47 protein-coding genes and 1 tRNA gene (1 of these 48 running past the window's edge) are annotated in these 57,671 nt (G+C 64.6%); 27 read left to right on the forward strand and 21 right to left on the reverse strand.

The window, feature by feature from the left end; genetic code table 11:
- The 15 genes from OG394_RS29555 to OG394_RS29625 all read left to right on the forward strand — a co-directional run.
- Positions 1-198, forward strand: partial view of a hypothetical protein gene (locus OG394_RS29555; RefSeq protein ID WP_328990413.1) — the 3' end only. It extends 3,075 nt beyond the left edge of the window; 198 of the gene's 3,273 nt are visible here — the last part of the coding sequence; the start codon falls outside the window, past its left edge; the stop codon is at positions 196-198.
- Positions 199-412: 214 nt separating this feature from the next.
- Positions 413-1,165 (forward strand): hypothetical protein, encoded by a 753-nt coding sequence (locus tag OG394_RS29560; protein WP_328990414.1) that lies wholly within the window; start codon positions 413-415, stop codon positions 1,163-1,165.
- A gap of 54 nt (positions 1,166-1,219) precedes the next feature.
- Positions 1,220-1,372 (forward strand): hypothetical protein, encoded by a 153-nt coding sequence (locus OG394_RS29565; protein ID WP_328990415.1) that lies wholly within the window; start codon positions 1,220-1,222, stop codon positions 1,370-1,372.
- Positions 1,373-1,447: 75 nt separating this feature from the next.
- Entirely contained in the window at positions 1,448-3,445 is a 1,998-nt protein-coding gene (locus OG394_RS29570) for a DEAD/DEAH box helicase (protein ID WP_328990417.1), read from the forward strand.
- 94 nt (positions 3,446-3,539) lie between these two features.
- On the forward strand, positions 3,540-4,097 hold the full coding sequence (locus OG394_RS29575; protein ID WP_328990418.1) for a DUF7694 domain-containing protein: 558 nt from the start codon (positions 3,540-3,542) through the stop codon (positions 4,095-4,097).
- A gap of 48 nt (positions 4,098-4,145) precedes the next feature.
- On the forward strand, positions 4,146-4,505 hold the full coding sequence (locus tag OG394_RS29580; protein WP_328990419.1) for a hypothetical protein: 360 nt from the start codon (positions 4,146-4,148) through the stop codon (positions 4,503-4,505).
- A gap of 1,003 nt (positions 4,506-5,508) precedes the next feature.
- Positions 5,509-6,033, forward strand: coding sequence for a hypothetical protein (locus tag OG394_RS29585; protein WP_328990420.1), 525 nt, complete (start codon positions 5,509-5,511; stop codon positions 6,031-6,033).
- A 401-nt stretch (positions 6,034-6,434) separates the two neighbouring features.
- Entirely contained in the window at positions 6,435-6,629 is a 195-nt protein-coding gene (locus tag OG394_RS29590) for a hypothetical protein (RefSeq protein ID WP_328990421.1), read from the forward strand.
- Positions 6,630-7,063: 434 nt separating this feature from the next.
- Entirely contained in the window at positions 7,064-7,990 is a 927-nt protein-coding gene (locus OG394_RS29595) for a hypothetical protein (protein ID WP_328990423.1), read from the forward strand.
- Between the two features lie 103 nt (positions 7,991-8,093).
- Entirely contained in the window at positions 8,094-9,089 is a 996-nt protein-coding gene (locus OG394_RS29600; RefSeq protein WP_328990424.1) for a hypothetical protein, read from the forward strand.
- A gap of 36 nt (positions 9,090-9,125) precedes the next feature.
- The gene (locus tag OG394_RS29605) at positions 9,126-10,358 is read left to right on the forward strand and encodes an AAA family ATPase (RefSeq protein WP_328990425.1); all 1,233 of its coding nucleotides are present in this window, start codon (positions 9,126-9,128) and stop codon (positions 10,356-10,358) included.
- A gap of 45 nt (positions 10,359-10,403) precedes the next feature.
- On the forward strand, positions 10,404-12,098 hold the full coding sequence (locus tag OG394_RS29610; RefSeq protein ID WP_328990427.1) for a hypothetical protein: 1,695 nt from the start codon (positions 10,404-10,406) through the stop codon (positions 12,096-12,098).
- A gap of 87 nt (positions 12,099-12,185) precedes the next feature.
- The gene (locus OG394_RS29615; protein WP_328990428.1) at positions 12,186-14,117 is read left to right on the forward strand and encodes an AAA family ATPase; all 1,932 of its coding nucleotides are present in this window, start codon (positions 12,186-12,188) and stop codon (positions 14,115-14,117) included.
- A gap of 302 nt (positions 14,118-14,419) precedes the next feature.
- The gene (locus OG394_RS29620; protein WP_328990430.1) at positions 14,420-17,230 is read left to right on the forward strand and encodes an ATP-dependent helicase; all 2,811 of its coding nucleotides are present in this window, start codon (positions 14,420-14,422) and stop codon (positions 17,228-17,230) included.
- A gap of 107 nt (positions 17,231-17,337) precedes the next feature.
- Positions 17,338-18,006, forward strand: coding sequence for a hypothetical protein (locus OG394_RS29625; protein WP_328990431.1), 669 nt, complete (start codon positions 17,338-17,340; stop codon positions 18,004-18,006).
- Here OG394_RS29625 and OG394_RS29630 read toward each other — a convergent pair.
- Positions 17,974-19,446, reverse strand: a complete 1,473-nt coding sequence (locus OG394_RS29630; RefSeq protein WP_328990432.1) for a hypothetical protein — start codon at positions 19,444-19,446, stop codon at positions 17,974-17,976. The genes OG394_RS29625 and OG394_RS29630 overlap by 33 nt on opposite strands.
- 680 nt (positions 19,447-20,126) lie before the next feature.
- Between OG394_RS29630 and OG394_RS29635 the strand changes: the two genes are divergently transcribed.
- The 8 genes from OG394_RS29635 (at position 20,127) to OG394_RS29670 (ending at position 24,384) form a co-directional block, all read left to right on the forward strand.
- Positions 20,127-20,996 carry a hypothetical protein gene (locus OG394_RS29635; protein ID WP_328990434.1) on the forward strand — a complete coding sequence of 290 codons (870 nt, stop codon included), beginning with the start codon at positions 20,127-20,129 and terminating at the stop codon, positions 20,994-20,996.
- A gap of 94 nt (positions 20,997-21,090) precedes the next feature.
- Positions 21,091-21,579, forward strand: coding sequence for a hypothetical protein (locus OG394_RS29640; protein WP_328990435.1), 489 nt, complete (start codon positions 21,091-21,093; stop codon positions 21,577-21,579).
- Between the two features lie 5 nt (positions 21,580-21,584).
- Positions 21,585-21,941, forward strand: coding sequence for an HNH endonuclease (locus tag OG394_RS29645; protein ID WP_328990437.1), 357 nt, complete (start codon positions 21,585-21,587; stop codon positions 21,939-21,941).
- Between the two features lie 186 nt (positions 21,942-22,127).
- Positions 22,128-22,397: a hypothetical protein gene (locus tag OG394_RS29650; protein ID WP_328990438.1), complete on the forward strand. Its 270-nt coding sequence runs from the start codon at positions 22,128-22,130 to the stop codon at positions 22,395-22,397.
- Positions 22,394-22,666, forward strand: coding sequence for a hypothetical protein (locus tag OG394_RS29655; protein ID WP_328990439.1), 273 nt, complete (start codon positions 22,394-22,396; stop codon positions 22,664-22,666). The genes OG394_RS29650 and OG394_RS29655 overlap by 4 nt, the downstream gene beginning before the upstream one ends.
- 109 nt (positions 22,667-22,775) lie before the next feature.
- A complete protein-coding gene (locus OG394_RS29660) occupies positions 22,776-23,006 on the forward strand; it encodes a hypothetical protein (protein ID WP_020385299.1) in 231 nt (76 codons plus the stop codon).
- A 374-nt stretch (positions 23,007-23,380) separates the two neighbouring features.
- Positions 23,381-24,139, forward strand: coding sequence for a hypothetical protein (locus tag OG394_RS29665; RefSeq protein WP_328990440.1), 759 nt, complete (start codon positions 23,381-23,383; stop codon positions 24,137-24,139).
- Positions 24,139-24,384, forward strand: coding sequence for a hypothetical protein (locus OG394_RS29670; RefSeq protein ID WP_328990441.1), 246 nt, complete (start codon positions 24,139-24,141; stop codon positions 24,382-24,384). Before OG394_RS29665 ends, OG394_RS29670 begins: the two co-directional genes overlap by 1 nt.
- A 327-nt stretch (positions 24,385-24,711) precedes the next feature.
- On the opposite strand, the gene OG394_RS29675 is transcribed toward OG394_RS29670, so the two are convergent.
- Positions 24,712-25,002 carry a hypothetical protein gene (locus OG394_RS29675; protein ID WP_328990442.1) on the reverse strand — a complete coding sequence of 97 codons (291 nt, stop codon included), beginning with the start codon at positions 25,000-25,002 and terminating at the stop codon, positions 24,712-24,714.
- A gap of 216 nt (positions 25,003-25,218) precedes the next feature.
- Here OG394_RS29675 and OG394_RS29680 point away from each other — a divergent pair, with 216 nt between their 5' ends.
- The gene (locus tag OG394_RS29680; RefSeq protein ID WP_328990444.1) at positions 25,219-26,925 is read left to right on the forward strand and encodes a restriction endonuclease; all 1,707 of its coding nucleotides are present in this window, start codon (positions 25,219-25,221) and stop codon (positions 26,923-26,925) included.
- A gap of 206 nt (positions 26,926-27,131) precedes the next feature.
- Here the strand turns inward: OG394_RS29680 and OG394_RS29685 are convergent, their stop codons facing one another.
- From OG394_RS29685 to OG394_RS29760, 16 genes are all read right to left on the reverse strand, one after another.
- Entirely contained in the window at positions 27,132-27,473 is a 342-nt protein-coding gene (locus OG394_RS29685) for an HU family DNA-binding protein (RefSeq protein WP_328990445.1), read from the reverse strand.
- Between the two features lie 121 nt (positions 27,474-27,594).
- A complete protein-coding gene (locus OG394_RS29690) occupies positions 27,595-27,942 on the reverse strand; it encodes a hypothetical protein (RefSeq protein WP_328990446.1) in 348 nt (115 codons plus the stop codon).
- Positions 27,943-28,017: 75 nt separating this feature from the next.
- The gene (locus tag OG394_RS29695) at positions 28,018-29,730 is read right to left on the reverse strand and encodes a hypothetical protein (RefSeq protein ID WP_328990447.1); all 1,713 of its coding nucleotides are present in this window, start codon (positions 29,728-29,730) and stop codon (positions 28,018-28,020) included.
- Between the two features lie 5 nt (positions 29,731-29,735).
- The gene (locus OG394_RS29700) at positions 29,736-35,294 is read right to left on the reverse strand and encodes a hypothetical protein (RefSeq protein WP_328990448.1); all 5,559 of its coding nucleotides are present in this window, start codon (positions 35,292-35,294) and stop codon (positions 29,736-29,738) included.
- A gap of 161 nt (positions 35,295-35,455) precedes the next feature.
- A complete protein-coding gene (locus OG394_RS29705) occupies positions 35,456-39,469 on the reverse strand; it encodes a type IV secretory system conjugative DNA transfer family protein (RefSeq protein ID WP_328990449.1) in 4,014 nt (1,337 codons plus the stop codon).
- Positions 39,470-39,587: 118 nt separating this feature from the next.
- Positions 39,588-41,645, reverse strand: coding sequence for a hypothetical protein (locus OG394_RS29710; protein ID WP_328990450.1), 2,058 nt, complete (start codon positions 41,643-41,645; stop codon positions 39,588-39,590).
- 130 nt (positions 41,646-41,775) lie between these two features.
- Entirely contained in the window at positions 41,776-43,542 is a 1,767-nt protein-coding gene (locus OG394_RS29715) for an AAA family ATPase (RefSeq protein ID WP_328990451.1), read from the reverse strand.
- A 117-nt stretch (positions 43,543-43,659) separates the two neighbouring features.
- Complete coding sequence (locus OG394_RS29720; RefSeq protein ID WP_328990452.1) at positions 43,660-44,241, reverse strand: hypothetical protein; 582 nt, start codon at positions 44,239-44,241, stop codon at positions 43,660-43,662.
- Positions 44,242-44,422: 181 nt separating this feature from the next.
- Complete coding sequence (gene mobL / locus OG394_RS29725; protein WP_328990453.1) at positions 44,423-46,657, reverse strand: relaxase MobL; 2,235 nt, start codon at positions 46,655-46,657, stop codon at positions 44,423-44,425.
- Positions 46,658-46,740: 83 nt separating this feature from the next.
- Positions 46,741-47,799, reverse strand: coding sequence for a hypothetical protein (locus OG394_RS29730; RefSeq protein ID WP_328990454.1), 1,059 nt, complete (start codon positions 47,797-47,799; stop codon positions 46,741-46,743).
- A gap of 19 nt (positions 47,800-47,818) precedes the next feature.
- A complete protein-coding gene (locus tag OG394_RS29735; protein WP_328990455.1) occupies positions 47,819-48,319 on the reverse strand; it encodes a hypothetical protein in 501 nt (166 codons plus the stop codon).
- Between the two features lie 100 nt (positions 48,320-48,419).
- Positions 48,420-49,115 carry a hypothetical protein gene (locus OG394_RS29740; RefSeq protein ID WP_328990456.1) on the reverse strand — a complete coding sequence of 232 codons (696 nt, stop codon included), beginning with the start codon at positions 49,113-49,115 and terminating at the stop codon, positions 48,420-48,422.
- On the reverse strand, positions 49,112-50,065 hold the full coding sequence (locus tag OG394_RS29745; RefSeq protein ID WP_328990457.1) for a hypothetical protein: 954 nt from the start codon (positions 50,063-50,065) through the stop codon (positions 49,112-49,114). The genes OG394_RS29740 and OG394_RS29745 overlap by 4 nt, the downstream gene beginning before the upstream one ends.
- 74 nt (positions 50,066-50,139) lie before the next feature.
- A complete protein-coding gene (locus tag OG394_RS29750; protein WP_328990458.1) occupies positions 50,140-52,194 on the reverse strand; it encodes a phage tail tip lysozyme in 2,055 nt (684 codons plus the stop codon).
- Positions 52,195-52,269: 75 nt separating this feature from the next.
- Positions 52,270-53,583 (reverse strand): hypothetical protein, encoded by a 1,314-nt coding sequence (locus tag OG394_RS29755; RefSeq protein ID WP_328990459.1) that lies wholly within the window; start codon positions 53,581-53,583, stop codon positions 52,270-52,272.
- A gap of 60 nt (positions 53,584-53,643) precedes the next feature.
- Positions 53,644-54,024: a hypothetical protein gene (locus OG394_RS29760; protein WP_020385318.1), complete on the reverse strand. Its 381-nt coding sequence runs from the start codon at positions 54,022-54,024 to the stop codon at positions 53,644-53,646.
- 463 nt (positions 54,025-54,487) lie between these two features.
- Here OG394_RS29760 and OG394_RS29765 point away from each other — a divergent pair, with 463 nt between their 5' ends.
- Positions 54,488-54,880, forward strand: a complete 393-nt coding sequence (locus OG394_RS29765; protein ID WP_281067205.1) for a helix-turn-helix domain-containing protein — start codon at positions 54,488-54,490, stop codon at positions 54,878-54,880.
- A gap of 131 nt (positions 54,881-55,011) precedes the next feature.
- On the opposite strand, the gene OG394_RS29770 is transcribed toward OG394_RS29765, so the two are convergent.
- Positions 55,012-55,203 carry a helix-turn-helix domain-containing protein gene (locus tag OG394_RS29770; RefSeq protein ID WP_209692378.1) on the reverse strand — a complete coding sequence of 64 codons (192 nt, stop codon included), beginning with the start codon at positions 55,201-55,203 and terminating at the stop codon, positions 55,012-55,014.
- Positions 55,204-55,303: 100 nt separating this feature from the next.
- On the opposite strand from OG394_RS29770, the gene OG394_RS29775 reads away from it, so the two are divergent.
- Both OG394_RS29775 and OG394_RS29780 read left to right on the forward strand, forming a co-directional pair.
- The gene (locus OG394_RS29775) at positions 55,304-56,635 is read left to right on the forward strand and encodes a site-specific integrase (protein WP_328990460.1); all 1,332 of its coding nucleotides are present in this window, start codon (positions 55,304-55,306) and stop codon (positions 56,633-56,635) included.
- A gap of 53 nt (positions 56,636-56,688) precedes the next feature.
- Positions 56,689-56,765: transfer RNA gene (locus OG394_RS29780), tRNA-Ser, on the forward strand.
- Positions 56,766-56,780: 15 nt separating this feature from the next.
- Here OG394_RS29780 and OG394_RS29785 read toward each other — a convergent pair.
- A complete protein-coding gene (locus OG394_RS29785; RefSeq protein ID WP_328990461.1) occupies positions 56,781-57,101 on the reverse strand; it encodes a tyrosine-type recombinase/integrase in 321 nt (106 codons plus the stop codon).
- Between the two features lie 157 nt (positions 57,102-57,258).
- Positions 57,259-57,516, reverse strand: a complete 258-nt coding sequence (locus OG394_RS29790; RefSeq protein WP_328990462.1) for a hypothetical protein — start codon at positions 57,514-57,516, stop codon at positions 57,259-57,261.
- Between the last annotated feature and the right edge of the window lie 155 nt (positions 57,517-57,671).

Genomic DNA, 57,671 nt, shown 5'->3' on the forward strand with positions numbered 1-57,671 from the left:
ACCCTCGTCCCCGAAGACCGAGACGTCTCCACCCGCAAGATCAACGGCATCGACCCCACCTGGTCCATGGTCATCTGCAACGACGACCTAACTGCCCTGGGACCACCCGCCCTCATGGCAATCATCGAGGCACTCGACCTCGACGTGTACACCCAGATGCTCGCCGAGACGTTCACCAAAAACTGGATGAACACCTAGATGGGCGCCGTCAAGCGTGACGTCGAGCGGTACCTGCCGAAGGAACGTCTCCCACGAGGCTCCCTCTACCTGAAGCTCCTGCCAGCCCTACGCAGCGGCCTTCACGCCCCGTTCGTCGCCGACCTGTGCGGCGATCAGTCGGGTCCCGAACCCGAGGGGCGGACAACTGAATGAAGACCGCGACCGCCCGAAGACACCAACACAAGGCAGATCGATGAGCCGCGGCCTCACACGATCGAACCGCCAAAACACGACCGCCTTCGGCCGCATCACGAACCACGACCTCCTGGGCTTCGACCAAGCCGCCAGGGATCTGATACTCAACGCGATCGCGCAGGGCTGCACCGGCAGGGTCTCAGCCAAAGGCCACTGCATCCTGCGCAACAACACCGCGGAGACCGCCTCGGTACCGCGCAACATGACCGCTCCGAACAGGGCGTCCCGCAACGCCAAGGCTCAGATACGCCGGCTGCTGGCTACGCACCGCCTGGACGAGGACCCCGAACAAGACACCCTCGCCGAACCATCGGAAATACCGAGACCGATATCGATTGCCCAGGCATTCAACGACTACGCGGGCGCGTTCTCTTCGTGGCTCGACGAGCAGGCCGACGGCCTGCCGGGGGACGCCGCGATAGAAGTCCGGTTCGACCAGAGCGGCGCACCCACGTTCCGGCTGAGACCGCACCCGGCATCGGTCGTATCCGACGAGCGCCTTGCGTGTGAAGAGAAACCGAAAATTCCTATGACGACCAGCTCTAAGACATCACGCCGCCCGCACGAGAAAGAAGACGATCACCCGAGCCTCGTTCCGCAACGCGTCCGCGAGGCACGCAGCACGACGACCACCATCGCTGAGCTGCAAGCCGAGAACCAGAGCCTGCGTGCCGAACTCGAGTGCCAGCGGAACAGAGCCGACGAAGCCGAGGCACGGATCGCACTGGTCAAGGATGCCCTCGGCGTCTGAACCAGGAAGCAAATCCAGCACATCAGGTCGTCACGCTGAACAGGAGTACCAGGTATGCGCCGGATCCCAATGAAACGACAGCACAACGCTGGGCCTGAGGCCGGCGCGAAGGAGGACAGGCAGAAGCAACTCGCGATTCCGGCAATCGTCGGCATCTGGCTCCTGTCCCTGGCCTGCCTCGCCGGCGCCTGGGCACTCCTGCGCTGACCAGCACCAAGGCCGGCCCTCCATAGACCAACGACGAAAGGAGGCAGCCGGCCAGTCCAAGGCGGCTCGCCCACGATGACCACTCTCGCCACAACCCCGCCCTCGGCCCCGCGCCTCATGCCGCATCAGCAACACACCGTCGACTTCATCGTCGACCACCCGTTCGCCGGTATCTGGGTAGACGTCGGCGGCGGTAAGACGCTCTCCGTCCTCAGTGCCCTGCAACGCATTCGGCCCATCGGCCACATCCTCGTGATCGCCCCCATCGCGGTTGCCCGCTCCACCTGGATCGACGAGATCGAAGACCGAGGCTTCAACATCCGCACCAGGTCACTGATCGTCGACGAACGCGACCGGAAACTCTCGCGCGAGCGCCGGGTCCAACGGTTCCGGCAGGTGCTGTCCGACCCGCCGACCATGTACTTCATCAATGCGGATCTGCTCACCCAGCCGTCCCAGCAAACCAAGGTGATCACACCAGTAGTGAGCAAGAAGGCAGACCCGGTCATGTCTGCGGAGGCGGCCCAGATCCTGCAGCTGGTGCGAACCCGAAGGATGCTCAACTACGACGAACTCGTTACCGAATACCGCGACCTGGCGGCCACAGATCCCGGCCGCCCGACCTCGGCCAAGTCCAAGATTCACACCTGGGTGCAGGAGCTACGCAACGCCTCGCTGATCACATCGGTGTCGTGCGCCTGCCGCACCTGCTCCGGAGCCGGCTGCCCCGAATGCAGGTTCGGCCTGGTCGACCAGATGCCGATCCAAGACCTCAACGGTCAAAAGACCCTCATCTGGCCGTTCCAGACCATCATCATCGACGAGAGCCACGCATTCAGATCCCACTCCTCAAACCGATTCAACGCACTCAAGGCCGTGCGCCCCGCAGTCACCCGGCTGATCGAGCTCACCGCCACGCCAGCGCCGAACGGCCTCGAGGGCCTGTGGAGCCAGGCCTACCTCCTCGACCAAGGCAGGGCTCTGGGAACCGACATCGATGCGTACCGCGAACGCTGGTTCACCCCGACGGTCATCCCGGACTCCAAAGCGCCCCCGAAGTGGAAGCCCAAGCGGGGCGCCGAGCAGGAAATCCAGCAGGCCATCGCACACCTGGTGATGAGCGCCCAGAACACGTCAATCAAGCTGCCGCCACTCACCGTGGAGGACGTCCACGTCCGCCTAGCTCCCGACCTGATGACTGCCTACCGGGAGTTCAAGCGCGACCTCATCGTCCAGATCGTCAGCCAAGCCGCGCTGCAGAAAGCCGAGCTCGCCTACGCCGACTGGCTGCGAAACTCCGCCGAGCCCGAAGCCCAGACGATCCGCACACACCTGGCGACACTGACCGGCGACGACCTACGCGATGCCCACGCGACGTTCCGCCAAGCAACGATCGGCAAGTTCCTCCACCAACCCGACGAGCACCTCGTCCGCACAGTTGTCGCCGACAACCGGGGCGTGCTGATCAGCAAGCTCATGCAGTTCGCCTCAGGCACCCTCTACACCTCCGACCCTGACGACCCGAGCACCAAAGGCCAGTACGAGATCATCCACGACGAGAAGATCCAGAAGACCTCGCACCTGATCCGCCAGAACGCCGGAGAACCCGCGCTGGTCGCTTATCACTTCAAGTCGGACAAGGAACAGCTGCACACCCGTCTGAACAAGACAGGCATCCCTACCGAGGTATTCGACGGCTCGCGCACGATGATCCGCCGCTGGAACGCCAAGGACATCCCGGCGATGCTGATCCACCCGGCTTCGGCCGGCGCCGGCCTGAACCTCCAGCGCGGCGGCTCCACGCTGATCTGGTACACGCTGCCGTTCCTGCTCGACTATTACCAGCAGACCATCGGCAGGCTGTACCGCCCCGGGCAGACCAAGCCGGTGAAGGTCTACCGGATCATCACCGCCGGCACGCAAGACGAGCGCATGCCTGGGGTCTTGTCCACCAAGCGGCAGATCCAGGACCGGCTCCTCCGGTACGTCGACGTCGACAAGGCTCTACTCGCCGCGCTCGACGACGAGATCCGAAGCGACCTCAACGACCTCTGCTCCACCCTGCGGCTCTGAGGCTCAGCCCGTGCGCCGCAACCGCCAGGGTCGGCTCTGCCCAGCCGGCGGAGCCGACCCGGGCGAACAGCGCAACCGACAGGAGAACACGACGATGCCCAAGACCAGAAAATCAGGCAACCCGGCTAAAGCAGCCGGAGGCCGGCAGCGATGGACCCGATTCGTCCAGCACGAGAACACCACCACCGGCGAGCAGGTCTGGCAGAACAGCCGCTACATGGTGCTGGTCGCCACTCGCAACGACCGAACCGTTCGATGGGGCGGACTCGAAGGTACCCATGATGCCCACCTGTCGTTTCGCCGCCGCGACAGACAGCCCGAACCGATCACCTGGCGAGACCTGCAACGGATCAAGTCCGAGTTGTGTGGGTCAGATGCCGAAGCCATCGAGTGTTTCCCTGCCGAGTCACGATTGATCGACGGCAGCAATCAACGCCACCTATGGGTCTGGCGGGCAGGCAACCTGAACAGTCCACAGTTGGGTTGGTACAGCGGCCGCGCAGTGCTGGACGAAGTGCTGTCCGAGGCCGACGCTGCCCCGGTCGCGCCGCTCGTCACCGTGCACGGAGGCAAGCTGTCCAACGCTCGGCAGAACCCGTTCGAAGACGGCGCCGATGCCAACCTGAACCACCAAGGCGTGATCTGGTCATGACTCACCAGCTGGCCCTGCTTCACCACCTGCAACAGCGGAGGTGCGACCATGCGTGACTTCACGTCCAGAAGCAACAATGACGACGCGGCCTCAGATCAATTGCCGCTGTCCAAGCCCGCGGATACAGGCATCGTTTTCGATGATGCGGCTTCAGCTGATGACCTATCGGCCAGCGGAATTCTCAAGAAATCAATTTCTGACATGGCCGGCCCGCACGGGATTCGCAGCATTACGTTCGTCGAGCCCCAGGAAATCGTCGATGCGCGTGCTCACATCCGGCACCGTGAAAACAATTTCCTGCACGTCACCGATGGCACGCCAGACGGCTGCCTGTGTGGTTACCGCGCTCAGCATGCCCCTCCGAAAAGGGCGCCTGACTGTCCTGTCTGTCAGCTCCTGGACTGCTAACACGCGCGCCTTCATGAATGCGATATTTCGTCGTGGGCATCGCCCGTGACGAGCGTGCCGGCGACATAGCCTGAGTGCCGAAACTGGGTGCATCAGATGCGCTCCGTGAACGGCTGCCCGGGCCGGAACTCACGGTTGGCGATCGGTCCGGCGGTCAGGAGGTCGCCCAGTCAGGTGCGGATGCCGGTGCGCATGAGCGGCGCCATCTGTCGAGACGGTTTCACAATTCTCCACAAACCGTCACAGTCCGTATTTGCGCCAAAACTCACTGCGCATTTGATCAAATGTGGCCGAATCTGCCTGGATCGGCAGATGCGATTGTGTATCCCGCATACCTGGCAATGGCCGTGCGGATGCACGTGCATGTGCGGGTGCTGACGCCTGTGCGCGTGCATTCAAGGCAGTTGACAACCGGGTGTATGGGCGTTGCAGGTTCGTGCAATCGAGACCGATTGGTCTTGATTTGGTCTATTGCCGGAGGCAATGATGGTCGGCCTATTCATGGATTCGGAGGTTAGTTGCTGAGGACATCCAGGGTTCCGGAGTTGGTTTTCCACATGTCCTCTCTGCCTCGGGGCGGCTGCTGCTTGCAGCAGCTGGGGATCTTGTGGATGGCAGTGCCGCGGTCTGTATACAACACGCCCATGTGTGTACCGGCCCGGAGACACTCAGGCGATCGAACAGCTCGACGGGGGTCGGGAAGCGATGCTCAAGCAGTGCCGACGTAGTTATCCACAGATCCACGATTTTCCTCCGCGATGGGCCGGAGGAGTGGATAGTCTTCTGTTGCTGGTTCACCGGCCAGTGGGGGGAGCAGGGAGGGGGGCCGAGACGGTTACTAGACGGGAGGTGGTTGCCGTGCGAAACGGCAGTTGTCAGCGGGTGGTCCGGACCAGACAGGCTGATGACGGGTTCAACGAACGGATCCACGAAACCGGTCATCGACGAGTTTGCATCGGGTTTCACCGCACTCCGCGACCGTGCGCGTGAAGGGGGAACGCCGATGAGCAATCTGCAGCCCGAGGCACCCAGCCCGGGCGAATTCCAGGGTTACAACAGGGCCCGCTGCCTTATGTGGTGCCATGAGGCCCGGGCCCGCGTGTTCGAGCGTCTCAACAAGGAGACGGCTTTCATCAGAGACACCTCGGTCGAGGCCGTCCACGTCGACAACACCAAGCTGGCCGATCGGGTCTTCCTGACGGCATTCGACGATGAAGGCCGCGTTGTCAGCGGCGACACCCTTTACAACGACGAGCCCGATCAGCGCCTGGAGGTCGCGTCGGAGTTCGACCACGACTTCACTCACATGGAAGTCCCACCCGGGTCGGACCTTGAGAAGGTTGTTGCCCGCGAGGACGGCTGGGTCGTCAACATGGAAGTGGTGCGGGAATACGACGTCGTCGACGATCGCCGGAAGACGCAGCGTGCCGTGGTACTCGCGCATCTGCCTGACCTGATGAAACGCGGCGAGGCTCGCGGCTTCCTGCTCGGCCAGGACGAGCCCGACGAGGAGGCTGATGCCGAGTGAGAGAGCCATTGCTGCCGTTCACCTGCCGACCCAGAAGACCCGCCCGGATGCACTGAGCCCGGCGGGTCTCCTACATTTGGGCGGCTCGGGCTCCGTGCGGCCGTCTACTGCGACGATCAGCGCAGCTGATCCGGCAGGGGCAGAGCAAAGGGTGACCGCAGCAGCACGAGGATGCTGTCGACAACGTCCGGATGAATGTGGACGGTTGCAGCGGACCGACTGACGTCGGTCTCGGGTGCGATGTGGTGCGGCATCAGAGCCGGCCGAGTGGTCCACGCCCGCAAGCTTGCGGCGGCATACCGGATTGCTCCTCCATCACCCGCTGCCATCACGCCGGACAGTCGTCCGATGCGCGGGTGTCGATGCCCCTCACCCCGTGAATGCCGGACGAAGGAACAGCCATGGACGAGCGGTGTATCGGGCCTGGCTTCTGGGAGATCGACGGGTTCCGTGTCGAGCGCCGAGCCAGGCTCTGGGGCGTGTACCTATCACCCAACACTGAGCCGGTGTTCGAGCATCGCACGCTCAAGTGGTGCCGGCAGTTCGTCACGGACGGTATGGCGCATGACGCGCTGACCGACAGGCGCCGGCGATAGCCCTCCCCGGAACCCGCGTAGCGACGCCTTGTTGACATGACTCTTGCCATGGGCACCGAGCTCGTCGGCCGCAGCGGGAAGCCAGCAGTGAAGACCGCCGCCTAGATCAAGCCCAGGCTCCGAGTGCTACCAGCCGCGGCCGGCGCACTGACTGCGGCTCCTGATCGCCGAGCTGCATGTACCTGCCCGAGACCTGAAGGACGTCGACCATCGGCGTCGGACCTGCCTCTCCCAGGTCCCCACTTGCCGTTGGCTTTCTCCAACGCTGCTGGACGCCAAGCCGGCTGAGGTTCGCCTGAGCCGGGAGGCGGTCCAGTTCCCCGATAGCGCCAGGTCACCCGATCTGAGCCGAGATCGACGCGGCAGTAGCTGAGCTCCGACGGGCTCCCTGCTCGAAGACCCAGACCAGCGAAACACCTAGAAGGAGCGCCATCATGGCCAACTATTCAATCTCTGCCACCCAGCTCAGCGAGGGGGAAATCGTCCTCATCCGCGGCAAGCTCGGCTTCTCCCGACTGACCCGCCTCATCGACGGTGCCCAGCTCGAGGCATCCGACGCGCGTAAGGTCCAGAGCGGGGGGATTGCCGTTGGGAAGCCTCACACTACGGCGCTCATCACCCAGGCCGAGCTGATCTGCAAGGACCCGGCCAATCCCACGGTGGAGGAGCGTTACGTCGCCGAGCGACGCTTCGCCTCTGCCAAGCACCCGGATACCGGTGCGAACTACTCAATCGACAGCAAGGGCAGCCTGCCGGGCATCGCAATCCCCGGCGATGACGGCAAGGTGGTCCAGGACGACTCCGGCCGGGAACTGGCCCAGGGCCTCGACGTGACTCTGGTGCTGCGCGTCTACAAGCCGAAGGGCTACTCCAACCGCGGGCTGTCGCTCGATCAGGTGATCGTCAACGAGCCTGTTCGCTACTACGTGGGCAACACCAACGCTGCCGAGCTCGCCGCTCGTGGCATCGTCTTCGCCGCGCCGCCGCAGAGTGTGCAGGCGGCCGCGGCTCCCGGCGCCGAGCAGCACGGGGCTGTGGCCACGGCCGTCGACGACGGAACCGGCACCGTGATCGACGAGAACGGCTTCGCGCTACCTGGCCCATCGGCCCATCAGCCGCAGCAGGCCGCACCGGCCACCGCGGCGGCGCCCAACTCGGCGCCCGCTTCGCAGGCAACCGCGCCGGCGGCGCAGCAGGAAGAGACTCTCGAGGCCAAGCTCGCGCGGCTGGAGGCGGAGAACTCGGCGCTCAAGGACGCCGGCTCCGCCATCGGCACTCCGTTCGCACTGACCGCTCCGGCAAGCCCGTGGAGTGACGACTCCCCGGCCGGCGAGACCGCGGGGATCACCTATCAGGGCTGAAACCCGACGCCCGACGTGGCCCCTGCACCGAACATTCCTGCAGGGGCCACGTCATGCCTGCTCGCTCCGTCGACACCACCGCCGTCCTTCAGGAAAGATCGCGATGACGCTTGACGATCCCCGCATCAGGTTCGCCGACTTCTATGCCAACCCGGCGGTTCGCGCGCTTGCGGGCGCTGCCCGGTGGACGATCTCCGGCAGCCTCGGCGATGACCCCGACGACCCGACGACCACACGTAAAGCACCCATCGACCTGCGCGCCTTGCTCGACCGCAACTGGCTGCGAGGTGCCTGGACGCTCGACGAGCAGTGTCTCGTGGTGCTCGACGAGCTCACCGACAAGCTCCCGGCGGCTACCAACACCGCCTTCTACCTGCGTGCGCTCACCGACGGCCTCATGGTGATCGACATCGAGCCAGATTGCCCGCCGGAGGTCGCCGCCCAGCTGCTGGCACTGCCTGCCGTCCTGTACTGCGAACAGTCGATGTCTGGGCTGGGTTTCCACCTCGTGACTGCGCTGCCGGACAACTTCCATGCGTTTCCTGTCGCCGCCGGCAAACGGGTGCTCCGTGAGGAGCACGGCTGGTACGAGATCTTGCTCGATCATTGGGTGACGTTCACCCGTCGCCCGCCTGCACCCGACGTCCTGGCCCGTGCCACGGCGGGGCCGGCGGGGCAGTTCGCCACGGTCGAAGACCTGTACGCCTTCCTGGCCCAGAATGCGCGAATCCCCTCAGCGTCCGCCGCTGACGTCAACACCGGCGTCGAGGCCCCGGACATTCCGGGTGGAGCACAGATCGTCAGACAGACGGTTGCCGGCGCACGCCGCAGGTTCAAGACTCTCGACGACTTCGACGGCGACCACTCGCGACACGAATTTTCAGTTCTGGGCACGCTCCACCATCAGCTGCTCAATCACCTGGTCGAGCACATGTCCGTCGGCCGCAGCTTCTCCAGCAGCGATCAGGCCTGGTTGCTGTTCCAGGCGGCCCAGCAAGTCATTCCACCGCGCGCGAAGCACAACGAGCGCCGCAATGGGCGCCCGTTCCTGCTCGACCGCGCCGCGGCGATGGTCGCCCAGCCGACGTCCGGCTCCTGACCTCCCTGTCAGCCCACCACAGAAAGCATCCTCACTATGCGCTTCAACGACACGCTGTCCGAGATCATCCGCCAGGACCTCGAGATGAACATCGTTCCCGCCCTGATGGGCGAGCCCGGCATCGGCAAGTCCTCCTGGGTCGAGGCGCTGGCCTACTCGATGAACACAAGGGCCTTCGTGCTGCCGTGCAACCAGCTCGCCGACAAGGCAGATCTCACGGGTGCGCGCCTCGTGCCGACCAATGGGGGGTCCTACAAGCAGGTCTTCTACCCCCACCACGTCATCCAGGACTGCATCGACTATGCCGAGGCGAACCCGCGCGAGTGGCCGATTCTGTTCCTCGACGAGATCAATCGAACAACCGCCGACGTTACGTCGGGCGCGCTGACCTTGGTCACGCTGCGCTGCATGGGGCACGTCGAACTGCCGAAGAACGTCCGCATCATCGTGGCCGGCAACGACAAGGGCAACGTCACCACGCTCGACGAGGCGAGCCTGTCCCGCTTCTCGATCTACCGGGTCGAACCCGAGGCCGCGACGCTCATGAACATCCTCGGTGACGACCTCAACCCGTGGGTGAGGAAGGTCCTGACGCAGTATCCGGCACTCGTCTTCCAGAAGGCTATGTCGGGCATCGCCGCAACTGACGGGCCCGACGATGACGACGATGCCACCACGTCGTCATTCGCCGAGCTGTTCGACTCCGGCGAGGAGATGAACCAGCTGACGACGCCGCGAACGATCGACAACCTGTCGCGCTGGCTGAACAAGGCCACCCGTGACCAGCTGTCGCGCTACCTGGCCACGCCGACGACGATTGGAGACCGTGAGACCTACGTCCTGAACGAGGTGATCGAATCGCACGTGGGTAACACGGCGTTCGCTGTGCAGGTTGTCGCGGTCATCGCCGAAGACCTTGCCAGCGGTAGCGGCCAGGCGGTGTCCAACCAGGTTGTTGTCCCGAAGCCGAACTGCTACGCAGAGCTCAAAGCCGCACAGTCCGTGACGGACCTGTCGGCGCTGATTGCGGACCTGACCGACTCTGACAAGTCCGGTTCGCTGCTCTACGCGCTCAGGGATCACGAGGACAACACCCGGCTGATCGAACAGCTCGCCCAGGCGACGAACCAGATCGAGACGGCTCATCTGCGGACCCTGTTCGAGATGCTCTCTGCTGCCCAGGCAGATAGCCAGAACGTCGAGGCCTTCCTCAACAGTGGGACACCGGTGGCCGAAAAGGTCAAGCCGATGATCTCGGCGTTCCTGTGATCGAGGCCTGCTCACCGGACACCCCGAAAGGAGGGGCCAGCCATCATGACAATCACCGTCACCAACCAGAAGCCGGCCGTGCTCGACCCAGTCCACACGATCTCGTGCAAGGGTGACTACGATCCACTGCCCATCCTCGGATCTGTCGTCGTGGACCCGCTACGAACGCCACTCAACCCCGGCGCCACGGCGAGCATCACCGATGCGCACGGCAACGACATCGGGCCGGATATCGAGCAACTGCTCATGTCCTGCCTTGCCGAGACCGTGCAGCCGTCGGCTGAGCAGACCATGAAGGAGATCCTCGGTCAGACCCTGGTCAGCTACGACCAGGGGACGACCCTGCCGGTGGGCGAACTGTTCGCTGCCCAGGCAGGGCGGGCACACAAGCTACCTGCGCCCAGCCGGACGGTCATCTACACGGCGCACCAAGACGTGATCCCCGCTGCCAAGGCGCTCTTGTCGGGATCCGGCGACAGCAACGAGTTCTTTGCGGCCCTGGCCTACGCCTACCACCCGGACACGCTCGGGTTCTGGTTCCAGTCCGCAGCCGCATTCGACGACTTCAAGGCCTGGCTCACTGTTCAGACTCAGGCCATGAGCGCCGCGCTGCCAGTTCAGACGGTCCGGCTGCTCGGCGACTTTGCCGCGCTGCCGCTCAAAGGCCTGACCGAGTCGCTTCAGCTGCGCGTCGACGATGCCGACGGCAACGACGAATTCTCGTTCGCGCGGGTGATCGTGCACATGCTGATGCTCTACGTCGAACAGCAGCGTGCGGGTGCGCACCTCCAGCAGGGAGTGGCAACAGGCTGCACGTCCGGGGTTTTGGCCTTCACCATCGGAGAGCTGTTTTGCCCGCGGTCGCTCGTGCTGGTGAACGTTGAAGCGCATGCCCGGGCGCGTGCAAACAAGATCACCGCCGAGTGGATGATCATCAACCAGGCACTAGCTGCGCCGGTGAAGGTCGTCTCAAATCAAGCGTTGTCGAAGCTCACGACCCTGCAGCGCGCGACAGCCCGGGCCAAGGTTCTGGCCGGCGCACAGCAGACCGGCTGGCCGACAGGCCGGGCCGCCCGGGTGATGTTCCGCAAACAGCCGCCCTCGAAGGTCGACCTGTTCGCAGCGCTCACCCGGGTGCTGAAACGGATGGGCAAGGTCAATCGGTCACAGAACATCTTCCGCAGGTCGAAGACGACATTTCTGAAGGCGAACCGCCGTGATCCCGACGACTTCAACAAGGCCGGTCGGATCACCAGCGTGAGCTACCTGCCCGATCTCCACCTCTACGTCGACACCTCCGGGTCGATCAGTGAGGCGAACTATCAGGAGGCGGTGCTGATGCTCATCCGGATCGCGAAGAAGCTCAACGTCAATCTGTACTTCAACTCGTTCAGCAGCGTGCTCTCGCAGGAGACGCTGCTGAAGGTGGAGAACAAATCCGTCACCCACATCTGGCGGGAGTTCCGCAGGGTCCCGAAAGTCAACGGCGGAACCGACTACCTCCAGATCTGGCGCTACATCAACGCCAGCGCGGTCCGCAAACGCCGGCTGAGTCTGGTCATCACCGACTTCGAGTGGACTCCACCCTCGACCCGTGAGGACCACCCAGCCAACCTCTACTACGCGCCCTGCGGAGCCATGGACTGGGACTCCATGGTCAGCAACGCGAAACAGTTCACGAGGGCCATGCAGCACATCGACGCGGCCACCGCGCAACGACTGCTGGGAATGATCGCCTGAGCCTTCGCTCCCCAACGACGGTGCTGCCCACTCGGGCGGCACCGTCGTCCCGTCTCGCCACATTTCACCCGCGAAGGAGCACGATCAATGGGCCTCCAGAACTTCACAGGCCGTCCCGACGATGACACGGGTTCGCCGAGTGGACCCGGTGGCCCGTCCGGCTTCGCTGTCGGTCTGCCCATCGGAGACGACGAGGACACCAACGGCAATGTCGTTGAAGAGATGCTCATCGACTACAACGAGAAGTACCGAAACGCCGAGCCCACGCTGTTCCGCGACCGGCTGATCGAGCAGATGCTCTCGATACTCATCGGAAGGACCAAGCCCAACGCGCTGCTGGTCGGTCCCGCCGGTGTCGGCAAGACCAAAATCGTCGAAGACATTGCCCGGCGCATTGCCCTCGGCGACACCCTCATCCCGGATCGGCTCAGGAACCACACGGTCTACGAGCTACCGCTCTCGAATCTCGTCGCCGGATCCTCGCTGGTGGGTGCGCTCGAGGAGAAGGTGAAGGCGGTCGTCACCTATGCCTCGGATCCCGCGAACAAGGTCATCTTGTTCATGGACGAGATCCATCAGCTCACCACCAGATCCGACGGTGGCACCTACGGGAAAGTCGCGCAGATCCTCAAGCCCGCCCTGGCACGCGGCGACATGATCGTCATCGGTGCCACGACCATGCAGGAGGCACGCTCTCTCGACGACGACCCCGCGTTCAAACGCCGCTTCTCCCGGCTCATCGTCGACGAAATCACGCCCGAGCAGACAGGCACCGTGCTGGAGAAGATCCGGCCCGGCCTGCTGGCTCACTACGGGTACCAGATCAGCGTCACCGACGACGTTCTGGCCACCGTGGTCCGGATAGCCGACGCGAACTCGCACCTGGGATCCCACCGACCCGACAACGCGATCACGCTGCTGGACCGGGCGATGGCCAACCGAGTCCTCGAGCAGAAACGGCTCATTGCTGTGGCGAGTGCGGCCGGTGATGCCGCAGCCGTGCAGGCACTCCAAGCGATCCCGTGCGTGCCGCTCACCGAGACCCGGGTTGTCGACGTTGCTCGTCAGCTTGTCACCGGCAACGCGATGAAGAACGTCTTCGACGTCGCGTTGCTGAGCGCCGCTCTGACCGAGCGGCTGCAAGGCCAGGACTCCGTGCTCACCACCCTGGTCGACCAGATCGCGCGTGAGCAGCTGGAGGTGTTCCCGCGCACAGCACCAGTGGCCTGGCTGTTCGCCGGCGCTTCCGGGGTCGGCAAGACCGAGACCGCCAAGGTGATCTCCGAGCACCTGGCCGGCCAGGAGCCGATCGTGCTGAACATGACCGAGTATCACCACGACTCGTCCATCTCCCGGATCATCGGCGCGCCTCCCGGCTACATCGGGTCGGACTCGAACGCCGAACTGCCGTTCGATTCACTCGAATCCAATCCGCACAGGGTCATCCTGCTCGACGAGTTCGAGAAGGCCGACCGAGCAGTGCAACGCCTGTTCCTTCAGGCCCTCGACGAGGGCTTCATCACCACGGCACGAGGCAAGCGGATCGACTTCTCCAAGGCGTTCGTCATCGCGACAACCAACGCCGCCCGCGACGTCCTTGACGGCCAGCAGGTCGGCTTCGGCGGTAGCCCGAAGGCCGTTTCGAACCGCAGTCTCAAGGCAGCACTCGCGCAGTTCTTCGACACCGAGCTGCTCGGCCGCTTCTCGACGATCGTCGGCTTCAACCCCATCGACGAGCAGACCTACCGCGACGTCCTGACCGCGCACTACGCGCATCAGCGGGGACAAGCCGTCGACGCTAAGCCTCGGCTCAACCACGTCCTCCCCGCAGCGCTCCCGGACGCTGAGCTGTCTGCCATGTCCGAGCGAACCTTCGTACCCAGCCATGGGGCTCGTCCCGCCGCGCGTGCAATCAGGGTCTGGATCGAAGACGCCCTGATTGCCGCACAGACGACACCTCCGATCACCGCGGCACAGCAAGTTGCTCCCGCCCCGGACGACCCCGAGCTCAGCGACTGAACATCAGCTGAAAGCAACAGTCCGGACTCTCGGGTACGTGCGCGGTCCTGGCGCAATCCACCGCGCGCTGCCTTCGGCGCGCGGTGCCCGGGGCCTCACGGCCCCGACGGGTGGGAACACGAGGCATCTGCCCACCTCTTCGCGAACCCTTCGCGGCTCGGCTCGCCGAGTCGCACCCAGTGGTCACCGCCTGCGCCTTCACAAGCAGGAAGGAACATCACCGGCCCCTCTTCGCGCAGCACGCCGATGCCATGCGGCATGCCTTCCAGCCCCTTCTCGCCGGATCACAGAAAGCGCGCACAATGCCTCTCCTACTTGACGACATCGATCTCACGATGCCGACCACCGTCAAGGTGGTCGACCCGAAGTTCTTCTCCTCGAAGCTCACCGGCAACGGCAAACACAAGACAGGCCTGCTCCGCGGCGACCTGCGCCCGGCCAGCACCTCCCGCAACAGTGCCCATGCCGCGGGCACCATCGACCACATCGAGGTCAAGTCGAGTTCCACCCAGCACGGCATCACGACCGCCAGCATTCCGTTCGCGCCGGTGCTGCGCCGCGCACTCACCGAGGCCGGCGGCTCCTTCACTCTCGCCACTCCGCAGGACCAGGACCGGTGTGCTGTCGAGACCGGTTCGACAGACTGGGACGTCGCCTTCGACATGACGCCGCAGGGGGCCAAGCTCGTCGAAGACGCGAACGGCGGCGGCGCGAACGGCGCTCCGAAGATGAGCCGCGACTTCGTCGTCCAGTACCGGATGGAGCTGTACTTCTTCAGGAAGGGCCACGCCGAGCCCGAGCGTACGCCGATCGTCTCGACGACGTCCGGTCCCGGACATCACACCGCCGCTGCTTTCGTGAGCTGGGACAACAGCCCGATGGACAACGCGGGTGCCTTCGTGACCGAGGTCCTGCGAGCGATCGGCCTGACCCACCGAAACCCTGACCTACTGGTCGATTGGCTGACGAACGAGTTCAACATCCACGACCGCATCACCCGTCAGGCCGAAATCTGGGACTCCGAAGTGATCGCCGAAGAGATCCTCGCCTACATCGACGGTCTTCCGGCCTCGCCCACGAAGCAGCACCTCAACGCCCTCGCCGTGCAGCTGCGCTACCTGGAAAACTACAACGTCCCCCTCGAGGCCTACCGCTCGATCCATCAGAAGATCGAGACCACCTTCGACAACGAGACCGCGGCGGCATTATCCAAGCAGAACCTCAACCTGCTGATGAGTCACACGCTGTTCCACCTCGAAGGAATGAAGTCGCAGCTGACCACCGTCGCCGCGCCGGGCCTGGCCCCGGTCATGCCGGCACACCTGTCGGTCCAGCAGCGCGCTGCCCTCACGACCCACGAACCGCTCGTGATGGTCCAGGCCGGCGCAGGAACCGGCAAGAGCACCGTGATCCTCGAACGCATCAAGTACCTCGGGAGCTGCGGTGTTGCCGCCTCCGACGTCACGGTGCTGAGCTTCACCAACGCTGCAGCCGACAACATCACCGCGAAGAACCCCGACGTCGGATCGATGACCATCGCCCGGATGATCAACGACATCTACCAGCTCAATCACCCGATGCACGAGCTGTCCAGTATCGACACGATCATCAACTCGATCGACATCTTCTACCCGACCAGCGACTTCGCTGCCGGATTCCGGCTACGACTGCTCGAGGTCGACCAGAACAAGACAGGCGCGTTCACGGCCCTGAACACCTACATCGAGAACCACTTCGATGAGGTCATCGCCCTGCTCGACATGATCAAGCAAACCTCGCTCGAGCTGGAAATCATCATCTGCTACCAGCGGATCGACACCATGCTCGAGCCGACCAACGTGCAGTGCAAGTACCTGATCATCGACGAGGTGCAGGACAACTCGATCTTCGAGTTCATCTACCTGCTGAAGTACATCACCAAACACGCCCAGTCCCTGTTCATCGTCGGCGACGCCAGCCAGACCCTGTACGAGTTCCGGTCGGCGAACCCGCGCGCACTCAACACCCTGGAAGGCTCGGGAGTGTTCACGACCTTCAAGTTGACGACCAACTACCGGTCCAACCAGGAGATCCTGGACTTCGCCAACGTCGTACTCGGCGATCTGGAAACCAACCAGTTCGCCGGCATCCAGCTGCAGGCCAACTCCCTGGCAGTCCCGACGGCGAAATCCTTCCAGGAAAAGGTCACGCTCGACTACCGCGCCGTGCCGAAGCTGACATCATTCGTCGCCCAGGATCTGGCCGGCATCGTAGGCCGCACCATTTCGCGCTACGTCGATGCTTGCCTGGCCCGCGGCGAACAGGTGTGCTTCCTGGCCTACTCGCGTCGCGAGGTGACCGTGATCCAGACTGCGCTCGAACAGGTCTACCCCCAACGGCATGTCGCGTCGCTCGTCAGCGACAGAGTCTTTGCGACCGATGTCTTCTCCAAATACATCAAGCTGTACTGGAACGACGTCCTCCAGGTCCAGCCTCCCGACGCCTCGTTCGTGGTGACCCAAGGCATCAAGGACAACCTGGACAAGCTGACCAAGAACGCCGGCAACCAGAAAGTCTCCTTCGCGGTCATCGGCATGGTGCAGAAGTGGTGGCTCGAGAACGCTGTCATCATCCGCGGGTGGGAACAGCTTCACCAGCAAGGAGCACTCACGCGCGGCGACTTCTTCGAGCGACTGCGAGACAGCCTGCTGTCGTTCGAGATCCGTCACAACGCAGTGCGCCAGTCGCTGGTGAACCAGAAGAACCGCGACCGCAAAGCAAAGAACGCCGAGTCCGACGCCGACCTGGTGGTCTCGACGATCCACGGTGCCAAGGGCATGGAGTTCGACAACGTCGTGGTCCTGCACAAGGAAGGCGCCGCGACGACCCAGGCGAGCCGTCGCGAGTTCTACGTCGCGTTCACCCGCGCCAAGAAGACTGAATACATCCTGTCCTACGGCACGGTGAAGAACCCGCCGATCGAGAGCAGCTACGCGCAGATCGTCAGCCTGCTCACCAAGCGCGACGCCCAGACCGCTGCACGTGCAGCCGGCGTCGATCCGGATCTTCTGGACGACGACGGCACCGATCCCGGTGCGTTCGGCGACTTTTCCACGGTCGCCCAAGCCGTCTGACGACACGCGTCCTTCACACACCGCAGAGGTGGGTACCTCGTTCAGCGATCACGCCTACCTCCGCGGTGTTCCCCATCCAACCAACGAAGCAGCCAAGGGAGTTCGCTGTGACAGCCATCGGCGCCCATGTTGAGTCCGGCGAATTCATCGAGAGCCCCCACGCCACCTACGACCTGATCATCTGCCACGACAATCGGATCATCTTTCGCGGTCACTACGAGACGCGTGAGAAACGACTGGACCAATGCATCGGTGTCCTGACCAGCTCTGATCTCCTGGCCGGCGCGATCACTCCAGAGCGTGCCTCCATGATCCACGAACTGCATCACGCTCATGCAAGCACCAACCCCGACACGATCATCAACAAAATCGCGGAACTGTGCCGCCGATGGGACATCCAAGTCTACGAATGCACCACCTCCAGGCGGAGCTACCAGCATGTGACCTCGAGGCGGGCAGAAACGCCTCAGGTGCTCTACTCAGTCATCACTGTCTACGGTCCTGGCCAGATGATTGCCGAACACTTCCCCAACCGGGACTCCCGTACGGCCAGCCTCGTCGACCGCGCCGAGCACTTCTTCGCCTCCCCGGGGCAGATCCCTGACCTCGTACTCTGCGACGAGCAGCGCTTGGCCGCCCTTGTGGCGACGTTCCTCATGCCGGCCACGATTGCGCTGACCGAGTCCGTACTCGACGAAGCACACGGCGTCTACCGCCCGACGGGCATCGCCTCACCCCTAGGGTTAGTCCCCAGCCTGAACAACAGAGCCGGTTGATGGCGATCCGACGCATCCAGGGCGGCACCCGCTTTGCTCAGCCTGCGGGGCTCGGCGTGACGTAATGCGCGACAGATGAAGTATCACCGGCTCTTTTTCGCCGTACCAGATCATCTCAGCCTGATACTCACCACAGCTCTCGATGCGCAGCCCTGGGACGCCCCCGAATTCGCCGTCGCTGTAGTCTTTGGCGGCTAGTCGCGTGACGACATCGGGTATCTCCGGACCGTTGATCCACTCAAATCGTGCGATGTCTGTGGTCGTTTGCCACATGTCCATCCACTGTCTTCTCGTACGATCGCTGAACAGCGAGGTCCGGAGCACCGTGCCCACCTGTCCGAGCAGCAGCGCCGCCGGCGTTGCCATGAAGGTCTTGTTGTACAGCTCGTTCGGCGACAGCTCGGTTCCAGTAACGATGTCGGGGTTGCTCTCGTGGATGTGGGTTGCCAGGTCCATTTTGCTGTTCCGCTCTTGATCTGGGTGATGGGTTGAATTGAGGGTCGTGCCCGCTGGCGGTAGCCAGTGGCGGTCTTTGTCTGACGGGCGAAACTTCCGGATATGCAAGGTTGCGGATCCAAGGGTCACGGCAGTGGGCCCCGATGGATCGCCGATGTAGGCGCCGGGGATTCCAATATCTGGATCGGTGAGCGCTGACGCGATGTCCTCGACAGGGATCGGGCCGTTGAACGCGAGGTTCCACTGGCCCTTCGTCATCCACAAGGTGCGCCGTAGCCGGGGGAATGAGCCCGAGCGGTCACGCTGCAGTGGATCCCACAGCAGGGAGCCAAGGGCCCAGGCAGAGTCGGGATGCTGGCTGGTCAGCCGCACCACGATGCCCGCGACGAGCGTCTGCAGGTCTGGGTCCGCCGCAGGGATAGCTGCCGCGATCTTCGCCTCGCCGGGTGTCAACGGCTCACTCGCGTCGGTTGTATTCCACCGTCGCGGCCAGTCGTAGCCGTTACCGGCCGCGGTTGGCATTGTGTAGACGTCTTTTGCTTTCTGCGTGCCTTGCAGGCGGAGGAATCCGCCAGTGGGCAGATGCAGGAACCGGTACCACCGGCCGTACTCGTCTGCGTCGTAGCAGCGCAGGCCAGGGATTCCTGACACTGAGCCGGCGCCGCCTCTGGGCAGGATCTTCTGGATGAGGTGCTGGTGGATGTCACTCAGCAGCACCAGCTCGTTATGCCACGGGGAGATGACGATGTTCTCGCGGAGGATCTCGCAGCTGGCACAGACCGCCAGATCACCCTGCCTCGCAGCGATCTTCTCGTTCTGGTTCAAGAAGAGCATGCCGAGGAAGAACCTGAGCTCGCGCTGCTGAGGGGTGCAGACATCGAGACCATGTGAATCGTCCCGGGCGAGGTTTCGCGCGGCCAGCCACTTGGGCTCCTGCGTGTACGAGACGCGAAGACGAGCAGTGCGACCGATGTAGCGAGACATGGTTATCCCATCTAGCCCGCCCGGACAGGCAATGGGGTGTCGTAGCCGTGTGCAGCAAGGTCGCCTTCACAACGAGATGGGCATGGTCCCTGCCCTCAACTCCAGCTACGGGCCGTCCGGGGGCGTCGCAGCCAGATCTCAGCTCTCGGTCCGAGTCTTAGCGGTAGGACCGTAACACCAGCGGTGCCGCTATCGAAGCATCTGGACTGTCGTCTTGATACAGCGTGTCGCCGGAAGCGGAACTGAGCTCGGACCGCCCTGAGCTGCTGGATTCCACAGAGGATCGGCCGCCGGCGCGACCAGTCGATACAGGTTGGGCCGGTCGCCCCAGTCAGAGGAGCACCCATGGACACCAGCAATGCCGAGGTCACGGCCGAACTCCTGCCGGACTACACGTGGAAGAAGTGCCCCTGCGGACGGGAGCACGGCACCGCAAGCCGCAGCGGAACTCGCAACACCAAGCGCAACTGTTCTTGTGGACGGGTGCACGGAGCTGACGAGACGGTCGCTGTCGGTCGATTCCGTCCTGCCGGCCCGGCCGGTTACAAAGCGAGCGCGGCGATTCGGGTGGATGCCCCTCTCCGGCGTACGCGCCAAGCAGCGGAACTGGACGTCTGCGATGAGTTGTCGTTGGCCCGGAGCCGGTCGGTCCTTCGACCATGAACAATGAAAGGTCAGCCATGGTTGATGAAAAGCCCGAGAACCCGTATGCCCAGACGTACCTGAACTTCCTCAATTACACTGCCGGGCACGAGCTCACCGTCGTCCATGACGACGGTCTCTACCGGCATCTGCGGATGCGTGACCCGCAGATGGGCGGTATCTGGAGCTGGGATGTCGTCACGTGGCCTGGGCACCTGGCCACATCCGGCGACCTCGCTTCCGGGTTCGTCTTCGCGCGCATCGAGGACATGCTCGACTTCTTCAACCGCGCCGGCCACCGCAGCCACTATTCCGACGGTGCACCATCGATCGATTTCGCCTATTGGGCGGAGAAGATCGTCGGACGGGACTGCTATCACGGCGTTCGAAAGTACTCCCACAACATCTTCCTCAGGTACGTCACGCACACTCTTCAGGAGGACTCAGTCCTTGGGCTCGATGCCCAGATCGAGTACGAGAAGACCGTGGAAGTCGCCCGCCGAGTCACCGCGCGCAACGGCGTCCACTACGAGGACTACCTCGAGCACCAGCGCCAGAAATCGGCTCTCGCGCACCTGGACATCGACGGCGACTCGGCCGACGAAGAGCAGTACTTCGGGCTGCCGATCCCCGAGACCTCGCCGGCCGAACGCCGGCAGGAACTGATCGACGATGCCCGCCAGGTCGAGAGTTGCCGCGAGGACGCGCACCAGTGGCTCAACGACCACGACGACTACCTCGGCCAGGACACCTGGGAATGGGACCTGTCCGACTACGACAGCAGCTTCATCACCGCCTGCTACGCCCTCGACAAGACCGTCCAGGCCTGGGCGGAACACCGCGCCGCGAACGCCGAAGCTGCTTCCTCGTCCGCCGCTCACACCACACCCATCAGGATTCAGGTCTGACATGCCCCAATACCGTGTCATCTCCGAACTGGACCCCGGCGACCAGCACCGCGACCCCCGTGGTGCGCGACTTCGCCTGGATGAGGCCCGCACCGTGACCGTCGTCCAGGCGGTGAGCCTTGCTGACGCCGCCGCTGACGCCGGCGATGTCGAACCGCATAGTGAACGCCGCATCATCTCCGTTGAGGAACTCGGTCCCGTGCTTGCCTTCTCCGATGAGGTACTCAGCCGTGCTCTGGGAGACGCCGCAGGTTCACCGACCGGCGAGCCACTCGTAGACCCTGAGACCTTCGACGACGACCACCTGCCGCTCCTTCGGCGCCCGGAGTTCGTTACTACCGTCCAGCAGGTTGTCTACGGTCTACGCGAATCCGGGCTCGTGCCGGGCTTGGAGATCTCGGTGCTCGCGAACGAGCCCGATGAGCCTTACGCAATGATCGAGGTTCACGACGACGCCCGCGGCTTCTTCCTCTCCCGAGGCACCGAGGTCCGCAAGCTGACCGACGACCATTCAGCCACCGGCTGGAACGGAGTCCTTGCGGTCGCGCGCGCCGTCATAGCCCTCAGCAACGACCTGCAGTGACCGCCGTGCACGCAGACCCTCAGATCATCTGGTCCGCGATCGCACTGCTCGGAGTCCTGATCCTAGCGGGGCACGCCGGCAGGGGCCGCCGGCGTCGGGACCCGAATCGGTTCTACACCTGGCCCGAGAAGCAAGTACTGATCCACCAGGCCGCCGGCCGCTGCGAACACAAGCCGCCGCTGTGGAGACGTTGCCCAGCGCAAGGAACACAGGCTGACCACATTGTCCCCTGGAGCCGCGGGGGACGGACCGAGTTGTGGAACGCGCAGTTGCTCTGCGAGCGGCACAACCAGCGGAAGTCGAACCGCGTCCCGAGCGCGCTCTATCGATGGCGGCTGCAACGACGCCGTACGAAGTACTGACGACCCGCCCTGGCGCTCAAAGCCTCGCCGTTGAAAGCTGCGTCCCGGCGAACGACCTGGGACACCGCGCCAGACGACGAAACCGGTTGTGTACTTCGACGCCCCTACCCATGCTTTTGCAGCCTCCGTCTGCAAGAGCCCGCCCGCCCGTCTGCAACTGACGGCTGTCTTGAGGAGACAACCACCATGCCCCTTGACTACATGGTCGGTTCGGCCAGAGACCCGAACGGCGCCAATCGCCAGACCCGCAAGAGAATCGAAGCCGCTGTCAGGCGGACCCTGCGCACCGGCGGCGTGCAGGCACTGACGGCCGTGGACGCAGCCTCGGACCTGGTCATCAGCTACTTGACGACAGCCAACAGCGCGAGCCTGAAGCTCGTGCACGATGTCGCAGGAAACGAGATCGCGCGCCTGCTTGAGGAGTTGCTGCAAGGCGGCGTCCAGGACCGCCCATGAAGACCTTTGAGGAACTGATCAGCCGGTTCGATCAATGGTCGGCCGAACGCGACCTCATCGAATCCGACGTACTGCACTCCCGCAAGGCATGGGAAGACTCCGACGATGCCGGCATCGCGCTCCTGCGAGAGATGGTCGCGGCCGTGCGCTGCTGCACCGCTGAGGGCCCCGCCTGCGGTGGGGTCCGGACGCTTGGCGATCTCGCCGCTGGCCGGCCACTGCGCGTCGACCCGCGGCTGGCGCCGTCAGCTGGCACGAGCCGTGAGTAGCAAACCGGGGCCCTGCCCGGATTGCAGCGCGGGAGCCCGACAACCGCACGCCAACGACTGCGACGTTGCGCGATGCCTGACCACGGGAGGCCAGCGCCTGTCCTGCCTCATGCTCGGTGCGTCACAGAGTCATGACTGCGGACACGACACCTGGTCCGGCGAGTGGCCGGGCAACGCTGAATGCCGCGAGTTCGGCTGGTACGTCTACGGCGATCCGAGCGTGGACGGTTTCTGGGTGCGCTGCGGCGCCGACCACCCTCAGGCGACCGAAGACCTCAACCGTCTGGTTACCGAGGCCGACTGGAACCCGGCCCTGCAGCGCTGGCAGCAGCGGCCGTGATCAGCAGCAAACCGACCTCACGGCTGGCTCGGCGTGGTCCAGCGCCGCCACTGGACGAACTCCACCAGCCCATCATGCTTGCCCTGCGTTGCGCAGCAGGCTCATGGACCGCCTACCGCGACCACCACAGATTGCGACGACGATGGCCTGGATCAGATGCCCCCATTGTGACGAGAAGCGGGACACCTCCGGGCGCTACACCTCGCCGACCAACGCGAAGCGCGATCACGACTGGTGGCTTGAGGAGCACGTCTCCGGCAGGTGCGTCCTGAACGATCTGTCCACGGAAGACGCAGCCCGGAGCGCGGCCACCAGGCGACAACCTGAGGGCACAACTGACCTCTGATCGAAGCGCCATCCCCGGCGCTGGCCTCTTGTACTTCCTCTACCTGACTCAATCGACAAAGGAGCCCGCCATGGGCGCAAGTATGAGCACGGCGTACGTCGCCGCGCTTCCCGACGCCATGCTCGACTGGGAGGCCGGTTCGGAGGCTCTGGACGAGATCACTGATCCGAGTGCCTTCGGGTGGGATTCGTTCGAGCTTGAGACTCAGGCCGAGTTCCTCGACGACGATGGCGGCATCCCCGAAGAGCCGACCTTCGAGATGGCCGATCTCGCGACACTAAAGAAGTACGGACGTCGCGTGCTCACCGAGCTCAAGGATGCGCTGGACACACCCGACGTCACCTTGTTGACGATTGGTGGCTACTGGATCTATCTCACCGGAGGACTCGACGTCGACGCTGGAGTCGACGACGAGTACGGAGCGATCTACGCCTCTCTGGGACTGCCCGACCTTGTGATGAAGGCCGTGGGCTTCGTCCCGAAGCCCGAGTATCCTCCGTCGCGCCGATCCGGTGCGCAGGGAGACGCGACCGACACCGACATCGTTGATGCGATCGCGCTCGGCCTTGGAACGAAACCGAAGTGGCAGGGGCGTGCCGAGCTCACATGGATCGCCGACGCGATCGGAGAGGTGCGCCCCCACCCGTACGACGCGGATCCCGTCGACTACTACGAGGACTTCACGGGCCGAACGGGCTTCGACCCGCTGAACGACGCCTTCCTCAGGCGATACGTCGGCGAGCGGGCGACGGCCGACGATCACGCAGACAAGAAGGAGGCCGGCTGATGTTCAGCACGACGCGCCGTATCGTCGCGATCAGCGTCCTCGCGGGCGGCAGCACGGCTGTCCTGGCAGGCTGGCTCACCGGGTTCTTTACCTGGGTGATGGTCGGCGTCACCAGAACCTGGGATCGTTTGCTTGCCTGGCTGCAAGCACCTCTGGACACGGGGCATCTCGTTGCTGCGTCGACGGCTGTCCTTGTCCCGCTGATCTTCGTCCTCGTCATCATCATGGTCCTGTCCGACGATTGACTACCACCACACCTGTGCTCTGCACACGACGAACCCGAGTACGCATTGAACCCCGGGCGCAATTGCGCCCGGGGTTCTCTTTTTTGCCGAGGCTCGACTGGCCGAGGCCAAGCCTCATGCCTGTCTCGGTGAGGTCGCCACGCCGGAGTACTCGCTCACGCAACTGCGTCAGCGCCGAGCTGAGGCCGAGCAGCAGCTGGAGATAGCTACGGCAACTGACCGTTCTGCCATCTCCGTGACTCAGCTGCGAGGCAGGGTATCGACGCCGGCCCGTGCGAGGTCTGCGCGGTGTCGGACTAGGCGTAACGGATGTCGGCAAGGATCGCCTTACATCGCGGCGTCAGCGGCAACCTCGACGACGGGCAGCCGAACCTTGAGTATCGGGGTCTTACTGCCTCGGCCCCAGTGCGAGCTGATCTGGTCAGGCCACGGATGCCGGGTGATGGCCTTCGTCCGCAGCGGGCCGACCACGGCAGCCTGGGCAGGCTTCAGCGGCACGGTCCGGCCGACCACCTCGAGCTCCTTGCCTCGGCATCGCCCGACGATCAGGTTCTCCGGACGGTCCGGCGACCCGGTGACGGCCCCGACGATGGCCTCGACGGTGTCGCGGTTCTTCACCTTTCGTCGGGGTCTCTAGGGGCGTCGCGCACTGTCGTGTTGAGGCTGTTGATCAGCACGTGTACGACACCCCCGTCGGGAAGTAGAGCTACCGGGAAGCTGGCTCCTGAATGGGACCTCGGCGCTTGCCGGATTGCGGCATGAGCGGGCGCTTCTCACCTGCCGCCGGCAGGCTTTGGCTGCTGCGATGATGGCGACCTACGACATAATCGTCGCATGACGCTCGTAGAGTGGACCCGCCTCGAACCTGGCCAGGTAGAAGCCGTGGTCGCGATGTTGGTCAACCGGGAACACCCCACGTCTGTGCGCATCACACCCTCGCGCGGGGACGGTGGCGTCGACATCCTGGACCGTAGGCAGGGTTCAACCGGCGGTGACCTCGTCTACCAGGTCAAGAGCTACACCGAGGGTCTGATCCAGCGGCAGAAGGACAGCATCGAGGACTCGCTTACGACGCTCGGAACCGACGAGCGGTGGGCCGGCCTCAAGGTCGAGGAGTGGCGACTGGTCACACCGTGGAACCCTTCGCCTGAGGCCGAGAACTGGCTGCACGACCTCGGCAATGCCGCCGGTGTACCGACGGTGTGGCACGGCCTCGACCATCTTGAGCAGCTCGCCTGCAAGTACCCCGACGCCATCGACTACTACCTGCACGGCGGCAAAGCGCGCATCGCGGCCGCGCAGGCCGAGGTTCTCTCGCTTGTGAGCCTCGAACGTGTAGACGACGGGCTCACAGTCGACGAGGTGACAGAGCGCATCCAGCAGGCCCTCCGTGTCCTCGACCACGATCCGCACTACTGGTTCGAATTCCGGTTCGGTCAAGGTCTGCCTCCGGTGCCTAGCGACAGGCCGGGGCTGGTCATGCACAGCCTTCGGGGGGACCGGGCCGCTGACCGATGGGTCGCGGTCGACATCATCACGCGCTGCGCAGCCTCAGCCGAGGTTCAGCCCGTAACCATCAACGGCACCGTCAACATCGAACCCGGCACCGCGCTGGCCGATCAGTGGCGGGACTTCGTGACCTATGGAGCCCTGGTCACCCTTCCCGCTGGCTCATTCACCGGTGAAGTGAACGCGCCGGCGGGGCTGGGCGGGTCGCTCGACGGCGCCGTCCTCAAAACCGGTCCCGCCGCGCATGCCGAACTCGGCGACAACCCCGACATGTACCTCGAGGTACTCGACCCCGAAGGGCACGTGCTCGCCTCCGCCGACATCGAACGGGTCGAGCGAAGCCAGGGCATCGGCGGCGGCATCCGCGCTGTGCTCCGCGAGACCCACGGCATTTTCACGATTGAGGACCGCTACAACCTCGCGGAGACACGCGCCTCTCGCAACCTCAGCGTCAGCGACATCACCGGCCTTCCCGTCAGGATCGCCCGCGCTGGCGTCGAAGTCGTTTCCCACCTCCACACGCCCAACCAGCTCCGCATCAGCACCCGGCACACTCCGCCGGAGCACGGAGTCATCGACACCAACGTCGGGTTCGAGTGGGGAGCGGAACGATCTGCCAACCTGGGAGCGATGCTCCGTATCCTGGAACCACTCTGCGAGATCCAGGCTGGCACCAGCACGCTCCTGCGGACACCAGACTTCACCCGCGTCCCTCGCGAACAGTTCAAGAACTGGCGGGTCGCTGCCGCCCTGCTGCGCGGCGAAGAGATCAGAGGCACCTACCCGGAGGGGCACAGCCTGACCGTCGATCTTGCGACCGAGGTCACCCCCGGCGAAGAGGGCCTCGGCATCTCGCTCCCGCACACGGTCCAGATCGACGACCAGGTCATCGACCTCGGCCGCTACGAACTCTGGCTCGAGAAGCCGACACTGGTGGATCGCCGAGAGAGCCCGGAAGGCGGCATGGCTCACACCTTCACTACTACCGATCGGTCCTTCGTCTGGCGCCGCCACGACCCGACAGGCGACTAACCCTGGCGATGCCGTTGCACGCGCAGTCCACGAGCGAGCCAGAGGACCGTGGTAATCCGCCCATCGGCAGATGGAGCGGCGTGCGTCACGAACCCGCGACGCAGTCTGTCGCCGTGGGACACGCTCCGCCATCACGCCGCTGTCCCTCCACGACATCTCGGAAGCAACTGCTGACTTGCCGAGTTCACTGAAGACGCCGGGCTCTGTTAGGCTCGCTCGTCTTCGACGACCTCCTCGCCGTTGAGACCGGATTCTCTCTCGAGATGCCGGTTCACGATGGGCGAGGCAGAGAACTTCAGAACTGAGTAGTCGTCGACCGCGGACTGGCCGAAGTGGACCTTGTGGCCCTTGTGCGCCTGGTGGTAGAAGCGGCCGAAGCCAGTCAGTACGACGGTCTCACCTTGGGAGACCGCGTCCATGAGCTCGCAGAAGATCTCTTCGTAGACGGAGGCGACCGTCTTGATCGGCCACCCGCCGCGCGCTGCGACGCGCGAGATGAACTCGCGCTTCGCGACGCGCCGGTGTGGGTCGGTCATCACCTGGGTCATGTTCAGGCCCTGCTCTCTGCTTCTGCGTAACGCTGGTTTGTTGGGTTCGGTTGACCGGAAGAGATCTCTTGAATGGCCAGCATCGGCTGGGGCATTCGGCTCCAGATCGGCCGATCGGCCGTCAGAACTCGAAGCCTTCGTCCAGCGGGTGACGGAGGTCGCGGTCCTGGATGTCCACGGTCTCGATCTGAGTGATGGTTCGCCGGGTCTCCTTGGACTGGTCGCGTTCCTCCTGGGCGGCGACCTGATGTGCTGCGCGCAGTCTGGCCTGGTTCTGCTCGCGGCCGACCTCGAACGCCGCCGCTATCGCGGACTTGATGAACTGTGCGGCGGCGGTGGGCGTCTTGTCCTGTTGCTGGTAGTGCCGGGCCTGGTCCCACTTCGCCCGGTCGTCCGGCTTGACGAAGCCGAATCCGAGGGCGGTCTCGCTGGGGCGGGGGAGCCCGTTGCCCTTGTGCTGGTTGCTCATAGCTTCAGTTCTCCATCTCAAAGCCGGTAGTCACTGACTGCGGCAGTACGGGATCGGTGTGACCGGTCCAGGCCGTCAGGCCTGGTATTCGTGCTCGGTCCCCGCCGGTTGTGAGGTGCCGTTGGTGCGGGGCTCGCTGGTGCTCGATGCGGTAGAGGAGGTGCTCTGCTGCTGCGACTGCCATCTGTCATAGGCCTCGGCTGGATCGTTGCCGACGTGAGCGATGAACTGTTGCCAGTTCTGCCCGTACCGCTGCGCCCACCGTTGAGCGAACTCCGGAAAGGCAGCGTCGACGGCCTCCAGCGCGTCGGCGTAGGCGTTGGAGTAGAGCAGCCGTTGGTCCTTCTCGCTCACGCTGTCAGCGGCCATGGCCGCCTGCATGGTGCGTGATTGGAAGAGCCGGTCCGGCAGCGCGCCGGGCATCCCCTCCCCGTCGACCTTTTGCGCGCGGGCGACGCAGCCGAGCATGTAGCCGGCGAGGTCCTGGTTGAACGCTTCCATGTCGCCGTGCGCGGCCGCGTGCGACATGGTCATCGCCATGGTCTCGGACATCCGGTCGCGATGTTCGGCGTGCCCCATCTGGGGGCGAAGGGTGAACGCGCCGAGCACGCCCTGGCGGCTGCCGGCGTCCTCGTACCGGGTTGGATCGACGGGCCATCCGGTGCAGTCCACGAAGTCACCGCGCCAGACCGTCTGCATCTTGTCTGTCCCGGCGATCCGCTCCTCGTGCGGCGGTGACATGTGCCATTGGCCGTGGGCGAACCCGTTGACCATCACCTGCACGCGCGGGTCCTCCCGGATGCGCTGCCCGAGGACGACACGCGAGGCCTCAGTGACTTCTTCGCGGCTGATGCCGTCCTCTTCGGCCTGCCGGTACAGCCTGCCGATCATCGTGGTGTAGCTCGCCATGATCGTCTCGGTGTCCGCACCGGGCTGACGCAGCGCCGCGAACGCGTTCTCGGTCAATGCCATCTCGGTCATTCCCGCCGAGCGTGGCGTGAACATCTCGCGGTGGCCGCGCTCACGAAACTTGAGGTCGGCGTAGCGTTTCTGCCACTTCTTGGACAGATAGCCGCTGGGATCAACGGTGTCAGTATCGGGTCGCGACCCTCTGCGTTCGCCCTCGTGGCCTGATGCCATTTGCTGTGCCCAGTTCATTTTCGACTCGGCCTTGGCGTCGATGCGCTGCTGGATCGCCGTCGAGACTGGTTCGAGGCGCTCTTTGACGATGTGGCGGAACGTCGGCGACATCAGGTACATCGCCGCCATCGTGGACATCACGCGCACGACCGACGCCGCGCTGACGCCCTCGTTCAATGGCCGCATGGCGGCCATCACCATCGTCTCGGCATGCACGCGGTGCATTGCGCTGAGCTTCTCGACGCGCTCGTCGTCGTTGAACCCTCGCACGAGAATCTTGGACGCACGCAGCGATTCCATGTACTTGTTCCCGGCGTCGAGGACGTTCTCGCGCAGCAGCTTGAGCTGCTCGCGGTCCGTGAGATCTTCGGCCGCGTTGGTCTGCTCGCGGTCGGCTTCGCGCCGGCGGGCCTGTTCCTCCTCGCTGCGGCGCTCCTGGGTACTGAAGAAGTCGCGGGTGCGGTCCCACCGGTCCTGCCAGCCGGAGCCACCGGTTCCGTTCTGCCCGGAGGGCTCGTCTTCCCACCACTCGGCGTCGATCGGCTCCTCCTGGGCACCGGTTCGACGGTGCTGACTTTGCGCCGGGTTGAAGACCAGTTCGCCGGTGATCGGGAGCGCCTTGCGGCCCCGGCTGTTTCGTTGCGCCATGGTGCTCAGCTCTCCATTTCGTAGCCGGCGCCGTCGGCGGGCGCGGCTGGTTCAGGGTCGATCAGCGGCATGTAGGCCGGGGGCTGCCCATGGCCAGGCCGCGCAGCGGCGGCCACTGCGACGGCATGTGTCGAGCGGCGGCGGTCGCCTCGTGCCTGTGCGGCGCCGTGCTCGTCGGTGACGACGTCGCGTTTGACGAGGGCGTCCGCGATGGTTTGCACGGTGGGTTCACTGTGCGACCCCGGGTCCGGCAGCAGGCCGTTGGCGAGTCGGCGGGCTCGTCGGGTGGCCGCTGAGCAGAACTGTTCGTTCATCTCTCCGTCGAAAAGGTTCTCGTGCTTGCCGGCGGCGACGATCAGGTCCTCGAGGGTGCCGCCGTACGCCATCCGATCCATCAACGAGCCTTGCAGCGACGGATCGTCTTCCAGGTTGCGTACGAGCCCGGTCTTCGGGTCGGTGAGCGCCTGGGCCACCCGGTCCACGTAGGCAGGGTTGACGGTGACGGCGAACCCGTCCTTGGCCCGGTAGAAGTCAACGAACTGCTCCACCCACTGCTCAGGTGTCGCCTGGAGCGGGACACCGTCCTCGAATTGCGCCCGCCACTTGCCTGGCCCGAGGTGTTCCAGAACGCGCCCGCGCCACAGATCGCGCCCCGGGCCCTGCAGCATTTCGTACTTGTGCCGAGCCTCGGCGGCGTCATGCTTGGCCTGCAGGACGGACTGCGTCACCGGGTAGGTGACCTCGAGGACGGCTTTCATGTCCTCATTGCGCAGCGCGCGGACGGCGCGCTGGCTGTACGAGCCACCGAGACCGGTGCCGTGGGCCTTGATCGCGGTGGCGAACATCGAGGCCTCCTGGTCGGTCCGGTTGATGCCCGAGCGGCCGCTGTGGCCTCCGAGGTATCGGGCGTAGTCGGTCAGCTTCTGGAGGTTGCCTTTGGCGCCGGTGGTGACGCAGACGTCGCGCACGCTGTTCAGGTGTGACTGCAGGTCGGCGAACGACAGCGCCGTGCCGAACTCGCCCCGCTGGGCGCTGCGGTAGAAGCCGCTCAGCCGGACGGTCACGTCGTCCTGACGCGCACGGGTCGTCTCCGGAGCTTCATCGGCTGCGCCCCAGCGAATGAGGTTCGCCGCGCCACTCAGGCTGTCCAGCTGTTGGCGCAGCTCGGGGTCCTTCGAGAGCGCCACCTGGGTGTCGAGGGAGACCTGCATGGCGAACGGGTGCGTGCCCTGCTCGCTCACGACACCGGTGTCCAGGAGGTTCGCCGGCACCGACAGCTTCGCCATGGCCTCGGCCTTCGCCGCCCGGCTGTGCAGTTTCACCACGGCGACGGCGTCGCCGTCGAAATCGCCGTCGAAGCACTGGTCCATCACCGGGTTGATGGCCACGCCGGTGAGTCGCTGGTCGACCGCGACGCGCAGATAGCGCACGCCCGCGTCGCGCAGCACCGGGTCACGCCAGACGAGCGCGTGGTCACCCTCAATCAGGCCGAGCTGATCGGCCATGACCGGGCTGACAGCGATTTGGTCGACGTCGAGGCGGGGATCTGCGGTCCATACGGCGGTCGCGGAGTCGGCGAGCCGGCTCGACATGAGGCCGGTCTTGAAGATGTTGTGTTTCCCGCTGAAGACTCGCTGCTCGAGGTCGGTGGTGATGGCCTCGAAGTTGCGCTGGGCACGGGCTGCGGCCTGGCTCATGGCGTCGACGAGTTCTTCGCGCTCGCCCTGGCCGAGCGACCCGGCGCTGAGTTTTTCTTGCAGCGCCCGGTAGCGGCAGGCCTGCTCGTGGATGTCGAGGTAGCGGTTGGTGTAGTCGTGGGTGACCACGCTGCCGTCGTCGAACTCCTGGCCCGAGCGCAGGTGCGAGGACAGCACCGGTACTTTCCAGGAGGTCCCGGAGGCCGCCTCGGTCTGTTCGCCGGTCAGGTAGCGCAGCGGGAACGGGATCTCAAGGTCGCCGCCCTTGTCGCCGATGAGCGCACCGAAAGATCGGCGCATCGCCACGACATGCAGCCCGCCGTTCGAGGTTCGCACCAGCTCAGGCAACGCGAACAGGCGACGCTCGGGCTGCTCATCGACCAGGTCGTGGCCCGTCCCGCGGTCATTGTTGTCGCGACCGATCACGTGCAGCGTCCCGTCTGCTGCCATGGCGAGCCCCACGCTGAGCATGTACTCGCGCAGGTTCGCCTCTGCACCGGCGTTGTGGCCGTAGAACTCCTGCATGATCGCCGGGCAGTCCTGCGCACCGAGCGCCCAGGCCAGCTGAGAAGAGGCCTTGCGGCCCTTGCCTGCCAGCACCGATTCGTCGTCGTAGATCTTCGTCTTCTCGTCGACGGCCATGTGGGTGACGATGAACCGCATGCTGCCCAGGCTCCCTGCCCGCACACCACCGCCTGGCACCGTCAAATCCTTGGTCCCGGCGGCCATGAGCTCGCGCGCCGAGCCAGCATTACGCCGTGAGATCAGCGAGAACGGGCTCATCACCACGTGGAGGTCCGGGTTGGCGCGGAACCAGGCAACCTCTTGCTCGACGTGCTGCCGGCCGGCGTCTTCTGGGCGCATGCCGCGGTCGACGACCAGCGACACCACGCCCTTGTTGCCGTGAAGATCCGACAGCTTGTCGCCGACGACCAGGTCGCGCAGCTCATTACCCGCGCCGTGGATCTGGTTGGCCTGCGCGAACTCACGGCTGATCACGATCGGGTCGTCTGCCGTCCAGCCGCCGAACGTCATCATGGCGGTCCCGGTGGCCGACGTGATCTTCGATGACTGCATCAACGTGGACGCGGTCATCTGCTGGCGGTCGAACGGGTCGTACCGGAGTGTTTCGAGCTCGGGGCGGTTCATCAGCGGGGCGCGCGCGCCGGACGTCGTCGCCGGGTCGCCGGGGATGATCCGGCCCTCAGGACTCACCGTCGCATCTTCGGTGAGGTAGCGCACGATGCCCTGGTTGGTCGCACCTCCGGTCATGACCGGGTCGAAGTAGCCGCCGGGCGCTGAGACGCCGTTCTGATCGGCACCGGTAAGCACTGCCATGTTCCGGCCGCCGGTGAGCTTCCACGCGTCGAAGTGGTTGTCATCGGCGGGGTCGGACTCGCCCTTGCCCGCCTGGTGCTCCGCGTAGACCGTTGAGCCGGTCTTGATCTCGTTCGAGTAGCGGACCCGTTTGGCTTCGGTGGCCAGGATCGCTGCCGTCCAGGGGTCAAGCTGGCCGGAATCCTCGTCGCGGGCGCGATCGATGAAGTCGGTTGCGTGCTTGGTGCCGTACAGCTGTGTGTAGACGCGGTTGAGCGACGAACCCTCGCCGACCTCGCTGCGGCCGGACAGCAGATCGTTGGCGAGCTGGTACTCGATCCGGTCGATCATCGTCTGCTCGTAGCCCCGCAGCAGCGTCCGCTCCTCGACACTCTTGGTCTCGCCCGGCACCTGAGGTGCGATGCGGGCCTCGTATCCAGGCACGATGAGGCCGTTGTCGCCGCTGATGAAGCCGGTGATGATCTCGCCGTGCCCGCCGACGTCGAAGACCTGCCCGATCTGCCCGGTCACGGCTGTCGTCGAGCCGTCACGCCTCATCTTCTCGGCGGTCCAGCGGATGACTCCTTGCTGGTCGATGAGAACCTCGCCCGGCTCTGCCGCGTTGCGCGCGAGGCTCGAACGGACGGTGTCACCGACGCGCCGCACGAACAGCGAACTGTGCGCATCCGCAAGGACGGCTGTCGTCTCGTCGAACCGTACGAGCCGATCCTTGAACCGGTCGGTCTGGAATCCGGAGCCGCGCATCTCACCTGGATCGGCTTCGATCCGGCGCAACGCCTGGGCGAGCTCGTCGAGGTTCGACCACTGGCCTTTCGGGCTGGTCATGTACTTGGCGACGCGCACCGGGTCGAAGCGTTGCTCGACGAATTCGCCGTCGACCAGGAGCGTCTCGGGTTCCCAGCTGCCGATGAGCTCGTCGGCGATCTCGTCGGCGTGTGCCCGGACCTTCTCCGCGGCGGTGCCGCCGTAGACGAGGTTGCCGAAGTCCGGTTCGATATCGGGCCCGGCGGACTGGAATTCGCCGATCATGCCGAGGCGCTCCTCGTACATCTGCTCCGTTGCGCCAGGGCGCAGGAGCTCGCCGCGATGCCCGGTGAGAACGTCCCAGTAGGAACGCTGAACGGTCGCGATCTCGGGGTCGCTGGAGTATTGCGGAGGCTCGAACTCGACCAGGTTCAGGCCGGCGGATCGCTGCTCCTCGAAAGCGGCGATGAGACTGTCGGCATCCAGCGAGGCCCGCAGGTTCTCCCGGGCGCTGTCCACGGCCTTCGAGAGGTACTGTTCGGCGGCTTCGGCATTGACGAAGAACTCGGGCAGGCTGCGGTCGTTGGCCTCACGGCGAAGCATCACTTTCGAGCCGTCGCGATGGCGCTGGCCAGCGGACCGGTAGTCCTTGACCACGAACATCGAGTCCTTGCCGACGTGGTAGCTGTCCTCGATCTCGACCGGTTCGGCGGCGCCCTGGCGGCCTCTGCGGGCGGTCTCGATGTGCGTCGATCCGTTCTGGCCGGCGAGCAGGTCGGGACGGTCCTGGCGTACCACTGCCCGGCCCTGCGCGAAGCGGAGCAGTTCGACGGCCTCGGCCGGAGTGGGGGAGTACAGCGCGGTCTTGCCCCGCTCGATCTTGTGGTTCGTCGAGTAGCGCACGACCATCCCGTTGTCGTAGATGCGGGCGCCGGCATAGTCCTCACGGGGCCGGGGCTCGGTGAGGCGGATCTCCATCCCGGTCCCGGAGACGCGGGCCTTGATCTGACCTGGATTCTGGTCCCGGCGTACCTCGTAGCCGAGTCCCTGGGCCTGTAGTTCCCGCAGCATTGCGACCGACCGCTCCACGGCGGCGGCAGACATGAACCGGTTGCGGTCCACTCTGCCGGTGCGAGGATCGCGGCCGCCGTCGAGAACCCACTGGCGCACCTGCTGGTAGTCGCGGACGCTCATCGAATCGCGTAGCGCGGTCAGCCCGGAGGCGTCCTCGTCGGTCATCGCCAGACCTGCCTCGGACAGGCGGCCGCCGGAATCAGCGATCCACAACATTGCCTGCCCGTGCTCGGGACTCGCGGCTTGGTTCGTCTCGCCGCCCATGTCCCGTTCGATCGTCTCGTCCGGAAGATAGACCAGGGCAGTGCCCGCGCCCTTGATCGTTGCCCGCTGCGACCACTCCGGGTCATACGGGCTGATCGGCAGGGCCGGCGCCGCGTTTACCGGGCCGGCCAGGCCTACCTCGCGCAGGAAGCGTGCCTGCAGCTGCTGCAGGAGCGGGTCTGTGACCGTGTGCTCGGTGAAGATCGGCCCGGAGCCCGGCACGGACTCCTGGATCGACGCGTCCAGCGCTGTCAGCAGGTCCTGCACGCCGAGCTGCGGGTCGGCAACAGACATGCCCAGCGGGGCCAGCCGCTCGTCGGCGCGCAGCCTGATGGCCTTCGCCTGTGAGATCGGGATGACCTGGCTCGCTTTGTGTCGCGCCAGCCGGATCGCGTCGTAGACGACGTACTCGAAGAAGTACCGCCGCAGCCCATGTCCTGTCTTCATCGTTCATCGCCTCCGCGGGAGTGATCGGCACATAACCATTCTATAGAGAGTAGATCATTATTCGTGATCATTATTCAATGGTCACTGAAAAGCTGAGTCGGCCGCGCCCACACCTCAAGGCAGGGCAGCGGCCGACGTGGACGGCGGAGGCTGAGTCCAGTTCAGCTGTCCAGCATCTCGACTGCCATCGCGCGGTCGAACGCGCCGCCGGCCAGGTGTTCCCAGGTCGGCAGGGAAGCCAGGAATCGGTAGAAGTCGGCTGAGATCTCCACCGTTGCCAGCGCCTGCAGGTCTTCCTCGCGCAACTCGCTGTCGAAGAAGACCCGCGAGTCTCCGCTGCTGGCCGCACTGTTGAGCTTGCTTGCAGCCTCGGCGAACGTCGACGAGCGCAGTGGCGTGATGTAGGTCCGCGACCCGTCGGCGCTGCGCAGCTCTCCGTCGCCGCCGACGGAGAAGTGGTCCCGGTCTTGCTGGAGCTCGACGAGCGCTGACTTGTACGCCTCGGTGAGCTGCCGGTCCAGGCTCTTGACTCGTGCAGTTCCGTCGGGTTTGACCAGCATGTCTTGGCTGATCGTCGCTTCGGCGTAGATGAGCCGGCGGCGCGCGGCGGCGGCTGTCTCGCGCTGGGCGACCTCCGCGGCGAGCTCGACGTTGTCGACAACTTGGTCGTCGTCGTAGATCATCGCGACGTCGAGGTCATCGGCGTCGACCTCGCGGACCGCATGCGGGTCGCGTCCTTGCTCGACGTTGACCTTCATCTGCACGATCTCCATGACCTCGTCGGAGTAGATGTCCGGATCGAGGCGCGCGATGTCGACGTCGGCGTAGCCGTAGCTCTCCTGGTAGACGTCCTTCGCGCTGCCGGAGTGGATCGCCTGCTTCATCCGCTTGTCGAGCATCTTGCGGAAGTCCGGCTGGTTCATCCGCACGTCGAAGTCCAACGCCGAGCTCAGCGTCGGGATCGTCTGGAGCGTGTAGGGGTGCCCGGGGTGGATGATCGCGTCCTCGAACAGCCGCCACGACATCGGCAGGCTTGTCTCGTTGCGATTCCAGACCGGAGGGTCGCCCGCGCGGAAGACGATCGAGTTGCGTTCGGGGATGAACGCCATGTCGTTGTACTTGATCAGCGGCTCCTCCTTGGTGTTCATCGTGTAGGAGACGCGACCCTCGGTCTTGCCGCCCACGACCTTGTCCAGGTCCTGGCTGATCTGCTTGGAGTCGATGTAGGACTTGTGCGTGGTGCCGCTCATTTTCTCGAGCGTCTCGATCATCGAATCGTCGGTGGACTTGAGGAACACGATGTTGCTCGTGTTCCCCTGGACGATCTTGTCGACGCTTTCTCCGTAGACGTCACGCAGCTGCTGCAGGGTCTGCAGGATCAAGGTGAACTGCTGTTCCTGGCCTAGGCCGATGGAGAGCATCGTCTCGAAGCCCGCGATGCCGTTGCCGTCGGACTGCAGGTTGCCCAGCTCGTCGAGCATGAACCGCGTCTTGTACAGCGGTTTCTGGTTGCTCTTGGTCATGTACGACTTGTCGAAGTTCAGATCGACCAGCTGTTTGATCAGGATCAAGATCAGCTTGGCGTACTTCATCAGGTGTGGTGGGGTCACCAGGAATACGGCCTTCGGGGCCTCGGAGTAGCGCACCATCGTCTGTGTGATCGCACGTGCGTGACCCCTGACCTTCTCGGGGGCACCGGATGCCGTGAGATCGAGCCGGTCTTGCGGATAGGTGGTGTCGGCCGGCTGGTATTCGGTGATCGCGCTGTCGTGCGTGGCGTCTGTGTGAACCGGCCGGAGCTCACGAATCACGCCGTTCTTGACGATCTTCTTGCCTGTGACGGGCTCGGCGACGTAGTGCCGGCCGTTGAGCGAGACCTGATAGTTCTTCTTGAAGTGGAAGTAGAAGGTACGTACCAGCATCTTCGACTGTGGGTTCACCAGTTCGAGCTTCAGCCAGGCTTCGTCGGTGGGGAACTTCCCCTTGAAGTAGTACCGGGCCCAGCCTTCACGCGAGACGATGTCGGCGTGGTCGAAGTCCTCGCCGAGAGGTTCGGCGAATCTCGGGTCGGCATAGGCCGACCACATGGCCTGCTGGCCGATGAGGTGGTCGCGCTTGAGGTAGTTCATGGAGAAGCGCACGCCCAGCCTGCGCGGGAACGACAGCCCGCCCAGGTCGGTGTTCTGCGAGGGTTTGCCCGAGGTGAGGGTCGAGATCGTGGGGTCGGTGAAGAAGCTCATGGCCGTGATCGCGATGCCGTACACCGACGCGAGCATCTTCTCGGCACCCGCCATCGCCCGCAGCGCGTTGTTGGCGTTGCCGATGAGCGTGCGCATGGTGTTGGTCGGCAATGCCTCGGTCGCGTTGAAGTAGAGCGTGAGCATGTCCTGCTCCGCCTTGCCCTCCCACAGGAACGCCTGGCGCTCGGCGTCGTCGCGGGCCGCTTCGAGCCCGGCCTCGTCGTTCTCGAATCCGCCGGCCTTGACCTTCTTCTCCAGCTCGGCCTCAGGGTTCTTGAGCTTCTTGCTCGTGAGCTGGACGAAGAGCTGGTAGCAGTTGTAGAGGGTGACGTGCCCCCACATGTCGTCGAGGCGCCTTTCCAGCGTCTCGGGATCCATGCGCGTCGCCGCGGCATGCTCGCGTAGCTCGCGTTCCTCTTCGAGATAGAAGTCGATGAGGCCGTAGGCCGCGCGCTTGAAGGCGTTGTTGGCCGCGTTCGGCCAGACCGGGTCCTCGCCGCCGTCGACGGGAAAGAAGACATCGGCGATGTTCTCGACGTACAGGGCGCACTTGGTCGAGTCGCCCTCGCGTGCCGCGTCGGCCGCCATGCCCAGCGGGTTGTAGATGTCGGTCTTCATCGCGTTGATGAGGTTGAACTGCACCGGTTCGAAGCCGCGGGTCACGAACGGGACGTAGTTCTTCACGAGCAGTTCGCCCTTGGGATCGTTGATGACCATGTTGGACGGGCGCTTCTCGCGCGACCACATGTCGAGCATCGGCTCGATGTAGGTCTGCCCCTTACCGGCCCGGGTGATCGCCAGCACCATCGTGTTCACCGGTGCGGTGTCCACGATGTACGCCCCGCCCGGGCGCTGGACCTCGTAGGCAGGAAACGACCAATCGTCGTTGATCAGGTCGGCGACCGTCTTGTAAGGCCCGAGCTTGGCGCGGTCCTTCCCGTCCCCGTTGTACGGGATCACCGTGGTGGCGTACTTCTTCCGCAGACTCTTGTCGGCCGGCAGCCCGGACGTGTCGAAGAGGTCGTCGCCGAACTGTTCATCGATGATCGGCAGCGAGTCGACGACCGGTTCGCCGTTGTCGTCGTCGATGGCCTCACCGGCGTAGTAGACGAGATGGCCGTCCTCGTCCACGACGTCCGCGGCGGCGCGACGCGACACCGCGATCATCTTGAGCCCCTTCTTCTGGAGCATCATGTGACTGATCATCGAGGAGACCTGGACACCCGAGTGCGCGCCGGCGTCGGGAAACCAGTCGAACTTGCGCTGGATCTCTTCGGGCACCGCGATGTGCTGGTCGTTCTCGTACTGGTTGATGTCGGAGGTGTCGCGCATCAGATTGGCGGCGTCGACCCGCTTCGAGACCCAGGCGGCCAGCGCGACGCCGAGCACAAGCCCCGTCCCCAGCGAGACGAACAGCTTCAATCCGGACACGTCGGCCAGTTGAGCACCGAGATTCGTCGTCTTGGCAGGTTCGGTTCCCTGCTTCTTAGCGTCGTGCTGCTTGGCTGTGTACCACTGCGGCACAGGAACGTCAGCGAGGTCCGGATAGCACTTCCCTGTGGGCTGCCCGGCCTTGTCGAGCTGCTGGTAGCAGGGTTCGGCGGCGCCACCCTCGGCGGTGCGGGTCGACTTGATGTAGAACTTCTCACCCGGGCGGTCGCCATTCGCGGTGTTCGAGATCGTGCTTCCCAGCCCTAGGACGACCAAGGCGATCACCGAATAGAGGACCCAGGTGATGACGGCGATGATCGCGCCGGCAATGATCGCGCCGGCCATTCCGGGTGCTTTCGATCGCCTGGCCTGCAGCTGGCCCCGGTCGAGCTGTTGCCGGTCGTGCACGTCGCGATGTGACAGCGTCTGCCCGGAGCCCCGGGCCGAGATCTTGTCCCAGCCGCTCGCCCTCGCCCGCGACGCCTTCCGCTTCCCTCGCGCCATTGGTGCGCTCCTCGTCCTCACTGTGTTGCCGGAAAAGTCGATGACGGCACCGGCGCGGGGACGATCCCCTGTACGCCGCTGGCCTCTTTCTGCGATCGGCTGCTGCCCTGCGATGCGCTCAGAATCGGGTCGCGCCGATGACGAACCCGCCCGCCAGCATGAGTAGTGCGAGCACGGCCGCCATCGCGATCAGTGCTGTGTTGGATCGCGACTGCATCAGGTTCGATCGCTCCAGATCTTTGATGTAGGCCTGGCGGTCTGCCTGCAGCTCATTGACCCGTGCGTCGTAGTGCTTGCCGAACGACTCGCCCAGGTGGTCCATCTGAGTCAGCAGGTCGCTCACACGGTTCGATTGCGAGGTCGTCTTCTCCCGTTCCAGGTTGAGAGTGTGCTGCCACTCCTCGTCGCGGGCGCGATGCTGCTCGATCGCGGATTGGCGCGCGCGTTCGAACTCCCCCTCGGCCCGGCGTAACTGCTCCTCCTGCTCAGCACGCATTCGGGCGATCGCGTCGGCGTGCTCGCGCTCGAGCGAACCGACCCGGTCGAGCGTGGCCTGCTCAGTGGCCAGCGCCTGCGCGCGGCTGATGTCGTTCTTGCGGTTTTCGTCGATGACCGACTGGATCTCGTCCGTCAGGCGTACCAGCAGCGCGCGTTCGGCCGCCAGAGCCTCGGCTTGGCGTTCGGCCAGCACTTCGAAGACCCGGGTCATGCCGATCGCCATCTTGCGTTCGGCGTCCTTGCGGCGAAGACCGAGGATCTCCTGGCGGGTGTAGTCGTAGTCGTTCTCGACCTTCGCCTCGATCGCAGTCACGGCATCGAGCTGCTCGCGCCGGATCCGTGGACTGTTCCGCTCGCGGTACTGCGCCTCGGCCTGGGCGGCCGCCTGCTGACCGACCCGGGCGATAGCGGCCTCGAATACATCGGCGATCTCGGCCTGAGCCTGCCGGCCCTTCTCCTCCTTGGCAGCCAGCGCTTCGCGGTACTCGGCCCGCGCCCCGGCGGTCAGCCCCTGGTAGACACTTCCCTCGCGGTCGATGGAGACCTCGCGGATGACCTGCTCTGCGTGCAGGCTCATGAGCGTGACGAACTGCGTTTGCAGCGTCGTTTGACCGTCGGCGTGCAACTGCGACAGTTGCGCGTTAGCCTGCCGAACCAGTTGCGCGAGCTGATCGCCGAGCCATGAGGTGGCAGCCTGCGGTGCCTCGATCTGAACGGTCAGTGCGCCGACGCCGAATGACGTCGTGAACTCGTCCAGCGTCACCTGCAGGTCAAGGTCCTCGCTGAGGAACCGTCGAGCCAGGCTTCCGCGCACCTGAAGCTGGTTCGCTACCGGCGCGGCCGGCAGCTGTTCTGTGGGCTGGTCCAACCCTTCGCCGCCGGACTCCGGATCGCCCGGTCCGATGACCCCGCCGGCCAGCTCGTCGGGGGAACCGTGCTCGTCGAAGGACGGCGAGTCGAGACCCTCGTCGTCGGCGAAGGCGGCCGAGAAGTCCAGATCGTCGTCCGGGTCGGTGCCGAATACCGGTTCCTGGTCGAACAGTGGGTCGCCGTCGTCGACGGACCTCTCGTTCGGCTCCACCGCGAACTGAGCCTCCTCGGCATTGGTGTCGGCGGCCGCTTCGGTGTACCCGGCATCCATGGTCGCCTCGCCGCTGTGCCGCGCCCACATCTCGGCGCCGACCGCGTCCTTGAGATCGACCCGGCTCTGCGAGACTCCTTGCGCCTGAGCGAAGGTCGCTGGTGCCGCCAGGTCGACCTGGAGGCCCTGGCCGCCGCGCTGGTAGACCACCGCCCAGGTGTAGTCCGCAGTGGTGAGCAGCCCGTATTCGTCCATACGCTCGAGCGTCCCGATCGTCGGAATGATCCCGAAGATCTGCTGGTCGAGCATGTCGCTGGTTGCTAGCGTGCGGATCGAATCGTTCTCGATCAGCTCGATGATGGAGCCCCTGGCCTCGTCACGGCCGTGACGCCTGCTCAGGCCGCCGATGCTTTCTGCGGCAAGAACCAGGACCACCCATGCCGTCCCGCTGGGCAAACCGAAACGCTCGTTGCCGCGGAGCAACTCGACAGCAGCCGGGACGGCGGTCTCCCGGACCACCGACGACAGCAGCTCGTCCGGCTTCTTCTGCCGTTCCTTCCTCCGAACGGCATGCTTGGGTCCTGTCAGGATGCTCACACCAATGGGTCCCTTCGATCTATAGCCCGATTTGCCTCGTCTACCAGGAGGTCGATGCAACACCATCCGAAGATACCATTCAATGATCATTTAATAGATCATTCGGAAAGGATTGTGGATAGTGGAAGGACTACCTCATCGCGGAGACCACGATGTGGCCGTCTGAGATCAGCATCGTTTTGTGATCGCTGGCCAGTTCGCCCTTGACGTCGACGCGGAGCCGGCGCTCGGTGGGGTGCTCGTTGACGAAACGCGCGACTTCCGTGCTGACCTCGTCGGTGAGCTTCGCGACCGCTGTTCGAGCGCCGCCGGCGTCGGAGTCGGAGTCGCCCTTGTCGTCGACCAGGTACTGCAGGACTCGCTCGGACATGACGACCTGTGCGTTGTGCTTGACCCGGACCTCCTCAACCAGGCTCCACAGTTTGTTCTTCACGATCTTTCGTTGTGTCTCCAGCGAGAGCGGCTGGAACGGAACGATCGCGTCGATGCGGCCCAGGAGCTCGGGCGGAAAGCGATCGGCGCCAGCGGTGGTCGAGATCGACCGCCGGATCAGCTTGTCGTACTCGCTGAGCTTCTTGCCCGAGCCAGTGTCGTCCGGCTCGTACTGCGCGATGGTCGAGAAGATCTCGTTGCCCACGTTCGTGGTGAGCACGATATAGGTGTTGAGGAACGACACCTCGCGGTTGTTGTCGTCGGACAGCCGGCCGTCGTCGAGTACCTGGAGCAGGACGCGCGTGACCATCGGCGAGGCCTTTTCGATCTCGTCGAACAGCAGCACGGCGTGGGACAGGTCCCAGACCCGCTTGGTGAGCTCGGAGCGGAACAGCCCGAAAGAGTCGTCCGAGGCGAACTCGGTCATGTCGAACCGGATCAGGTGACGCTGATCGTCGCCGAACAGCAGCCTGGCCAGCTGTTTGGTCAGTTCGGTCTTGCCGACACCGGTGCTCCCGGCAAACAACATGGATGCCATGGGCCGTGATGGATCGTTGAGATCCGCAACGCACAGCTGCAGCCGACGTGCAACGACCGACGTGGCAAGGTCTTGGCTGTACACCTTCTCGTCGAGTTGCTGCTTGATCATGGTGCCGTCGACCCTGAATGCGACGTTGACGTTCAGCGACTCCATCAGTACGTCCGAGAGCAGGCGCTTGTCGATGGCACGGTTCGTGTGCCGATGCCAGCCCACCATTGAATCGAGAACCAGGATGGACTTGCGTGGCTGCGAGCTCGCCGGCATGTATCGCTGCGTGTACTCGTAGATCAGCCGGAAGAGATGGTCACCGTGGAACTGATCGGCTACTCCGTAGCGCTCGGCCATGCCTTCGAGAATCTTCACCGTTGTCGCCTCGTCCGGTGGAGCGAGATTGATGCGCTGCAGCCGCTCCACGAGTGGCTGGTTCGGCGCAATGTGGCGGTGGAACTCCTCGTATGTCGTGGCAGCGATCACCCGGATTCCTCGGGCGCCTGAAGCGGCGAGCACAGGCTTGATCGCCTCGACCGCCGCATCCGACAACTGCATGATCTGATGGAACTCGTCGATGAACAGGACCAGCTCACGGCTCTCGTCGCGGGCAAAGCGTTCGGCCTCGTCGAAGAAGCCTTTGAGTGTCGAGGCCATGCGGTCGGAGTCGCCGGCCTCGGAGATCATCCGCGCCGGGTCGACTTCGAGGTAGAGCCGCTGTGGGTCGATCTGACTGACGCCCTGGACGAGCACGGTCTTTCCGGATCCAGCAGGAGCCAGCAGCAGAGCGTTGCACAGTTCGGCGCGCCTCATTGACGCCAGCAACTGTGTCATCTCGTACTCGCGGCCCACGATCTCGCGCTCTGGCGGCTTCATAGGGCTGGACAGGCGGGCAAGCAGTGTGTAGCCCTCGTTCAGTCGGGAACCGTCGAACATGGCCTGCTTCCTTCGCTGCAGTCATGACACGGTCCTCGCACCACCTTGGTCGAGGCGTTGCGAGGACCGTATGAGCTCACCCCGGCTACCGGGGCCTGGTGGTTGATCTGATCCCGATCAGCCCACCGCGAGCTCCTCGGTTCTCGCCGGCGTCGCGGTGTCCTCGAACAGCGGTACGTCGCCGTGCTCCGCAGCGGCCTGCGCCTCGGCGACCGGCGTCCCAGCCTCCTGCTCGGCCGTGGTGCCTGCGGCCTTCTTGGCCGCCTTCATGGATGCGAACTGACCGTCCATCGTCTTGTCGTCGATCTTGAAGTCCGACCGGGTGAGCGACTTCGAGTTGAGAACGAGCCCGCCGCCCTTGGTCGACGGCATCACGTTCGCCTTGACTGCATAGACCCGGCCGATCTCCTGGCCGTCCTTGTTCATGATCGGCTCCGAGTTGGGGCCGGCCGCGTCGACGATCTCGACGAACTGTCCCTTCGAATACGGCGCGCCGTTGTTAAACCGGCTCTTGCCGTCCTCGTCCTTCACTGGCGCGGAGACCAGGTGCAGGTTCGTCTGCTCCGGCCCGCGCGGGTCGCGATGGTCCACCATGACGTCGATGAAACGCGTCTTCCCGTCCTTCGTCGCGCTGTTGTTGTACGTCTTGGCCAGCAGGTTGACGCCGGTCATCGCGCCCTTGCCCTTGAGCAGTGCCATGATCTCTTCTCCCTGTTTCTGCCCGGCTCGACCACGAGTCGGTCTGGATCGGCAACATCCGCTGCGGGTACGAGACCCGGCCCGCGAATCGTCCACAGATTACTATCTAGATAATCATTAATGCAAGTAGAGAAGAGTATCTAATGATTATCTAATGGATGATGTCGCTGGCCGGACCTGCCTAGGTGTCGCGGTTCGCCTCGGATTCGTGGGGATCGGGGGAGTCGGGACCTGAACGGGCGCCGGCCTCGAGGACGACCCGATCGATCTGGTGTTGGAGACGAATGACGAGGGCGGCGTCGAGTGCCGAGGTCGTCCGGCGGTGGGTGAGGTCCTGCTGGGTGCGCAGCTGTGCGAACCGGCTCGGGAGGGTGCTCTTGCCGGCAGAGTCCGTAGACCGTGCCAGTTGTGCGGCGAGCTCGGTCATGGCCGCGACGTCGTCGACCGGGAGGTCCGTGATCGCTCGTGCCTGCCCGGAGTCGTCCAGGTAGGCCATAGCCGCGATCAGGAGCCGCCGCCGCTGTGCGGCCGCGGTGGTGAATCCTGTCCGGGCCTGGGCGCCGATCGTGATGTCGGAGAAGAAGTCGTAGCCGAGGTGGTGCAGGTCGAGCGACCTGACTTCGTCGAAGTCGTAGTCCGCGCCTCGGGTGATCTCTACCCCGGTGGGCCCGTCGGCGGCGTTCATGGTGACCAAGACCAGCCCTGATCCGTACAGCGAGGCCCGCAGCCCGTCCAGACGCTCGTCGTACGACCGCTGCATCGTCAAGATCCGGTGGTCGAGGATGGTCCGGCCCGCGGTGCCCTCGGTGAGCAGACGGCCTCCGGGCTGTCCGTAGATTTCGCGGCCCAGTCGCTCTGCCTCTTGAGCGTCCTTCATCCGCTGTAGCGAGGCATCTCTGCGCAGGCTCATCAGTGACAGGAGGCGTTGACCGTAGTCCGAGACTTGCCTGTGCTGCTCGTACCACGCGCTGGTGTCGCCGACGAACGGCAGGAAGTGCCGATACTTGGCGGTGAGCTTGCGGTGATAGTCCTGCTCGAAGCGGTAGAAGTCGTACAGCGGGCGTGATTCCTCGGCCGCGACACCGACCGCCTGGGCCTTCTCCCATTGCCGGGCCAGATCCCGATAGGCCAAGGCGCGCTCTCGGTGGTGTTCCAGCCGGGAGTTGTAGCTGCGCAGCCGGAAGGCGAACGAGACGAGGTCAGGCTCCTCGGGACCGCTGTCAGGGGCCCGGTCGTGAGCCAGTGCGGTCAGCTGCTCGTAGTCCAGGCCCATGATGTCGAGCATGGGCGTGCGGATGCGCAGCTGATCGGCAGGAAGCGAGCGCACCAGTTGGTAGACGCCGTTGACCGCCTGCTCGAGGATCTGCGCGCGTCCGCGGCTGACCAGTTGTTGCCACTCATGGGTTGTGAGCGATTCGCTCGCGCGGCGCTGGTTGGCGTAGTCGACGATCCTTTCCATGGCTTGCGGCAGTGGGGAGCCGGGGCGCTCGAGCTGTTCGGTGACGAGCTCGGTGGCCAACCGGTTCGCCTTTCGCATGCGGCGGTCGTTGCTGCCGGCACGCCAGAGCCGGTGGTCTTCTGGGAGGCACGCGATGAGGAACTGGGGGAGTGCGTCATCGCGCATCCGTTCGTGTGCCCAGCGCTTGATAAAGGTAGTGACGTTGCGCCGCTCGTAGCCGACGGCGCTGGACAGGTGCGCCATCGTCTGTTTCTCGTCGAGCCAGGCGTCAACGCCGCGGCGGAGCCTGGATTTGTGCCGGTCCAGAAGCTTGCCCCGCTGAGTTCCGGACGGTGTGACCGTGCCGGTTCCGGCGTCGACCATGGCCAGATGGCAGTGCACGTGCTCGGTGTCGACCTGGATGACCCCGACGTAGCGCAGATCGTCGAAGCCGCTGTTGCCTGAACTCATCCGTTCCAGTCCGTGCATGATCGCCAGACGCAGCTTCATCTGGTCGATGTGGCCGCGGTAGTCCCCTCGTGCCTGGCAGTGGAAGTCCTGATCGACGATGCCGTGCTTTTTCAGGTAGGCCTCATCGAACGACAGGACCGTCTTGAGTACCGTGCGGCCGGCCTCGAAGTGGTGCTGGATGTCTCTGCTGGCCGCGCGTAATTGTTCGTCGGACAAGGACACCGAGCTGTAGCCGAAGGCGACGCCGCCGGCGCCCTGCGCCTGGCGCATGTCGTTCTTGGCGGCTTCGCGTGATATGGCGTGGTCGACGGCTGATGCCCGGGCCATGTAGCGGACGATGAAGTCGTCGGTGCGCAGTCGCTGTACCGGTGCCAGCGACTCGGTCGCCTGCTCCCGCGCCATGTAGCGCTCGACGTAGCTGCCCGGCGTCGCACCCCGCGACCCCGAGCCGTCCGGATTCTTGATCGAGAACTCGTTGACGATCACTACGTCCTGCTTCAGGCCCATGCCCGTCCCCCTGGTGATCTTGGCGGCCGCCATCCCGGCAACAAGGTCCTCGCCATCCGCCGCGCCGTTGTGCCGGCCCGATGTCAGACCTGGTGGTCCGGAACGGACCCTGCTTCGCCGGCATCAAGGTCAGCAGCGCGCAGCGTCACTTGGCGCCTCAGCTCGTCGAGGCGAGTCATGTCGGCGGGCGGTTCGGTATGGACTGGCTCGATAGGCAGTTTCTCGGCTGTCTCGCCGTCCAGGTCGACAGATGCAACCGGCTCGGGTCCCTCGTCGATGGCCGCCTTGGCGCTGGTCTCCTCGAGAGAGCCGGCGACCCTGGAGCGGTAGACGTTCTCGGGGGTGCCTGCTTCTTCCTCGCGCTCCAGGCGAAGCTGCGCCTGCTCGGCGTCCAGGGAGGCAGCGACCGCCTGCATCCGTGTCGCCAGTGGGCTCTTGGCGTCGTTTTCTGCTCCGGGTCGCGCCATGGTCGTGGGGGTGTGTGCTTGCCCGAAGTCGGCGTCGTCGAACAGCGACGTGAATGCGTCGGAGCGAGCGCTCACGCCAGTCTGGCTGACCACGTCCTGGTCGTGCCGCGAGCCGGCCGTCGTGCTGTGATCGGCGAAGTACTCCGTGATGTCGTAGCCGGAGGACTCCAGATCGACGTCGAGGCTGCCGAGGCCGTGGACGCGGACGAAAACCACGGGCACGTCCGGGGCGCTCTCGGGCGTTGTGACGAGCGTTGTGTCTCCGGCCGGAGCGAGCACGAGGGCATCGATGGTGGCAGGCAGCTCCCAGTCGATCCCGGTGACTTGCTCGGGGAGGGTGAATGCCGGGGAGAAGTAGCCCTTCTGGGCCAGTTGTACGAGTTGCTGGTCGTCGAACTCGTAGAACACGTCGACCGGTTCGCTGCCGCCGATCGGGAACGTCACCTCGTCGACGCCGTACGGCAACTGCTGATGAGGACGCACCGAGCGCAGTTCGCCGTGCAGGTGGAGGTATGGCCGGTAGTTTCTCTCCGGGCCGTGGTGCTTCAGCTCCATGGATTCGACGAACACGGCAACATCCGCGTCGATCTTCTCCGTCCGTGTGGTCTCGACGCCGCGCTCGCGCAGTACGCGGTGCGCCCACACGTCGTTCATGGCAAGTCCTGCGATTCTCATGTCAGAAGCTCCTGTCGGCTCATCTCCGGTTCCTGGCCGGCTTCTTGCGGGTGGCCCGTCCGTCGCGGTGAGCGGTCTCGGTGTCGGCGACCTTCTCGGGTCCGCTGCGCCGGGTGTGCTTGAGGCTGGCGATCCGGCCGCTTCCGGCCCGCCACAGCCAGCGCATGAAAGCGATCTCTGCGACGGCGAGCGCGACGACGACGAACAGGAACGGCGCGAGCCAGACTGCGATCGTCGCGCTGGCAGTGGGACTGCCGAGCGACGTGCCGGACCGTTGATGCAGGTACGCCCCGATCATCGGAATGACACTCACAGCCGTGACCATGACGAGCATGTAGTCGGCCAGGGCGGTGGCGAGCCGGATCACAGCCGTCCACACCAGTAACGGTGTGCCCGCCTTGACCCGGGCAGTCACCGCGGCGAATGCCGCTCTCGTTGGGCTCTTCGGGCGTTCGGTCTTGCCCTCTTCTCGCTGCTCCGGCTGGGCAACCGCCTGCGCGGGCCTGGAGATCGTCGTCATCTGTCTGATGTCCTTCGTCTGAGGTGGTGGTTGCCGGCTCGAGAGTCGACGGCGGCCGGCGCCAAGGGCAGCGATTTGTCTGCGGTCAAGCTGAATAGGGTCATCGCGAGAAGCGGGTCGAGCCCCATGGAGCAATCCCGACCAAGTTCGAGACCGTCCCATCGGCGCTGACGGTGGCGTAGAGAAGGACCCGCCGAATAGCGGTCGGCTGCCGCGTCACCCGCCCCTCTCCGTTCTGCGCCGCGCTGCTGACACCGACCTCGATGTCTGCGATGACTGCGTAGCGGTACCGGGTGGCTGCCACTTCGACCACGTCGACGTCGAGGTTGCGGCTGACCGCTGAGGTCATGGCGATCGCGTCGATGTAGTAGCGCCGCTTCCGGCTGGCGTCCTCGTTGAATCTGGACGGTGGCAGGAAGGTCTGCAGGAAGGCGTCCTTCTCGGACAGACCGAAGCGGTCCTTCAGCGATTCGCGGGCGAGCTCGTAGGTCTCGCCGGAATCCCAGGTGAAGGCCATGGACAGCAGTTGGGCGAGGGTCGCGGTGTCTTTCCTGACCCGGGCCGCGCTGATGCCGATCCCTGCCAAGACGGTCTTCTCTGAGACCTCGGCTTCCTGCCGGGCCTCTTGTGAACTCGACGCCTCCAGAGACCTGACCTGCGACTCCTGAGCAGCGAGATGCCGCGACTGGTCCACCGCCTCGGCAGTAGCCAGGATGATCCCGGTGGCCACTACGGTTGCGAACGCCAGGATCCAACGGTTCCTCGCCCAGAACCCACTCTTGTCCGGCACCGTCATGGCTTCCGCACCGGCCCTTCTCCCAGCTCCGGCGCTCTGCCGGCCTTTGCTGCGTCCGTCTCGGGCTGGTGCTGCCGGCCCGCGGCCGTGACGACCAGCCCGAGTCCGCTGAACGTCCGCCTCGAGCCGTCGTAGATAGCGCTGGCCCAGGCGAGCACCGTGGTCTTGCTGTCCCTGCACACCCAGACCACCCGCGCCCTGGTCGGCGCGTCGAGCGTCGACATCACCGACTCCACCCTCCAGCCGTACGACTTCGGATCCACCGCCTTCAGCCCGTCGTAGCGGACATACCAGGCAAAGCGCGGGTCCATCTCGTCCCTGCCGAAGTAGGGCGTCGTCGTAAAGGAATAGGCCAGCCGTTCGTCGGCGACGAAGGACTTCGGATCCCAGAACGGGGCCAGCACCCGGCGATGCTCGACGGTCTTCAGGACGGCTTCGTTCGGTGCACCGTTGCCAGCACCGGGAGCGTTGTTCACCGCATGGAAGAGCCCGGTGTAATCCTGCTGCTTGTCCGCCACTGCTTTTGCAGCCGCCGCGGCCCGTGCGTTGAGCACCGCGAGCGCCTTGCTGTCGACCCGTGCCGCCGTCGGGGTGGGGGCGCCGTCCGGAGCCACCGCGGAGGAAGTTTGAAGCGCGCTGATCCGGAGTGTGTTTGCCGTGCTCTGCTGGTCGTAGGTGCGGTTTCCGACCGCGCTGAGTACGGCCGTAGCGGCCAGTACGAGCCCCAGCACGATCGCGAGGCGTTGTCTCGGGCTGTGCCTGGGGCTGCTGGGTGTGTGGGCGTCGGAAAGTCTGCCCGGGCGAGTGCGCCGTGCGGCCGCCCAGTTGTTGAAGCGGACCTCGAGATCGGGCCCCGTGACCTTGCTGTGCTCGCGGCGTGGCCGTTCGGTGAGGTTCTTGTCGTCAGCGTCCGTTGCCTCCGGTGTTGGGCCGGTTGTCTCGTCGGTCATCTGTTCGTCTTCCGGGTCGTTCGAGGGGTGGCTGAGTGGTCTGGTCCTGGGGGCAGGGAGCGGGTCGGTGGGGGTCATGACTTTTTGACCTGATCGGCAGGCAGCATCAGGTCCGAGACGTCAACGAACATCCAGCCCTCGGCTGCCATTGCCGCGGCGCTGTCGATGCGCACCCGGCCCATGTAGGCGCAGTAGCCCGCCTCGCCGAGGATGACCTTGTCTCCATCGACACCAAGCACCACGAGCGTGTGACCCCATCCCGTGGAGCCAGGGCCGGATCCGACCGAGTACGGGACCGGCGTCGCCTGCATCTTCTTGCCAGTCTGTTCCGCGATCGAGTAGGCCGTCCGGATACCGTCGCCCGGGGGATAGGCCTGGAACGTCGTGTACTTGTTCACGAAATAGATGCTGAAGCTCGTGCAGTTCATGGCGTGGTTGCTGCGGCAGGACCCCGGTCCACCCTCTTCGCCGTACCGGCCGTCGAGGAACTTGTCGCCCTCCTGATTGAAGAGGTCTACAAGCGCCTGGGCCTCTTCCTGGGTCATGCCGCCGCTCTTCGGCGAGACGACGCCGTCGTTGCCTGGGGCGTTGCAGTGCCCGCCTTCGAGGAGCAGATTGACGATGGTGCTGCCCTCGTTGAGGAAGTCGCCCACCGTCGTGCGGACCAGTCCTTTGTCGACCGTCCAGCCGCTCATCTTGGCGAACCACATCTCGGCCTTCTGGCCGCGGGCCGCGATCCCGGCGGGTCCGTCGGCCGACCGTTCCCAGTTCTCGTGGAAGTACGTTGCGGCCTGAGCCGGAGTGCCCTGTGGGGTTGTGAGCATGCCCTTGAAGACTCGAACGTCGCTGGGGTTGTCCCCGCCGTTCAGATCGGCCATGAATCGCAGTTGCAGTCCGAGGTTCCACCAGTCCGAACCCTTCGCGCCGGCGTAGTTGCGCAAGAGCGCGTTGCGGCCGAAGGTCCACTGGCCAAGGCCGATGCCGTTGTCGGTGTTCTGCGCGGCGCTCTTCTTCTTGTCGGTCATGACGTAGGTGCCGGTGGGGAAGTTCTGCACACTCGTCGGGTCGATCCCGGACTCCTGGGTCCAGTTGCCGAGGATGCCGGCGATATTGACCTCCGGCATGCCCCAGGTCTTCAGGACCGAGTACACGGCTTGGGCGTTCTTGTCGGCGTTCGCACCAACCGGGTCGTTACTCCCGACCGGGACCACGCTGTCGCCGCGTGCGCTGCAGTCCGTGGCGATCGGATCGTCGTGCACGGCGAAGGTTGTGCTGACGACGCTGAGAAGGCCACCAATGAGCGCGAGCACGCCGAGGCCGGACACTGCTGCAAGTCCTGCCGCAGCGACCGTTGTCGAGATCACCGCACTGCCGCCGGAGATCGCCGCGACGACCTTTGCCACCGCGGCCCCGGCCGCCATGAACGGCTTCGTGGCGGCATTCCACAGCGCGCTACCTGCACCGACGATCCACTGCAGCATCATCTGCAGGAACGACAACGCCTGCGCGAGCATCGCGAAGAAGAACGACTTCAGCCAGTTCAGGAAGAGGATGAGTAACGCGAGCAAACCAGCCGGCGGCGTAGCGGACGCCGCGGTGGCCAAGGCCACCTTCTTGTTCCGGCCACCGCTGTCTGGATGTCCCGGTCCGTTTCCGGCAGTGGTCTCGGATTCGTCGCCTGAGGCTTGGTCGCGCCGATAGCTCGTGCCGCCCGTGCCGAGTTTCGGGTGAAGATCTTGGTTGTCGGCATCGACAGTGGGGCCTGCGTGGTTACGGCCGTCCGGCTCCCGGGTGGGAGCGTGCTGGTTCCCCTCCGAGGTCTGCCGCAGGGCGGCAAGCCCGGTCTCCTTCGCGGCGCCGACACCTGCGCCAGCTGCGCCGCCCCGCATCGCGCCCTCGGCTGCACCGCGGGCGCCGGCGGCCAACAGCCGCTTCTTGCCGTCGGACAGCCGGTCTCCGACGGCCTGGTCGACCGCGGCCTCGGCTGCGGCTCCGGCCATGGCACCCTTGAAGTCCCCGTGGGCCGGAGTTTTCCCGCCCGTCGGGCCACCGGTGGCACCTGCCGTCGGCTGCTCACTCGTGCCCGCGTTCGTGGTCGCGTCGTGGGTCTGTGGGGTGTCGTCCTCCATGTTTCCCTCTTTCTTGTGGCGGCAGGGAGCCCTGTCGGCCGCGCGAGCTTCTTGCCCCAGACCTGCCGAGGTGGCTTAGCTGTAGGTCACGAGGAAGTCCTCGTCTGCGTTGGTCGTGTTGTTGGTGCGCACGTCGCGAAGGTCGACGTCGAGCTTGAGCAGGCCAAGCAGGAGGTCCGATTGGTACTTGGACTTGCTGGCGTAGTAGTCCTGGTATGCCTGGGACAGGTTGTTCATGACCGTGGTCAAGGGGCGCATGGTGACGTCGGACGTCCGGTAGTCGGTGGTCAGGCTCTTCCCGTTCGACAACGTCCACGCGATGTCGCTGATCTCGCTCGACGTACCGGTGGTGCCCGCCGTCTCCGCTGCCTTGGTCTGGAGGTAGTCGACGTAGCTTTGGCCTTTCGGCACGAGCTGATCGAGGTAGCCGGCTTCGACGTTGCTCGAGCGCCAGTCGAACTTGAACCCGCCAGGCACGACCTTGGTGGTGTGCAGCGCGAGAGTTGACTCGCCGGCCTTGGATTCAGCCGTGGTTTCACCGGTGACCTGGTCGCCGGCAATGCTCGCCGGGACGGTCGGTGGGCGCAGGAACAGGCCGTCGACCTTTGTCGTGGCAAGGTCTTTGCTGTAGGAGCTGATCTGCGTAAGGCTCGTGCGCATCTCGCCGAGCTTTTCGTCGAGAGCGTCGCGAGCCTTGGTCTCCTCCTGTTCGAGGACGACCTCGTAATAGGCGCGCGCGGCATCGAACTTCGCCGCGTCCAGCGAGTCAATCGTCGTGGTTCCCGAGGCCCCGGGATTGAGAAAGATCCGCCACTGGTCGTACTTCGCGAACGACCTGTCGCCGATCAATTCGTCGGCGTTCGCCCCGGCGGCTCGCTGCTTGCTGAAGGAGAGCTCCGCGTTGGCCCGGATGGTGAGGTTGAGCACCTGCGGCTCGAACGCCCGCTGCGACTCGAGAACCACGCCGACGTAGCCAGTCGCCCCGAAGACGTGGAACGACCCGGTAACGCCGGGGGTCTTCAGCTTCTCGGTCTTGAGTTTGTCGTCCGATCCGAGCAGGAACGCCTTGTAGTCGGACGCGTCGTAGGAGATCTTGGCCCGATCGTCGAAGTGCATCATGACCAGAGCCTTGTTCTTGCGCCTATTGGTGTAGACGCCGTCGACATCGCCACTGAGCTGTGTCTTCGAGGTCGTGAACTTTGGGGTCCACAGAGCCCTTTCGGCGAGAGTGTCGCGCCCGGCCGTGATCGCCGACACACCCGATGCCGCGAGCAAGAGCACGCCTGCGAGGGTGAGCACGCCGAAAAAGAGCCCGAAGCGCTCAATCGCGTGGTGCGAGTCGAGCCGGAAGACCTTGCCGAATGCGGTGAGCCTGTCGTTGATGCTCATGTACGTCCCTGCGTTTGTCGGCCGTCGAGTGCCGATGGAGCCGGCGTGCGGCTGGTCTGGCTATCGGCCCTCGATCGGACCCGGTGCGACGACGATCGTTCCGCCGCCGAGCTCCTCGATCGTGGTCTGGCCACCGGAGCCCACCGCGTTGACGAGCGTCCAGCCGCCGGTGCCGACTGCTCCGCCGATCAGGATGAGCATGACGATCTCGCCCCAACCGTGGCCCTTACCGTTCTGCTGCCCGCCGATGAGCTTCTTGATGAGCTGCACGACTCCCCAGATCAAGCCGGCCGTGCCGAGCGCCATGAGCAAGAGGCCGCCGGTCGTCTGGAGGTAGGTCTTGGCATTCTCCAGGAAGGACTTGACGTCCCAGGCCGCGTCAGGCAGCGGCACCTGCGCCTGGATGAGCGCCGAGGCGACTGACTCGCTGATCCGATTCATCGATCGTTCCCTTCGCGTTTCGATCCGTTGCCCGAAGAGGCCCGGGCAATCTGGGTGATCATCATTGAATGAGCTTATCGAATAATCATCTAAATAACCATTGAATGATGAGCGCATGATCGGGGAGCGGGTCGGGTCGGGTCGGGTCGGGTCGGGTCGGGTCGCGATGCGAACGGACCGGGTCGAGCCATGGGGGTGCCTGCCTGATCCCGACCCGCTAGGGGCGCCTCCACCGGAGTGCTCTGTTCGAGCGTCAGTTCGTAAAGATTTCGGCAGATCGGGAGCGGCTATCGGCCGTCCCGACTGGCGCTAGATCGCAGGTTTCGATACAGATACGAGCCGAAACCGAATCAGAGACCGATGGGTTGCCGCTGTAGCTACAACGGTTTGGGTTCGGTAGCCTCCTGGTGCACATCACGCGTGCCCCCGATCGAAGCCGGAAGAAGCCCTCCCTATGCCCCCCATGCCTGCTCTGCCCTCCGACACCTTCGCCCGCCGTCTCCGAATGGAGCGCGAGAGGCAGGGGCTGAGCCAGGCGGAGCTTGCGCGGAGGGTGACCGAAGTCCTGGGGGTCAATGTTGACAAGTCAGCAGTAGCGCGCATCGAACAACAGACCCGAGCGATTCGCCTCGACGAAGCGGCCGCCATGGCCGAGGTCCTCGGCCTCCCGATCGCGGCGCTCCTCTCCGACCGCAGTGCAGAAGAGAATGAGGCGCTGAAGCAGCAGTACCTAGCGGACCGCGTTGCTGCGCAGCGCCAATGGGAGCAGATTCGTCAGGAGATCGATCGGCTCACCGGTCTCATTCAGAGCCTCAGTGGGACGAATGAGTTCGACCGTGACTCCGGCCGCGGGTAGCTCTCGGATGTAAGAGCTCTGACGGAGCCGGCGCCAGTGCCCGCATCCCGGGCCAGCTGTTCTGCGGCTGTCGTCAAAGGGTGTGCGTTCGAAGCTAGGGATCGTGGCTACAAGCCCTGCTGTCTCTGGGTCTAGCTGACGAGCTGCCCCTTCACATACTCATCAAGGTCCACCTCGCGGTAGCGCACGGCCTTGCCTACCTTCGCGTAGCGGGGGCCCTCGCCTCTGAGTCGCCAGCGCTTCATCGTCGAGCATCCGACCTTGAGGTAGTCCGCGGCCTCCTGTGGCGTCAGGACCGAAGGGGTGGCACGTGTCTCGGGCACGGATGACTCCTCGTGATTGCGTATGGAGATCAGATTGGATCTAATAAGCTATCAGATGATCATTCAGATAGCATTCAATCTCTTTGTGTAGGGGTGGGACATGGCGAAGAAGGCGGCAGCACGCCCGCGGGCGACGACGACTCGACTCGAGATCGGGGAGCACACCATCGATCGAAGTGAGCCGTACGAGCGAGACGGCGGGTGGTGGCTCGACTGGACGGTTCGCCTGCTAGACGGACGTATCGCAAGAAGGCGATCGAAGGGGAGCACGAAGGGCGAGACGCGGCGACGTGCGAAGAAGGCCGTGAAGGTCTTACTAGCAGCGTCCGGTAGGGGTATTTGGAAGGCGACTGACAGTCTGGTCACCTACATCGAGGCGGTAAGCAAGCCGACGATCGAGACAGCGAGGATCGCAGACAACTCGCGCACGAGATATCTGGGTGTCTACAGGCTGATCGTTGGTCACTGTTTGCGCGAAGATCACAAGCACCGCCACAGCCTCAAAGGTCACACAATCGGCACCGGGACGCGCTTTCGCACCCTCGAGAAGTGCCTTACAGAGATAGCCGAACTCCACGGGTCAGAGACAGCACGCCAGGCTCGCAGCGTGCTGGGCAAGTATGTTCTCGATCAACTCATCCGCGACGAGTTGATCGATGCTTCGCCCATTGCGGGCAAGCGCCTCGATCTCGCCGGAAGCAAGGATGACGCCCCAACTCGTGGAGGTGTGGCTCTCTCCGCCGACGAGTGGAACGCCGTAATCGACTATTTGCTTGCTCTCGACCCTGCCGAGGGGATCGAGCCCCCCAAGCGCGGGATGTATACGCTTGAAGACCGTATCGCGGTAGTGGCCAACGCGATCGATCTGACATTGCTACAGACCATGACTGGTCTGCGGGTCAGTGAGGCAACGAACGTCGATCCCTCCATGGTCACGTGCGACGACGACAAGATGATCTTCGACCTGCCGCCGGAGATCACTAAGACGAAGAAAGGGCGCTTCGTTCACGTGACCGATCCGGCGGTCGTGGAGCGGCTCAAGCCGCGGTGGGAGACTGCACGCGCCATGGGTGGTCCGCTGATTCCGAGTCCTGCCAAGCCTGGCGTTGTCTGGGACCAGCGGCAGCGCAACGAGGCGGTGAAGGAGCTGTATGTGAAGATGGCCAAGGAGCTAGGTATTCCAGCTCTTGAGACCGAGCGTTCGCACGTCTGGCGTGCAACCCTGAACACGTTGACGCTCGTAGACGGCGTGCCGGAGGCGATCCGGGCAGCGCATCTCGGACACACCGCGCAGGTCAACCGTCGCAACTACACCGACACCAGGGACGGAGCGCTGCTCGCCCAGTCGCTGGCCAAAATGCGGCAGGCCAAAAGTACGCACAAAAGTACGCACAACGAGAACTCCGCAACGATCCCTGACGAACCGACCTGAGCCCCAAACGATCGGACGAATCCCAGCTATACAAGGCTTTTCGCCGCCCAACAGCCTCCTGACCTGGGGATCTCTGCTCGGCCTCGAGATAATGAGAAGGTCATCGGTTCGATTCCGATAGGCGGCTCCACCAGGAACCCGCAGGTCAGAGGCAACTTTCCTCGCCTGGGGGTTCTTCTTTTTTGGCCTCGATCAGGCCCAAGGCCCCCATGAGGCCCCCGCTCTCAGGGCCGACCCGTTTCGCGGCATCCCAGAGGTTCTGGTCAATCAAGTGCCCGTACAGGTCCATCGTCATCGCAGCCGAGGCATGCCCGAGGACCCGTTGAACGACCTTCGGGTCCGCACCGGAACCGAGCCACACCGACGCAGCCGTGTGACGCAGGTCGTGAACACGGAGGGACGGCATCCCGATCGCCTTGGTGGCGGCTGTCCAGCCAACCGATCGCTTCCAGTTACCTTCGCTCATCGGTCCACCTTTGGGGGCCGTTGAACAGCCATGCATCTGCGGGCTTACCAGCCGCCCAGCGGCTCCACCTTGCCCCTCTGGCGTCTCCTGATCGCGCTACGCGTGGGCTGAACGGCAGACGGGAAGACGCAAGCGGCGGCAGGTTGGCGAATGCCAGTTACGGATCGGTCGGCGGTCGTCGCTGCGGGCGATGTGGATTTCCGGCCGTCTGGTAGAAGAACTCCGCCACTACGAATGTGACGATGCCAATCAGTAGTGGCCAGTCGGCATCGACGAAGTGTGCTCCTGCGAGGGCTCCAATGAATCCGCCTGCGGCCACCCATCCACTGTGGCGGTGCAGTACGGCCGTGGCCCAGATTGCTCGCAGCACGAGTCCGATGCAGACCACCAGCAGGAGCAGGTCTTGGCCGCTCACGGACTCCTCCTGTCACTGGGGTACTTGCCACGCGCTACCTGGATCGGTGGAAACGAGTATGGACTCGATCGCCGGATCTCGCGGGCAGCGCTTGATCCCGATAGGGCGCGCCTGCTTGCTAACAACCGTGCTAACAGGAGCCCGAGATTGATCTA

The sequence above is a fragment of the Kribbella sp. NBC_01245 genome, from assembly GCF_036226525.1.
In the GTDB taxonomy this organism is placed as follows: Bacteria; Actinomycetota; Actinomycetes; order Propionibacteriales; family Kribbellaceae; genus Kribbella.

Coding starts and splice junctions, on each gene's coding strand:
- OG394_RS29560 (WP_328990414.1), top strand. CDS start 413: ATGAGCCGCGGCCTCACACGATCGAACCGCCAAAACACGACCGCCTTC.
- OG394_RS29565 (WP_328990415.1), top strand. CDS start 1,220: ATGCGCCGGATCCCAATGAAACGACAGCACAACGCTGGGCCTGAGGCC.
- OG394_RS29570 (WP_328990417.1), top strand. CDS start 1,448: ATGACCACTCTCGCCACAACCCCGCCCTCGGCCCCGCGCCTCATGCCG.
- OG394_RS29575 (WP_328990418.1), top strand. CDS start 3,540: ATGCCCAAGACCAGAAAATCAGGCAACCCGGCTAAAGCAGCCGGAGGC.
- OG394_RS29580 (WP_328990419.1), top strand. CDS start 4,146: ATGCGTGACTTCACGTCCAGAAGCAACAATGACGACGCGGCCTCAGAT.
- OG394_RS29585 (WP_328990420.1), top strand. CDS start 5,509: ATGAGCAATCTGCAGCCCGAGGCACCCAGCCCGGGCGAATTCCAGGGT.
- OG394_RS29590 (WP_328990421.1), top strand. CDS start 6,435: ATGGACGAGCGGTGTATCGGGCCTGGCTTCTGGGAGATCGACGGGTTC.
- OG394_RS29595 (WP_328990423.1), top strand. CDS start 7,064: ATGGCCAACTATTCAATCTCTGCCACCCAGCTCAGCGAGGGGGAAATC.
- OG394_RS29600 (WP_328990424.1), top strand. CDS start 8,094: ATGACGCTTGACGATCCCCGCATCAGGTTCGCCGACTTCTATGCCAAC.
- OG394_RS29605 (WP_328990425.1), top strand. CDS start 9,126: ATGCGCTTCAACGACACGCTGTCCGAGATCATCCGCCAGGACCTCGAG.
- OG394_RS29610 (WP_328990427.1), top strand. CDS start 10,404: ATGACAATCACCGTCACCAACCAGAAGCCGGCCGTGCTCGACCCAGTC.
- OG394_RS29615 (WP_328990428.1), top strand. CDS start 12,186: ATGGGCCTCCAGAACTTCACAGGCCGTCCCGACGATGACACGGGTTCG.
- OG394_RS29620 (WP_328990430.1), top strand. CDS start 14,420: ATGCCTCTCCTACTTGACGACATCGATCTCACGATGCCGACCACCGTC.
- OG394_RS29630 (WP_328990432.1), bottom strand. CDS start 19,446: ATGTCTCGCTACATCGGTCGCACTGCTCGTCTTCGCGTCTCGTACACG.
- OG394_RS29635 (WP_328990434.1), top strand. CDS start 20,127: ATGGTTGATGAAAAGCCCGAGAACCCGTATGCCCAGACGTACCTGAAC.
- OG394_RS29650 (WP_328990438.1), top strand. CDS start 22,128: ATGCCCCTTGACTACATGGTCGGTTCGGCCAGAGACCCGAACGGCGCC.
- OG394_RS29655 (WP_328990439.1), top strand. CDS start 22,394: ATGAAGACCTTTGAGGAACTGATCAGCCGGTTCGATCAATGGTCGGCC.
- OG394_RS29660 (WP_020385299.1), top strand. CDS start 22,776: ATGCTCGGTGCGTCACAGAGTCATGACTGCGGACACGACACCTGGTCC.
- OG394_RS29670 (WP_328990441.1), top strand. CDS start 24,139: ATGTTCAGCACGACGCGCCGTATCGTCGCGATCAGCGTCCTCGCGGGC.
- OG394_RS29680 (WP_328990444.1), top strand. CDS start 25,219: ATGACGCTCGTAGAGTGGACCCGCCTCGAACCTGGCCAGGTAGAAGCC.
- OG394_RS29685 (WP_328990445.1), bottom strand. CDS start 27,473: ATGACCCAGGTGATGACCGACCCACACCGGCGCGTCGCGAAGCGCGAG.
- OG394_RS29690 (WP_328990446.1), bottom strand. CDS start 27,942: ATGAGCAACCAGCACAAGGGCAACGGGCTCCCCCGCCCCAGCGAGACC.
- OG394_RS29695 (WP_328990447.1), bottom strand. CDS start 29,730: ATGGCGCAACGAAACAGCCGGGGCCGCAAGGCGCTCCCGATCACCGGC.
- OG394_RS29700 (WP_328990448.1), bottom strand. CDS start 35,294: ATGAAGACAGGACATGGGCTGCGGCGGTACTTCTTCGAGTACGTCGTC.
- OG394_RS29705 (WP_328990449.1), bottom strand. CDS start 39,469: ATGGCGCGAGGGAAGCGGAAGGCGTCGCGGGCGAGGGCGAGCGGCTGG.
- OG394_RS29715 (WP_328990451.1), bottom strand. CDS start 43,542: ATGTTCGACGGTTCCCGACTGAACGAGGGCTACACACTGCTTGCCCGC.
- OG394_RS29720 (WP_328990452.1), bottom strand. CDS start 44,241: ATGGCACTGCTCAAGGGCAAGGGCGCGATGACCGGCGTCAACCTGCTG.
- mobL (WP_328990453.1), bottom strand. CDS start 46,657: ATGGGCCTGAAGCAGGACGTAGTGATCGTCAACGAGTTCTCGATCAAG.
- OG394_RS29730 (WP_328990454.1), bottom strand. CDS start 47,799: ATGAGAATCGCAGGACTTGCCATGAACGACGTGTGGGCGCACCGCGTA.
- OG394_RS29735 (WP_328990455.1), bottom strand. CDS start 48,319: ATGACGACGATCTCCAGGCCCGCGCAGGCGGTTGCCCAGCCGGAGCAG.
- OG394_RS29740 (WP_328990456.1), bottom strand. CDS start 49,115: ATGACGGTGCCGGACAAGAGTGGGTTCTGGGCGAGGAACCGTTGGATC.
- OG394_RS29745 (WP_328990457.1), bottom strand. CDS start 50,065: ATGACCGACGAGACAACCGGCCCAACACCGGAGGCAACGGACGCTGAC.
- OG394_RS29750 (WP_328990458.1), bottom strand. CDS start 52,194: ATGGAGGACGACACCCCACAGACCCACGACGCGACCACGAACGCGGGC.
- OG394_RS29755 (WP_328990459.1), bottom strand. CDS start 53,583: ATGAGCATCAACGACAGGCTCACCGCATTCGGCAAGGTCTTCCGGCTC.
- OG394_RS29760 (WP_020385318.1), bottom strand. CDS start 54,024: ATGAATCGGATCAGCGAGTCAGTCGCCTCGGCGCTCATCCAGGCGCAG.
- OG394_RS29765 (WP_281067205.1), top strand. CDS start 54,488: ATGCCTGCTCTGCCCTCCGACACCTTCGCCCGCCGTCTCCGAATGGAG.
- OG394_RS29775 (WP_328990460.1), top strand. CDS start 55,304: ATGGCGAAGAAGGCGGCAGCACGCCCGCGGGCGACGACGACTCGACTC.
- OG394_RS29785 (WP_328990461.1), bottom strand. CDS start 57,101: ATGAGCGAAGGTAACTGGAAGCGATCGGTTGGCTGGACAGCCGCCACC.